The sequence below is a fragment of the Arthrobacter sp. alpha11c genome (assembly GCF_054149985.1).
The window spans coordinates 744,656-801,307 of record NZ_CP196747.1 but is presented as its reverse complement, the minus strand read 5'-3'; the positions used below and the strand labels follow the sequence as shown (position 1 = coordinate 801,307).

General features: G+C 61.8%; 51 protein-coding genes and 6 pseudogenes (2 of these 57 only partly in view). 33 read left to right on the top strand and 24 right to left on the bottom strand.

Annotated features, from left to right (window positions below; translation table 11 throughout):
• The 12 genes and pseudogenes from ACTAQJ_RS03730 to ACTAQJ_RS03675 form a co-directional block, all read left to right on the top strand.
• Nucleotides 1-35: the end of an HAD hydrolase-like protein gene (locus tag ACTAQJ_RS03730; RefSeq protein ID WP_498700787.1), read on the top strand. It extends 682 nt beyond the left edge of the window; the window shows 35 of its 717 coding nt (coding positions 683-717); its start codon lies beyond the left edge, outside the window; its stop codon occupies nt 33-35.
• The gene (locus ACTAQJ_RS03725) at nt 22-690 is read left to right on the top strand and encodes a lysophospholipid acyltransferase family protein (RefSeq protein ID WP_431115199.1); all 669 of its coding nucleotides are present in this window, start codon (nt 22-24) and stop codon (nt 688-690) included. The genes ACTAQJ_RS03730 and ACTAQJ_RS03725 overlap by 14 nt, the downstream gene beginning before the upstream one ends.
• Nucleotides 691-733: 43 nt before the next feature.
• A complete protein-coding gene (gene uvrC / locus ACTAQJ_RS03720; RefSeq protein WP_498700783.1) occupies nt 734-2,755 on the top strand; it encodes an excinuclease ABC subunit UvrC in 2,022 nt (673 codons plus the stop codon).
• 87 nt (nt 2,756-2,842) lie between these two features.
• Entirely contained in the window at nt 2,843-3,766 is a 924-nt protein-coding gene (rapZ, locus tag ACTAQJ_RS03715; protein WP_498700781.1) for an RNase adapter RapZ, read from the top strand.
• Nucleotides 3,766-4,782 (top strand): gluconeogenesis factor YvcK family protein, encoded by a 1,017-nt coding sequence (locus ACTAQJ_RS03710; protein ID WP_498700778.1) that lies wholly within the window; start codon nt 3,766-3,768, stop codon nt 4,780-4,782. The genes rapZ and ACTAQJ_RS03710 overlap by 1 nt, the downstream gene beginning before the upstream one ends.
• 13 nt (nt 4,783-4,795) lie before the next feature.
• Nucleotides 4,796-5,776 carry a DNA-binding protein WhiA gene (whiA, locus tag ACTAQJ_RS03705; RefSeq protein WP_018777554.1) on the top strand — a complete coding sequence of 327 codons (981 nt, stop codon included), beginning with the start codon at nt 4,796-4,798 and terminating at the stop codon, nt 5,774-5,776.
• Between the two features lie 175 nt (nt 5,777-5,951).
• Nucleotides 5,952-6,575 carry a superoxide dismutase gene (locus ACTAQJ_RS03700; protein ID WP_498700776.1) on the top strand — a complete coding sequence of 208 codons (624 nt, stop codon included), beginning with the start codon at nt 5,952-5,954 and terminating at the stop codon, nt 6,573-6,575.
• Nucleotides 6,576-6,845: 270 nt separating this feature from the next.
• A pseudogene (gene gap, locus ACTAQJ_RS03695) lies at nt 6,846-7,857 on the top strand (type I glyceraldehyde-3-phosphate dehydrogenase).
• A gap of 9 nt (nt 7,858-7,866) precedes the next feature.
• The gene (locus tag ACTAQJ_RS03690; protein WP_498700774.1) at nt 7,867-9,093 is read left to right on the top strand and encodes a phosphoglycerate kinase; all 1,227 of its coding nucleotides are present in this window, start codon (nt 7,867-7,869) and stop codon (nt 9,091-9,093) included.
• A 74-nt stretch (nt 9,094-9,167) separates the two neighbouring features.
• The gene (gene tpiA, locus ACTAQJ_RS03685) at nt 9,168-9,983 is read left to right on the top strand and encodes a triose-phosphate isomerase (RefSeq protein ID WP_431115206.1); all 816 of its coding nucleotides are present in this window, start codon (nt 9,168-9,170) and stop codon (nt 9,981-9,983) included.
• Between the two features lie 36 nt (nt 9,984-10,019).
• The gene (secG, locus tag ACTAQJ_RS03680) at nt 10,020-10,277 is read left to right on the top strand and encodes a preprotein translocase subunit SecG (protein WP_216925786.1); all 258 of its coding nucleotides are present in this window, start codon (nt 10,020-10,022) and stop codon (nt 10,275-10,277) included.
• A 250-nt stretch (nt 10,278-10,527) separates the two neighbouring features.
• Nucleotides 10,528-10,839 carry an RNA polymerase-binding protein RbpA gene (locus ACTAQJ_RS03675; protein WP_498700770.1) on the top strand — a complete coding sequence of 104 codons (312 nt, stop codon included), beginning with the start codon at nt 10,528-10,530 and terminating at the stop codon, nt 10,837-10,839.
• Here ACTAQJ_RS03675 and pgl read toward each other — a convergent pair.
• The 6 genes from pgl to tkt are packed head-to-tail and all read right to left on the bottom strand — an operon-like array spanning nt 10,792 to nt 19,015.
• Nucleotides 10,792-11,610, bottom strand: coding sequence for a 6-phosphogluconolactonase (gene pgl, locus ACTAQJ_RS03670; RefSeq protein WP_498700767.1), 819 nt, complete (start codon nt 11,608-11,610; stop codon nt 10,792-10,794). The two genes, ACTAQJ_RS03675 and pgl, sit on opposite strands and share 48 nt — an antisense overlap.
• Nucleotides 11,600-12,541, bottom strand: a complete 942-nt coding sequence (locus tag ACTAQJ_RS03665) for a glucose-6-phosphate dehydrogenase assembly protein OpcA (RefSeq protein WP_477515612.1) — start codon at nt 12,539-12,541, stop codon at nt 11,600-11,602. Before ACTAQJ_RS03665 ends, pgl begins: the two co-directional genes overlap by 11 nt.
• On the bottom strand, nt 12,538-14,094 hold the full coding sequence (gene zwf, locus ACTAQJ_RS03660) for a glucose-6-phosphate dehydrogenase (RefSeq protein WP_431115210.1): 1,557 nt from the start codon (nt 14,092-14,094) through the stop codon (nt 12,538-12,540). The genes ACTAQJ_RS03665 and zwf overlap by 4 nt, the downstream gene beginning before the upstream one ends.
• A gap of 15 nt (nt 14,095-14,109) precedes the next feature.
• The gene (locus tag ACTAQJ_RS03655; protein ID WP_498700766.1) at nt 14,110-15,741 is read right to left on the bottom strand and encodes a phosphoglucose isomerase-related protein; all 1,632 of its coding nucleotides are present in this window, start codon (nt 15,739-15,741) and stop codon (nt 14,110-14,112) included.
• A gap of 6 nt (nt 15,742-15,747) precedes the next feature.
• Nucleotides 15,748-16,866, bottom strand: a complete 1,119-nt coding sequence (gene tal / locus ACTAQJ_RS03650; RefSeq protein WP_477515614.1) for a transaldolase — start codon at nt 16,864-16,866, stop codon at nt 15,748-15,750.
• A gap of 22 nt (nt 16,867-16,888) precedes the next feature.
• Nucleotides 16,889-19,015 (bottom strand): transketolase, encoded by a 2,127-nt coding sequence (gene tkt, locus ACTAQJ_RS03645; protein WP_498700765.1) that lies wholly within the window; start codon nt 19,013-19,015, stop codon nt 16,889-16,891.
• Between the two features lie 431 nt (nt 19,016-19,446).
• Here tkt and ACTAQJ_RS03640 point away from each other — a divergent pair, with 431 nt between their 5' ends.
• Nucleotides 19,447-20,409, top strand: a complete 963-nt coding sequence (locus ACTAQJ_RS03640) for a heme o synthase (protein WP_216925779.1) — start codon at nt 19,447-19,449, stop codon at nt 20,407-20,409.
• A gap of 398 nt (nt 20,410-20,807) precedes the next feature.
• On the opposite strand, the gene ACTAQJ_RS03635 is transcribed toward ACTAQJ_RS03640, so the two are convergent.
• The 3 genes and pseudogenes from ACTAQJ_RS03635 to ACTAQJ_RS03625 all read right to left on the bottom strand — a co-directional run bounded on the left by ACTAQJ_RS03635 (nt 20,808) and on the right by ACTAQJ_RS03625 (nt 23,510).
• The gene (locus ACTAQJ_RS03635; protein WP_498700763.1) at nt 20,808-21,752 is read right to left on the bottom strand and encodes a COX15/CtaA family protein; all 945 of its coding nucleotides are present in this window, start codon (nt 21,750-21,752) and stop codon (nt 20,808-20,810) included.
• Between the two features lie 30 nt (nt 21,753-21,782).
• Nucleotides 21,783-22,547, bottom strand: a complete 765-nt coding sequence (locus tag ACTAQJ_RS03630; RefSeq protein WP_498700762.1) for an ABC transporter permease — start codon at nt 22,545-22,547, stop codon at nt 21,783-21,785.
• Nucleotides 22,544-23,510, bottom strand: a pseudogene (locus ACTAQJ_RS03625) (ABC transporter ATP-binding protein). The gene ACTAQJ_RS03630 and the pseudogene ACTAQJ_RS03625 overlap by 4 nt, the downstream one beginning before the upstream one ends.
• A 109-nt stretch (nt 23,511-23,619) precedes the next feature.
• On the opposite strand from ACTAQJ_RS03625, the gene ACTAQJ_RS03620 reads away from it, so the two are divergent.
• From ACTAQJ_RS03620 to ACTAQJ_RS03595, 6 genes are read left to right on the top strand one after another with little or no spacing between them, the layout of a single operon-like run.
• The gene (locus tag ACTAQJ_RS03620; RefSeq protein WP_498700759.1) at nt 23,620-24,441 is read left to right on the top strand and encodes a helix-turn-helix transcriptional regulator; all 822 of its coding nucleotides are present in this window, start codon (nt 23,620-23,622) and stop codon (nt 24,439-24,441) included.
• Nucleotides 24,441-25,904, top strand: a complete 1,464-nt coding sequence (sufB, locus tag ACTAQJ_RS03615) for a Fe-S cluster assembly protein SufB (RefSeq protein WP_431115218.1) — start codon at nt 24,441-24,443, stop codon at nt 25,902-25,904. Before ACTAQJ_RS03620 ends, sufB begins: the two co-directional genes overlap by 1 nt.
• Nucleotides 25,905-25,906: 2 nt before the next feature.
• Entirely contained in the window at nt 25,907-27,220 is a 1,314-nt protein-coding gene (gene sufD, locus ACTAQJ_RS03610) for a Fe-S cluster assembly protein SufD (protein ID WP_477515619.1), read from the top strand.
• A 19-nt stretch (nt 27,221-27,239) separates the two neighbouring features.
• Nucleotides 27,240-27,596, top strand: coding sequence for a non-heme iron oxygenase ferredoxin subunit (locus ACTAQJ_RS03605; protein WP_431115220.1), 357 nt, complete (start codon nt 27,240-27,242; stop codon nt 27,594-27,596).
• 44 nt (nt 27,597-27,640) lie between these two features.
• Nucleotides 27,641-28,426 (top strand): Fe-S cluster assembly ATPase SufC, encoded by a 786-nt coding sequence (gene sufC / locus ACTAQJ_RS03600; protein ID WP_224090246.1) that lies wholly within the window; start codon nt 27,641-27,643, stop codon nt 28,424-28,426.
• 13 nt (nt 28,427-28,439) lie between these two features.
• Complete coding sequence (locus tag ACTAQJ_RS03595) at nt 28,440-28,772, top strand: metal-sulfur cluster assembly factor (protein WP_018777579.1); 333 nt, start codon at nt 28,440-28,442, stop codon at nt 28,770-28,772.
• A gap of 107 nt (nt 28,773-28,879) precedes the next feature.
• Here ACTAQJ_RS03595 and ypfJ read toward each other — a convergent pair whose 3' ends face one another.
• Nucleotides 28,880-29,779 (bottom strand): KPN_02809 family neutral zinc metallopeptidase, encoded by a 900-nt coding sequence (gene ypfJ, locus ACTAQJ_RS03590; protein WP_498700752.1) that lies wholly within the window; start codon nt 29,777-29,779, stop codon nt 28,880-28,882.
• 61 nt (nt 29,780-29,840) lie between these two features.
• Between ypfJ and ACTAQJ_RS03585 the strand changes: the two genes are divergently transcribed.
• Both ACTAQJ_RS03585 and ACTAQJ_RS03580 read left to right on the top strand, forming a co-directional pair.
• Complete coding sequence (locus ACTAQJ_RS03585; RefSeq protein ID WP_498700750.1) at nt 29,841-31,232, top strand: class I adenylate-forming enzyme family protein; 1,392 nt, start codon at nt 29,841-29,843, stop codon at nt 31,230-31,232.
• On the top strand, nt 31,204-32,451 hold the full coding sequence (locus ACTAQJ_RS03580; RefSeq protein ID WP_431115223.1) for a thiolase family protein: 1,248 nt from the start codon (nt 31,204-31,206) through the stop codon (nt 32,449-32,451). Before ACTAQJ_RS03585 ends, ACTAQJ_RS03580 begins: the two co-directional genes overlap by 29 nt.
• A 48-nt stretch (nt 32,452-32,499) precedes the next feature.
• Here the strand turns inward: ACTAQJ_RS03580 and ACTAQJ_RS03575 are convergent, their stop codons facing one another.
• From ACTAQJ_RS03575 to ACTAQJ_RS03565, 3 genes are read right to left on the bottom strand one after another with little or no spacing between them, the layout of a single operon-like run.
• Nucleotides 32,500-33,129: an energy-coupling factor transporter transmembrane component T family protein gene (locus ACTAQJ_RS03575; RefSeq protein ID WP_498700748.1), complete on the bottom strand. Its 630-nt coding sequence runs from the start codon at nt 33,127-33,129 to the stop codon at nt 32,500-32,502.
• Nucleotides 33,126-33,896, bottom strand: coding sequence for an energy-coupling factor ABC transporter ATP-binding protein (locus tag ACTAQJ_RS03570; protein ID WP_498700746.1), 771 nt, complete (start codon nt 33,894-33,896; stop codon nt 33,126-33,128). Before ACTAQJ_RS03570 ends, ACTAQJ_RS03575 begins: the two co-directional genes overlap by 4 nt.
• Before the next feature lie 33 nt (nt 33,897-33,929).
• Nucleotides 33,930-34,544 (bottom strand): biotin transporter BioY, encoded by a 615-nt coding sequence (locus tag ACTAQJ_RS03565; RefSeq protein ID WP_498700744.1) that lies wholly within the window; start codon nt 34,542-34,544, stop codon nt 33,930-33,932.
• A gap of 278 nt (nt 34,545-34,822) precedes the next feature.
• Here ACTAQJ_RS03565 and ACTAQJ_RS03560 point away from each other — a divergent pair.
• Nucleotides 34,823-36,422: pseudogene (locus tag ACTAQJ_RS03560) on the top strand (ABC-F family ATP-binding cassette domain-containing protein).
• A gap of 145 nt (nt 36,423-36,567) precedes the next feature.
• On the opposite strand, the gene ACTAQJ_RS03555 reads toward ACTAQJ_RS03560, so the two are convergent.
• Genes ACTAQJ_RS03555 through ACTAQJ_RS03540 form a run of 4 tightly spaced genes read right to left on the bottom strand, consistent with a single transcriptional unit; the run spans nt 36,568 to nt 38,685 of the window.
• Nucleotides 36,568-37,053 (bottom strand): YbaK/EbsC family protein, encoded by a 486-nt coding sequence (locus ACTAQJ_RS03555; protein WP_498700743.1) that lies wholly within the window; start codon nt 37,051-37,053, stop codon nt 36,568-36,570.
• On the bottom strand, nt 37,037-37,909 hold the full coding sequence (locus tag ACTAQJ_RS03550; protein ID WP_498700741.1) for an SURF1 family cytochrome oxidase biogenesis protein: 873 nt from the start codon (nt 37,907-37,909) through the stop codon (nt 37,037-37,039). Before ACTAQJ_RS03550 ends, ACTAQJ_RS03555 begins: the two co-directional genes overlap by 17 nt.
• Entirely contained in the window at nt 37,910-38,185 is a 276-nt protein-coding gene (locus tag ACTAQJ_RS03545; RefSeq protein WP_498700738.1) for a hypothetical protein, read from the bottom strand. It lies immediately after the preceding gene.
• Entirely contained in the window at nt 38,182-38,685 is a 504-nt protein-coding gene (locus ACTAQJ_RS03540; RefSeq protein ID WP_498700736.1) for a DUF3099 domain-containing protein, read from the bottom strand. Before ACTAQJ_RS03540 ends, ACTAQJ_RS03545 begins: the two co-directional genes overlap by 4 nt.
• Before the next feature lie 153 nt (nt 38,686-38,838).
• Between ACTAQJ_RS03540 and ACTAQJ_RS03535 the strand changes: the two are divergent.
• The 3 genes and pseudogenes from ACTAQJ_RS03535 to ACTAQJ_RS03525 all read left to right on the top strand — a co-directional run bounded on the left by ACTAQJ_RS03535 (nt 38,839) and on the right by ACTAQJ_RS03525 (nt 42,232).
• Nucleotides 38,839-39,565 (top strand): annotated as a pseudogene (locus ACTAQJ_RS03535) (beta-ketoacyl-ACP reductase).
• 125 nt (nt 39,566-39,690) lie between these two features.
• On the top strand, nt 39,691-40,443 hold the full coding sequence (locus ACTAQJ_RS03530) for an SDR family oxidoreductase (protein WP_498700734.1): 753 nt from the start codon (nt 39,691-39,693) through the stop codon (nt 40,441-40,443).
• A 286-nt stretch (nt 40,444-40,729) separates the two neighbouring features.
• On the top strand, nt 40,730-42,232 hold the full coding sequence (locus tag ACTAQJ_RS03525; protein ID WP_431115232.1) for a sugar ABC transporter ATP-binding protein: 1,503 nt from the start codon (nt 40,730-40,732) through the stop codon (nt 42,230-42,232).
• An 81-nt stretch (nt 42,233-42,313) separates the two neighbouring features.
• Here ACTAQJ_RS03525 and ACTAQJ_RS03520 read toward each other — a convergent pair whose 3' ends face one another.
• Both ACTAQJ_RS03520 and ACTAQJ_RS03515 read right to left on the bottom strand, forming a co-directional pair.
• Nucleotides 42,314-42,682 (bottom strand): hypothetical protein, encoded by a 369-nt coding sequence (locus ACTAQJ_RS03520; RefSeq protein WP_431115233.1) that lies wholly within the window; start codon nt 42,680-42,682, stop codon nt 42,314-42,316.
• Between the two features lie 311 nt (nt 42,683-42,993).
• Complete coding sequence (locus tag ACTAQJ_RS03515) at nt 42,994-43,461, bottom strand: hypothetical protein (RefSeq protein ID WP_498700730.1); 468 nt, start codon at nt 43,459-43,461, stop codon at nt 42,994-42,996.
• A 192-nt stretch (nt 43,462-43,653) separates the two neighbouring features.
• Between ACTAQJ_RS03515 and ACTAQJ_RS03510 the strand changes: the two genes are divergently transcribed.
• Nucleotides 43,654-45,198, top strand: coding sequence for a SpaH/EbpB family LPXTG-anchored major pilin (locus tag ACTAQJ_RS03510; RefSeq protein WP_498700728.1), 1,545 nt, complete (start codon nt 43,654-43,656; stop codon nt 45,196-45,198).
• A 13-nt stretch (nt 45,199-45,211) separates the two neighbouring features.
• Here the strand turns inward: ACTAQJ_RS03510 and serB are convergent, their stop codons facing one another.
• Nucleotides 45,212-46,105 (bottom strand): phosphoserine phosphatase SerB, encoded by an 894-nt coding sequence (gene serB, locus ACTAQJ_RS03505; protein ID WP_498700726.1) that lies wholly within the window; start codon nt 46,103-46,105, stop codon nt 45,212-45,214.
• A 111-nt stretch (nt 46,106-46,216) separates the two neighbouring features.
• On the opposite strand from serB, the gene ACTAQJ_RS03500 reads away from it, so the two are divergent.
• The 3 genes from ACTAQJ_RS03500 to ACTAQJ_RS03490 are packed head-to-tail and all read left to right on the top strand — an operon-like array spanning nt 46,217 to nt 48,713.
• Nucleotides 46,217-47,002, top strand: a complete 786-nt coding sequence (locus tag ACTAQJ_RS03500) for an ABC transporter ATP-binding protein (protein ID WP_431115237.1) — start codon at nt 46,217-46,219, stop codon at nt 47,000-47,002.
• 18 nt (nt 47,003-47,020) lie between these two features.
• Complete coding sequence (locus ACTAQJ_RS03495) at nt 47,021-47,806, top strand: sulfite exporter TauE/SafE family protein (protein WP_498700723.1); 786 nt, start codon at nt 47,021-47,023, stop codon at nt 47,804-47,806.
• A 7-nt stretch (nt 47,807-47,813) separates the two neighbouring features.
• Nucleotides 47,814-48,713 carry a TrmH family RNA methyltransferase gene (locus tag ACTAQJ_RS03490; RefSeq protein ID WP_431115239.1) on the top strand — a complete coding sequence of 300 codons (900 nt, stop codon included), beginning with the start codon at nt 47,814-47,816 and terminating at the stop codon, nt 48,711-48,713.
• A gap of 183 nt (nt 48,714-48,896) precedes the next feature.
• On the opposite strand, the gene ACTAQJ_RS03485 is transcribed toward ACTAQJ_RS03490, so the two are convergent.
• Both ACTAQJ_RS03485 and ACTAQJ_RS03480 read right to left on the bottom strand, forming a co-directional pair.
• A complete protein-coding gene (locus ACTAQJ_RS03485) occupies nt 48,897-49,730 on the bottom strand; it encodes a hypothetical protein (protein ID WP_498700721.1) in 834 nt (277 codons plus the stop codon).
• Nucleotides 49,727-50,227, bottom strand: coding sequence for a hypothetical protein (locus ACTAQJ_RS03480; protein ID WP_498702146.1), 501 nt, complete (start codon nt 50,225-50,227; stop codon nt 49,727-49,729). The genes ACTAQJ_RS03485 and ACTAQJ_RS03480 overlap by 4 nt, the downstream gene beginning before the upstream one ends.
• A 157-nt stretch (nt 50,228-50,384) precedes the next feature.
• Here ACTAQJ_RS03480 and ACTAQJ_RS03475 point away from each other — a divergent pair.
• From ACTAQJ_RS03475 to lplAB, 3 genes and pseudogenes are all read left to right on the top strand, one after another.
• A pseudogene (locus ACTAQJ_RS03475) lies at nt 50,385-50,495 on the top strand (TrmH family RNA methyltransferase); the annotation flags it as partial.
• A gap of 182 nt (nt 50,496-50,677) precedes the next feature.
• The gene (locus ACTAQJ_RS03470; protein ID WP_216925747.1) at nt 50,678-50,935 is read left to right on the top strand and encodes a type B 50S ribosomal protein L31; all 258 of its coding nucleotides are present in this window, start codon (nt 50,678-50,680) and stop codon (nt 50,933-50,935) included.
• A 112-nt stretch (nt 50,936-51,047) separates the two neighbouring features.
• Nucleotides 51,048-52,134 (top strand): annotated as a pseudogene (gene lplAB, locus ACTAQJ_RS03465) (lipoate-protein ligase LplAB).
• 25 nt (nt 52,135-52,159) lie between these two features.
• Here lplAB and pepN read toward each other — a convergent pair.
• Both pepN and ACTAQJ_RS03455 read right to left on the bottom strand, forming a co-directional pair.
• Nucleotides 52,160-54,763 (bottom strand): aminopeptidase N, encoded by a 2,604-nt coding sequence (gene pepN, locus ACTAQJ_RS03460; protein ID WP_498700719.1) that lies wholly within the window; start codon nt 54,761-54,763, stop codon nt 52,160-52,162.
• A 4-nt stretch (nt 54,764-54,767) separates the two neighbouring features.
• On the bottom strand, nt 54,768-55,832 hold the full coding sequence (locus ACTAQJ_RS03455; RefSeq protein WP_498700716.1) for a YeiH family protein: 1,065 nt from the start codon (nt 55,830-55,832) through the stop codon (nt 54,768-54,770).
• Between the two features lie 111 nt (nt 55,833-55,943).
• Here ACTAQJ_RS03455 and ACTAQJ_RS03450 point away from each other — a divergent pair, with 111 nt between their 5' ends.
• A protein-coding gene (locus ACTAQJ_RS03450; RefSeq protein WP_498700712.1) for a circularly permuted type 2 ATP-grasp protein crosses the window boundary here: on the top strand, nt 55,944-56,652 show its start. It continues 848 nt past the right edge of the window; only the first 709 of its 1,557 coding nucleotides appear in the window; the start codon lies at nt 55,944-55,946; its stop codon lies off the right edge, out of view.

Here is a 56,652-nt window from a genome sequence, read left to right as displayed (position 1 = left end):
CCCTGAGCGAGGTACAAAACGATGGCAGTCTTTGATGCGATCCGCTGGACTACACGTGGACTGATCTCCAGCACGTGCCGGCCCACGGTCATTGGACTGGAGAACGTACCCAAGGACGGCCCGTTCATCGTGGCGCCGAACCATCTCTCGTTCCTGGACAGCGTGATTGTCCAGGCGCTCATGCCTCGTCCAGTGGCGTTCTTCGCCAAGGCGGAGTATTTCACCACCAAAGGCGTTAAGGGCGCTGTGATGAAGTCCTTCTTCGAAGCCGTCGGTTCCATCCCGGTGGAACGTGGTGAACAGGCAGCTAGCGTGCAGGCGCTGAAGACGCTGCTGGACATCCTGGAGTCCGGGAAGGGCATTGGAATCTACCCGGAAGGCACCCGGTCCCGCGACGGCATCCTGTATCGCGGCCGGACCGGCGTCGGTTGGTTGGCACTCACCACGGGCGCACCCGTAATTCCCGTGGGGCTGATAGGCACGGAGAAACTGCAGCCAGCGGACAAGAACGCGGTCCGTCCCCAGCACTTCACCATGAAGGTTGGCGAGCCGCTCTACTTCGACAAGACGGGCCCGGACCATTCCCTTCCTGCACGCCGCCAGGTGACGGACAAGATCATGGATGCCATCGCTGCCCTCAGTGGTCAGGAACGGTCCACAAGCTACAACCAAAGCAAGTCGGTGGACTGAGCGGTTGGCGCTGGCTGTCGGTCCAGTTCACTAGACTGGAATCGTGGCAAATCCAGCAAGTTACCGGCCCCAAACGGGTGAAATTCCCACCACCCCGGGCGTCTACCGTTTCCGCGACCCCCACGGCCGGGTCATCTACGTGGGCAAGGCCAAGAACCTCCGTTCCAGGCTGAATTCCTACTTTGCGAACCCGTCGGGGCTCCTACCCAAGACGCATGCGATGGTCCATGCCGCGAGCAGCGTGGAGTGGACCGTTGTGGGCAGCGAGTTGGAGTCGCTACAGCTGGAGTACACCTGGATCAAGGAATTCAAGCCGCGTTTCAACGTGGTCTTCCGGGACGACAAGACTTATCCCTACCTGGCCGTCACCATGGGGGAGAAGTACCCCAGGGTGCAGGTCATGCGTGGCGAGCGTAAAAAGGGCACCAGGTATTTTGGCCCCTACACGGCGGGCGCCATCCGGGAAACCATGGACACCCTGCTTCGCGTGTTCCCGGTCCGCAGCTGCAGCGCAGGCGTCCTCAAGCGGGCACAAGCCAGTGGACGCCCCTGCCTCCTGGGCTACATCGACAAATGCGCAGCACCCTGTGTCGGCCGCGTGACGCCGGAGGAGCACCGCCAACTTGCGGAGGACTTCTGCGCCTTCATGGGCGGGGAAGCCAAGCGCTTCATCAACCGGCTTGAAAAGGATATGGCGGCCGCCGTCGCGGAACTCGCCTATGAGCGCGCCGCACGGCTCAGGGACGACATCATCGCCCTGCGCAAGGTCTTCGAACGCAACGCCGTCGTCCTCGCGGAGGATACGGACGCCGACGTCTTCGCACTGCATGAAGATGAGCTCGAGGCCTCAGTGCAGGTGTTCCACGTCCGCGGCGGCCGGGTCCGTGGACAGCGTGGTTGGGTGGTGGAGAAAGTTGAAGACGCCACGACGCCGGAACTCATCGAGCACCTGCTGCAGCAGGTCTACGGGGAAGACAGCGAGGTCCAGGGCCGCATTCCCCGGGAAGTACTGGTTCCTGAGAATCCGAGCAACCATGCCGAGCTGAGTGAATGGCTGGGCGGGCTCCGCGGGGCAAAGGTGGATATCCGCGTGCCCCAGCGGGGTGACAAGGCAGCGCTCATGTCAACGGTGCGGGAGAATGCCGAGCAGGCGCTGAAGCTGCACAAGACCCACCGCGCCGGGGATATCACCGTCCGCTCGCTGGCCCTTCAGGAGCTTCAGGAGGCCCTTGAGCTTCCGGTTCCGCTGCTTCGGATCGAGTGTTTCGATATCTCGCACGTCCAAGGAACCAACGTGGTGGCGTCCATGGTGGTGGTAGAAGACGGCTTGCCCAAGAAGTCCGATTACCGCAAGTTCTCCATCACGGGAGCAGCAGCAGCCGATGATACTGCCGCCATGCACGATGTCTTGACGCGCCGCTTCCGCCACTACCTCACGGACAAGGCCGCCCAGGTGCCCGTCTCCGGCGAAATCATCAACCCAAGCCGTGCGGGCACCGCCGCCGCTGCCAATGGAACTGAAGCGCCGCCGTCGGACCCCACCATGCCGGCCCCCAAAGCCAAGTTCGCGTACCCGCCCAACCTGGTGGTGGTGGACGGCGGGCAGCCGCAGGTCAATGCGGCAGCGCGTGCTTTGGCTGAGTTGGGCATCGACGACGTCTACGTGGTTGGCCTGGCGAAGCGCCTTGAAGAGGTCTGGCTTCCCAACAGCGACTTCCCGGTGATCCTTCCCCGGACTTCGCAGGGCTTGTACCTGCTCCAGCGGATCCGCGATGAAGCGCACCGCTTCGCCATCACCTTCCATCGGCAAAAGCGCGGCAAGGCCATGACGGTCTCTGCCCTGGACGGGGTTCCGGGCCTGGGGGAGGCCAAACGCAAGGCCTTGGTGGCACATTTCGGCTCCCTCAAGAAGATCAGGGCTGCCAGTGTGGAAGAACTCACCTCCGCCAAGGGCATCGGTCCCGCGCTGGCAGCTGCCGTCGTGCAGCATCTGGGTTCCAGCGAAGACGCAGGAGAAGCCGCTCCTGCGGTGAACATGACAACCGGCGAAATCCTCGAATCTTAGCTAGGGTAAGAACTTGACCGGTGGCCGCAACTGCGATGCCACCGGTCAGGCTGTAACAACCACTTGTCAAGGAAACGGGGACCACTGATGGATGAGGCAACGGCAGGAGCCGGCGCGGAGCAGGACGGACTAACGCCCGTCAAGCCGGCGGAGGCGGAACTGCTGGTGGTCACCGGCATGTCGGGGGCGGGCCGCAGTACCGCTTCGGATGCCCTGGAGGACCACGGTTGGTACGTTGTAGACAACCTTCCTCCCCAGATGCTTGGCACCTTGGCGGAAATCGTCTCGCACGCGCCGAAATCCATCCCCAAGCTGGCCGTAGTGGTGGATGTCCGAAGCAAGGATCTCTTTACTGACATCCAGACTGCCCTGGGCGCCTTGAGCGCCACCGGCATCACGTTCCGGGTACTGTTCCTCGATGCCAGCGATGAAGTCCTGGTCCGCCGGTTCGAACAAGGCCGGCGTCCGCATCCACTGCAGGGCGGTGGACGGATCCTTGACGGAATCGGCGTAGAGCGTGAGGTCCTGCGCGAACTGCGGGAGCATGCCGACGTCGTCTTGGACACCAGTGAGTTCAACGTGCACGGCCTTGCAACAGCCATCACTGAGTTGTTCAGCGATACCGGACCTGTGACGCTCCGGCTGAATGTCATGAGTTTTGGATTCAAGTACGGCCTGCCCGTAGACGCCAACTTCGTGGCCGACGCCCGTTTCATTCCCAACCCGCACTGGGTGCCGCAACTTCGTCCCCACACAGGATTGGATGAGGACGTCAGCGACTACGTGCTCTCCGCTGATGGGGTCCAGGAGTTTGTCGACCGTTACGTCAAAGCCCTGGAACCGGTCCTGGACGGCTACCGCCAGGAGAACAAGCATTACGCCACCCTGGCGGTGGGATGCACCGGTGGCAAGCACCGTTCTGTGGCAGTCGCCGTCGAGCTCTCCAAACGCCTCGCGCAATATCCGCGCGTTACGGTGACAACCACCCACCGCGACCTGGGGCGTGAGTAATGGGAGTCCTCACGGGTCCATTGCCCCTCATCCCGCCGAAGGGCGTTCCGGGCAGCCAGCAAAATAAAAGTCCGTCCGTTGTTGCCCTCGGCGGCGGACACGGACTGGCGGCTTCGCTCTCCGCACTTCGCCTGTTGACGTCAGAACTGACGGCGATCGTCACGGTAGCTGACGACGGCGGCTCCTCCGGGCGTCTACGCGACGAGTACGGCGTCCTCCCGCCCGGCGACCTGCGGATGGCGCTCAGTGCACTTTGCGACGATACCGACTGGGGGCGGACATGGCGGGACGTCATGCAGCACCGCTTCACTGCAGGAACCGCCAAGGGCGGTTCCCTGGACCACCACGCGATGGGCAACCTGCTCATCGTCACCCTCTGGGAGCTGCTGGGGGATACCGTCGCCGGCCTCAAATGGGCCGGGGCGTTGCTGGGCGCGCGGGGCCAGGTGCTGCCGATGTCCAGTGTGCCTTTGACCATTGAGGGCCAGGCCAGGGTGGAACTGCCCGGCGGGGGACATGAACTGCAAACCGTCAGCGGCCAGGCGAAATGCGCGGTTGCGGGAAAACTGGAGGAAGTGCGGCTGCTGCCCGAGGATGCCCGAGCCTGCACTGAGGCACTCACCGCGATCGAACTCGCAGATTGGGTCATCCTCGGCCCAGGGTCCTGGTACACATCGGTATTGCCCCATTTGTTGCTCCCGGAGCTTCGGCAGGCCCTGGGCGATACCGCAGCCAAGCGGTGCCTCACCATGAACCTTGACGTCGAAACCAAGGAAACGTCCGGCATGACGGCGGCCGACCACCTGGATGTCCTGCGACGCTACGCGCCGGAGTTCAGCGTCGACGTCGTACTCGCCGATCCCTCCGCGATCCAGGACCTGAACGCCTTTGAGAAAGCCGCGGGGATGATCGGTGCGGAAGTGGTGTTGGGTAGAGTAGGGGCTTCGAGGCGCCGCCCCGTCCATGATCCACTGCTCTTGGCAGCGGCGTACCACGATATTTTCGGGAACAGTTAGGAATACACACGCGATGGCACTTACCGCGTCGGTCAAGGACGAACTGTCCCGGCTGGACATCAAGAAATCTTCAGTCCGTAAAGCTGAGGTTTCGGCGATGCTCCGCTTTGCAGGGGGCTTGCATATTATTTCGGGACGAATCGTTATCGAGGCTGAGGTGGACCTGGCCTCCACTGCCCGGCGTCTGCGCGCCGCGATTGCCGAGGTTTACGGACACCAGAGCGAGATCATCGTGGTCTCAGGTGGAGGCCTGCGCCGGGGCAGCCGCTACGTGGTCCGTGTCGTCCGCGACGGCGAAGCCCTGGCCCGCCAAACAGGACTGCTGGACGGTCGCGGCCGCCCGGTTCGCGGACTGCCTTCCGTAGTCGTCAATGGGTCCGCGGCCGATGCGGAAGCCGTCTGGCGCGGAGCTTTCCTGGCCCATGGATCCCTCACCGAACCAGGACGTTCTTCGTCCCTGGAAGTAACCTGTCCCGGGCCGGAGTCCGCGCTGGCACTGGTGGGTGCCGCCCGCCGGCTGGGCATACAGGCGAAGGCCCGCGAAGTGCGAGGCGTCGACCGCGTGGTTATCCGCGACGGTGACACGATCGCCGCCCTCCTCACCCGGATGGGCGCACATGACGCCTTGATGGTCTGGGAGGAGCGGCGCATGCGCAAGGAAGTCCGGGCCACCGCCAACAGGCTGGCCAACTTTGATGACGCCAATCTGCGCCGCTCGGCGCAGGCTGCCGTTGCGGCTGGCGCCAGGGTGGACCGGGCGCTTGAAATCCTGGGCGACGATGTTCCGGATCACCTGAAGTACGCAGGGGAACTCCGGGTCGCCCACAAGCAGGCAAGCCTGGACGAACTGGGCCGCCTTGCCGATCCCCCCATGACCAAGGACGCCATTGCCGGCCGGATCCGTCGTTTGCTCGCGATGGCCGACAAACGCGCCTTGGATCTCGGAATTCCGGGTACGGAAGCAAATGTGACTCCGGAAATGATGGACGAGTAGTTTCCGCCCATAGAATCGAGAACGTGTGGAGGAAATACTGCGAGGTCGCGGCGGGTTGTTCCCGTTGGTGGCAGGAGCAGCCTTCTTCCCCAAGGATTTCCGGCTGGCCTGCCGGCCGGATGAACACAACGAGAGTTACCAAACCGGACTTCGGTCCATTACATTGGAGGATTTCGTGACAGAGTACGTTCTGCCCGAGCTCGGCTACGACTACGCAGCTCTTGAGCCGCACATTTCGGCGAAGATCATGGAGCTGCATCACAGCAAGCACCACGCTGCCTACGTTGCAGGCGCCAACAACGCCCTCAAGCAGCTCGCTGAAGCCCGCGAATCGGGTGACTTCGCCAACATCAACCGCCTCTCCAAGGACCTCGCGTTCCACACCGGCGGACACATCAACCACTCCGTGTTCTGGAACAACATCTCCCCGGACGGCGGCGACAAGCCTGAGGGCGAACTCGCAGCCGCCATCGAGGACGCTTTCGGTTCGTTTGACGCTTTCCGTGCCCAGTTCACCGCTGCGGCACTGGGTCTGCAGGGTTCCGGTTGGGCCTTCCTGGCCTACGAGCCCATCGGTGGCAACCTGGTCATCGAGCAGCTTTACGATCAGCAGGGCAACGTCGCCGTTGGCACCACCCCGCTGCTCATGCTGGACATGTGGGAGCACGCGTTCTACCTGGACTACGTCAACGTCAAGGCAGACTACGTCGAGGCATTCTGGAACATCGCCAACTGGGCAGATGTCGCCAAGCGCTTCGAAGCAGCCCGCACCAACGCTACGGGCCTCATCGTTCTGTAGCTGGTGAGCCCCGGTTCACGTTGATGTAACAAAAGTCACATTAACAGTGAAATGGGACCAAATACTGGAAAGCCTGCCCCCGCAGTTGCGGGGGCAGGCTTAGTTAAACGTAAGATGGGTCACGGAAGGCGGTTAGCCTTCAGCAACGTGGCTGGTCGCCCTCCGATCTGATAATCACCTCTGCCCAATGACGTGCGGGGTCTGTTAGTTGGAAACATAAATCCGACTCACTAGGCGTGCTTGCAAGAGCACCAAGGAGATTGACACACAGTGACCACCCGTATTGGTATCAACGGCTTCGGCCGCATCGGCCGTAACTACTTCCGCGCAGCACTGGCCCAGGGCGCAGACCTTGAGATCGTCGCAGTCAACGACCTCACCAGCCCCGAGACCCTCGCCCACCTCCTGAAGTACGACTCCGTCGGCGGCCGTCTGACCCAGTCCGTGGAAGTCAAAGAGGGCAACCTGATTGTTAATGGACAGTCCATCACTGTCCTTGCTGAACGCGATCCCGCAAACCTTCCCTGGGGCGAGCTCGGCGTGGACATCGTCATCGAATCCACCGGGTTCTTCACCAAGGCTGCAGCTGCGCAGAAGCACATCGACGCCGGCGCCAAGAAGGTCCTCATCTCGGCACCTGCCAGCGACGAAGACATCACCATCGTCATGGGCGTGAACCACGAGCTCTACGATCCCGCGGCCCACCACATCATTTCCAACGCATCCTGCACCACCAACTGCCTTGGCCCGCTCGCCAAGGTAGTCAACGACGCCTTCGGCATCGAGCGTGGCCTGATGACCACGGTTCACGCCTACACGGCTGACCAGAACCTACAGGACGGCCCCCACGGCGACCTCCGCCGCGCCCGCGCTGCTGCCATCAACATGGTTCCCACCTCCACTGGTGCCGCCAAGGCCATCGGCCTGGTCCTGCCGGAGCTCAAGGGCAAGCTCGATGGCTACGCCATCCGCGTTCCCGTCCCCACCGGTTCCGCCACGGACCTTACGGTCACTGTTTCCCGCGAAGTTACGGTCCAGGAAGTCAACGCCGCAGTCAAGGCTGCCGCGGAGTCCCGATCAGTTCGCCGGCATCCTGAGCTACACGGATGCTCCCATCGTGTCCTCGGATATTGTTGGCGACCCCGCTTCCTCGATCTTCGACTCCGGCCTGACCAAGGTCATCGGCAACCAGGTCAAGGTTGTTTCCTGGTATGACAACGAGTGGGGCTACTCCAACCGCCTCGTCGACCTCACGGAGCTCGTCGCATCCAAGCTGGGCTAGGGTAGACACATGACATCTCACACCCTCAACGAACTCATCGCTGAAGGTGTCCGCGGGCGGTACATTCTGGTCAGAAGTGACCTTAATGTGCCGCTCGACGGCTCTACAGTGACCGACGACGGCCGCATCAAGGCCTCCCTCCCGGTCCTTAAGAAGCTCTCGGACGCCGGTGCCCGTGTGCTCGTAACCGCCCACCTCGGCCGCCCCAAGGGCGCCCCTGAGGAAAAGTACTCTTTGAAGCCCGCAGCGACCCGCCTTGCGGAACTTGCGGACTTCAACGTCCAATTGGCTGCTGATACCGTTGGCGACTCCGCCAAGGAGCTGGCAGCTGCATTGCAGGATGGCGAAGTACTCATCTTGGAAAACGTGCGTTTCGACGCCCGCGAGACCAGCAAGAACGACGCCGAGCGTGGCGCATTCGCTGACGAGCTGGTTGCCCTCACGGGTGACAACGGCGCGTTCGTGGACGATGCCTTCGGCGCGGTCCACCGCAAGCACGCCAGTGTCTACGACGTCGCAACGCGGCTGCCGTCTTACCTCGGCGACCTCGTCCACACCGAGGTGGAAGTTCTCCGGAAGCTCACCGCAGACACCCAGCGGCCTTACGTCGTTGTCCTGGGCGGTTCCAAAGTCTCGGACAAGCTGGCAGTCATCGACAACCTTCTTGGCAAGGCAGATACCATCCTGGTTGGTGGCGGCATGCTGTTCACCTTCCTCGCCGCCGAAGGCCACAAGGTAGCTGGCAGCCTCTTGGAAGAAGACCAGATTCCTGTCGTACAGGACTACCTCAAGCGTGCGGCTGACGCCGGTACGTCGTTCGTGATTCCTACGGACGTCGTGGTTGCAAGCCGTTTCGCGGCGGACGCCGAGCACGAAGTTGTCCGCGCGGATGCCATCGAGGAAAGCTCCTTTGGTGCCTCCGGCATTGGACTGGACATTGGGCCCGAATCAGCGTCTGCTTTTGCGGCGCAGATCGAAGGAGCCAAGACCGTCTTCTGGAACGGCCCCATGGGCGTCTTCGAATTCGAGGCATTCTCCAGCGGCACGCGGTCCATCGCGCAGGCCCTGACTGACACTGTGGCCTTCACAGTAGTTGGTGGCGGCGACTCAGCCGCAGCAGTAAGGACCCTCGGCTTCGAGGATTCCCAGTTTGGCCACATCTCCACCGGCGGTGGGGCCAGCCTGGAATATCTTGAAGGCAAGGAACTTCCGGGCCTCAGCGTCCTGGACCGCTAAACAGCAATCCGGCCGGCAGGACGCCCACGCGTCCTGCCGGCTGTTCCATTTATCAACGCATTCTTGGAGTTCATGTGACTACCTCTGCCAACGGCAACTTTGTCCGAAAGCCCTTCATCGCAGGCAACTGGAAGATGAACATGGACCATGTCCAGGGCATCACCTTGCTACAGAAGCTCGCCTGGACCCTCTCGGACGCCAAGCATGATTACAACCGTGTAGAGGTTGCTGTATTCCCTCCGTTCACTGATCTCCGCGGCGTTCAGACGCTCGTACAGGGCGATGAACTTGACGTTGTTTACGGCGGCCAGGACCTGTCCCAGTTCGATTCCGGAGCCTACACCGGTGACATCTCCGGCCAGTTCCTCAGCAAGCTGGGCTGCGCATACGTTTTGGTAGGGCACAGTGAACGCCGGACCATCCACAACGAGTCCGACGACGTCCTGAACGCCAAAGTCAAAGCGGCGTTCCGCCACGGTGTCACACCGGTCCTTTGTGTCGGTGAAGGCCTCGAAATCCGCCAGGCAGGAACACACGTGGAGCACACGCTAACCCAGCTGCGCGCCGGTGTCGAAGGCCTCACGCCGGAACAGGCTGCTGAGCTTGTGGTCGCCTATGAGCCCGTGTGGGCTATCGGAACCGGTGAAGTTGCAGGTCCGGACGATGCACAGGAAATGTGTGCTGCCATCCGCGCCGAACTTGCCAAGCTCTTCGACGAGGGCGTAGCTGAAAAGACGCGCCTTCTCTACGGAGGCTCCGTCAAGGCAAACAACGCTGCCGCCATCATGGCAGAAAACGATGTTGACGGCCTGCTTGTGGGTGGCGCCAGTCTGGACCCAGCTGAGTTTGCTAACATTGTCAGGTTCGAGAGCCACCTCGTCACGGACTAGTCCGGCTCCCGTTTTCCGCTTCTTCGAAAGGCCGTCGTGGACGTTCTTCATGTCATTCTGCAGATCCTGCTGGGCGTAACCAGCCTTCTGCTGACGCTGCTCATTCTTCTCCACAAAGGACGTGGAGGCGGTTTGTCCGACATGTTCGGTGGAGGCATGAGCTCCGGATTGAGCTCTTCCGGCGTCGCTGAGCGGAACCTGAACCGCTTCACCATCATTCTTGGTGTCACGTGGGGAGTCGTCATCATCGGCCTGGGCCTGATCATGCGCTTCACCTCGGGTGGCGATTCCTAATAGTTCGCGCGGGAAGGCTCCTCCAAGGGAGCCTTCCCAGCACTTCTGAATCAATCGGCACCAAACACCAGTGCCGCCGTCGTACCCCTCGCATTAGACTGGGCCTGTTGGCTGTAAGGCCTACGGGCCGTGACGGCCAACCACCGAGTCGCTAGGGGTTCGAAAATGGTTCATGGCACGCCTGGTTACCGGGGCACCCGCGTTGGTGTAGCACTCGGATCTGCTCCTCGGCATCAAAGCGACCACGGCGATGGAGAACAACTGCCGCGTATTCGTGTCCCGTATTGGTGCGCCAAGGGACACGAGACGCGGCTTGTTTTCCTTGAAACTTCCGGACGAACAAATACCCAAGAACTGGGACTGTCCCAAGTGCGGCCTCCTTGCATCCAGAGACCCAGGCCAGGTTGCGGAAACCCGGCCGGAAGACGACCTCTTCAAGTCCCACTTGGATTACGTTAAAGAAAGACGCTCCAGCCAGGACGCCGAAATCGTCCTGGCTGGAGCGTTGGAGCGGTTACGCGCCCGCGGGGTCCTTCCGGACCAACTGCTGGGGGACACGTGACGCTGCGTTCTCGTCGATGAGCCAAAGGGTCCTCGAGCGCCCAACGGGGCCCGCTGCGGGGACCTGAACAGGGTTGGCGCCTGCCAGGGCAAGGCCTACTGCACCGGCCTTGTCCTCGCCCGCTACCACCATCCAGATTTCCTGAGCCGTGTTGATGGCCGGCAAAGTCAAGGAAATGCGCGACGGCGGCGGCTTGGGTGAGTTTTCGACGCCCACCACCGTACGGTTCTTCTCCCTGATGGCTGCCTGCTCCGGGAAGAGTGATGCCACGTGGGCGTCTGGACCTACACCGAGCAGCAGTACGTCAAAGCGCGGCAAGATACCGGGCTCCTCCGGACGGGTATCGGACATGTCAGCTGCATGCTCTGCCTCTGCTGCTGCCTTCAGCCTGTCGGCATAGTCAGCCGCAGCGTCGTCAGCCGATGCGAACTCGTCCGAAGAACCGGGCTCGTGGACCCGGGCAGGGTCAACCGGCAGGTGAGCCAGCAGAGCCTGGTGTGCCTGGCGGGTGTTGCGGTCATCGCTGTCTGCTGCAACAAAGCGCTCATCACCCCACCAGAAGTTCACCTTTGACCAGTCGACAGCTGGTGCCGCAGCGGAGTCCGCCACCGCTTTCAGGGTGCCGATCCCGACAGTTCCTCCTGTCAGGACCACCGTGGCCTCACCGTGCTTGTCCTGGACATCCACAAGCTTGGTGATAAGGCGGGCCGCAATGGCCGCCATGAGCACCTTGGAATCGGGGTGGATGCTTACTCTGGGCTCAGCGTGCACTGGTCTGGACTCTCCTCTGACTGGTTAATGGCAGTCCCATCGTAATCACTTCTCCGAAGACTTCGTCGGGGTCCAGCCGGCGGAGTTCTTCGGCGAGGCAATCCTTCAGGCTGCGCCGGGGGAGGGTGATGCGCTGGGCAGGCTGGCCGGGCTGTGTCAGCTCGGCCACGGACAATCCGGGGCGGAAAAGCTGGACGTCACCGCTGGCACGTGTCATGCGGACGCGGCGGATGCCGGTGCCAGCCGGATCGGCAACGATCGTGACCGGTGCCTGCAGGGCAAGGCCCAACCAGGCTGCGAGGAGCAGGGTGCTGGGGGAGTCCGAAGCACCTTCAACGGCTACGGCGGAGACCGGGTCATTGTCCACTTGGTCGAACACGGCAGCGAGTTGCATGCGCCAGTTGGTCAAGCGGGTCCAGGCGAGGTCTGTGTCGCCTGCCTTGTATGTCCGGCGAATGTTCTCCAGCGCCTGGGTGGGGTCGGGCTCGTTCGCGGAGTCCGTGATGCGACGGTGTGCAATACGACCAATGGACGTCTCGCAGGCACTTTCCGGTGCGCCGTGAGGCCACCAGGCCACAATCGGTGCATCCGGAAGCAGGAGGCCTGCCACCAGGGATTCACTTTCATGGGCCATGTGGCCGAACCCTCGGAGGACGATGACTTCGGAAGCACCGGCGTCGCCGCCGACGCGGATCTGCGCGTCAAGCCGGTCCGGTGCCTCAACCCCGGCATCGGCCAGCACGATGATGCGGCAGGGGTGTTCGCGGCTGGCCTCGTTGGCCGCCTCGATAGCGTCTTCTTCCTGCCCGGACTTCGTGACAACCACCAGGGTCAGCACCCGGCCCAGAGCGATCACGCCGCCCTGTTCCCGCAGCGACATGATCTTCTTGGAGATCTTGGAGGTGGTTGTGTCGGGAAGATCTACGATCATGGCCTTCTCCAGGTTCGTCCATCGCGGGCAAGGAGTTCATCGGCTGAAGCCGGTCCCCAGCTACCGGGTGCGTACGGTTGCGGTTGTTCTTCCAGAGCCGCCCAGTAGTCTTCGAACGGGTCCAGGATCTTCCAGGACAGCTCGACTTCCTGGTGGCGCGGGAAGAGCGGGGGCTCGCCCAGGAGTACATCCAGGATGAGTCGTTCGTAGGCTTCGGGGCTGGACTCGGTAAACGAGTGGCCGTAGCCGAAGTCCATCGTGACGTCGCGGACTTCCATTTGCGTGCCCGGGACTTTGGAACCGAACCGGATCGTGGCACCTTCGTCGGGCTGGACACGGATCACCACGGCGTTCTGGCCGAAGTCGTCATCGTTGTGGTCCCGGAACAGCAGGTTGGGTGCACGCTTGAACACAACCGCGATTTCAGTCACGCGGCGGCCCAGGCGCTTACCGGCACGCAGATAGAACGGCACACCGTTCCAGCGGCGGGTGTTGATGTCCACGCGGATCGCAGCATAGGTTTCGGTCTTGGAATCAGCCGGAATACCGTCCTCATCCAGATAACCCAGTACCTCTTCGCCGCCCTGCCAGCCACCGGTGAACTGTCCCCGGGCCGAATGGGTGGACAGGTCATCGGGCAGCTTAACGGCCGCGAGGACCTTTTCCTTCTCGGCACGCAGGTCATCGGCGTTGAAAGAAATAGGTTCTTCCATTGCCGTCAAGGCCAGGAGCTGCAGCAGGTGGTTCTGGATCACGTCTCGCGCCGCGCCTACGCCATCGTAATAACCTGCACGGCCGCCAGTGCCGATGTCCTCGGCCATGGTGATCTGGACATGGTCAACGTAGTTGGCATTCCAGAGAGGTTCGAACAACTGGTTTGCAAAGCGCAGGGCCAGGATGTTCTGCACCGTTTCCTTGCCCAGGTAATGGTCAATCCGGAAGACTGCATCCGGCGGGAACACTGACTCGACGATGTCGTTGAGCTGACGGGCGGACTCGAGGTCGTGACCGAACGGCTTTTCGATGACCACGCGGCGCCATTGCCCGGGCTTCGCCTGCGCCAGGCCATGCTTGGACAACTGGCGGCAGACCTGCTCGAATGCCTTGGGCGGGATGGAGAGGTAGAAACCGTGGTTGCCGCGCGTGCCGCGGGTCTCGTCCAGCTCCTCCAGCACGTCTCCGAGTCGCTCAAAGGCGTCGTCGTCGTCGAATTCGCCCTGAACAAAGCGGATGCCCGAAGCCAACTGTTCCCAGACGGCTTCATCAAACTTGGTCCGTGCGTGGGCCTTGACGTTCTCTTTCACCTCTGCCGCGAAGTCGGCGTTGTCCCACTCGCGGCGTCCGAATCCCACCAAGGCAAAGCTCGGCGGAAGCAGGCCGCGGTTGGCGAGGTCATAGACCGCAGGCATGAGTTTCTTACGGGCGAGGTCGCCGGTGACTCCGAAGAACACCAACGACGACGGCCCGGCGATGCGGTTCAGGCGCCGGTCCCGCGGATCCCGCAAGGGGTTCCGCAGGCCGGCGTTCTTCCTGCCGTTTTCAGTTTCTGGCATGTTTGGTTTTGTGCCTTAGCTTTCGAGTGCGCTGGCCTGGCCGGCCAGTGCAGCGACGACTTCCTGGAGCTGGGCTACGCCTGCAGCACGCTCGGTGAGGTGCAGGCGCAACACGGGACGGCCATGGCCTTCCAGGACCTGGGCATCGCCCGAGGCCTGTGCAGCAATGAGCTCCCCGAACGTGAAGGGGCGGTCAGGAATTTCCAGATCCAAAGACGATGCTGCGGTGATCTGAAGGAACACACCAATAGCCGGACCGCCCTTATGGAACTGGCCTGTGGAATGCAGGAACCGCGGGCCCCAGCCGAACGTCACCGGACGGCCGGAGACAGCGGCGAGTTCGTCACGGATGCCTTCAAGGGGCGCATGGGAGATGCGGTCCAGGTAAGCCTGGACGCTCAGGTAACCGTCCGAGCCGAGCTGGGCCAGAAGTGCCTGCACGGCTTCGGCTGCGGTGGAAGCACTACCGAGCCAATCGCCGCCGCGAACTTCCACGACACCGTCGGTGAACGCGGCCGGAGTGGGCTCAGGGCGGGCATCCAGCAGGCCGCGCGCGGCCACCTTGGCGGCCTCGACGTCGGGCTGGTCAAACGGGTTGATGCCCAGCAGACGTCCTGCAACTGCGGTCGCGAATTCCCAAAGGAACATCTGGGAAGCCAGGCCGCCTGCGATCGCAACTTCGTTTTCCCGAAGTTCGACGTCGGCGTCCGCACTAACCAGTCGGACCACCAGAACGTCCTCGGCGCCGCCAAGGGCCTCAGGGGAATCCGGGCCCGCGACAACAGGCAGCACACCCGTGCCGAGCTTGCCCGTGGACTCCGCGATGAGCTGCTCGGCCCAATCAGCGAAGCCCACAATGCCGGAACCGTCCTCGGCAATGACGATCTTGTTGCGCAGAGGATTGGTGCCGCCCAGGGCAATGCCCAAAGCAAGACCAATGTTGTCCTCTGAGTCCTCGTTGAGGATCTCGGCAGCCTCCTCAGCTTCGTCCAGGAAAGCCTGGATGTCCACGCCAGCCAGCCCGCAAGGGACAAGCCCGAACGCCGTAAGGGCAGAGAAACGGCCGCCGACGTTGGGATCGGCATTGAAGACGGCACGGTAACCGGCTTCGCGGGATGCCTTGTCCAGCGGAGAACCCGGATCCGTGACGATGATGATTCGACTCTTGGCATCAATACCGGCGTCGTTGAACGCTTTCCCGAACACCCTGCGCTGGGAGTCAGTCTCAACAGTTGAACCCGACTTGGAGGACACCACAATCGCAGTCTCCGCCAACCGGTCCGTCAAAGCAGCGCTGACCTGCTCAGGATCTGTGCTGTCCAGCACAGTCAGCTTGACGCCGGCGGTGCCGGCAATGACCTCGGGAGCCAAGGAGGAGCCACCCATGCCACAGAGGACAATACGGGAGACACCCTCGGCGCGGAGAGCATCGCGAAGCTCGAGAATGCCCTCCACCAAAGGTTGCGATACGGCGGCAGCCTCAACCCAGCCCAGACGGATGGCCGACTCGGACTCCGCTTCAGGACCCCACAGCGTGTGGTCTTTGGCGAAAATCCTCGTGGCGACCTTGTCGTCTACCAGGCTGGTGATGTTCTGGGCGATGGCCTGCTGCGCGGCACCGCTGGCGTCGTAGCTGATTGTGCTCATGGTTGGTTAGGAAGCCTTCCGTGCGGTGGCGAGGGCGCCTTCAACGTCGGCCAGGAGTTCCTTCCAGCTGGCCACGAACTTCTCGAGGCCTTCGGACTCAAGCACGGCTACGACGTCGTTGTAGGAAACGCCAACGGCTTCGAGTGCGTCGAGGGTCTGGTTCGCTTCTGTGTAGGTGCCCGTGATGGTGTCTCCGGTGACTACGCCGTGATCGAACGTTGCGTCGAGGGTCTTTTCCGGCATGGTGTTGACCACGCCGGGGGCCACGAGTTCGGTGACGTACAGGGTGTCGGGGTAGGCCGGGTCCTTGACGCCGGTGGAGGCCCAGAGCGGACGCTGGGGGAGGGCGCCGGCCTCAGCGAGCAAGGCCCAGCGTTCGGTGGAGAACTGCTCTTCGTACACCTGGTAGGCGAGGCGTGCGTTGGCGACGCCTGCCTTGCCCTTGAGGGCCTTGGCTTCGTCGGTGCCGATGGCGTCCAGGCGCTTGTCGATCTCGGTGTCCACGCGGGAAACGAAGAAGGATGCCACGGAGTGGATTTTGGAGAGGTCGTGGCCGTTGTCCTTGGCCTGCTCCAGGCCGGACTGGAAGGCGTTGATGACGGCGCGGTAGCGCTCCAGGGAGAAGATCAGGGTCACGTTGACGCTGATGCCCTCGGCCAGGGTTGCCGTGATGGCTTCCAGGCCTTCCAGGGTTGCCGGGATCTTGATGTGGACGTTGTCCTTGTTGACCTTGCCATACAGGTGCTTGGCCTCGGCGATCGTGGCCTGGGTGTCCCACGCCAGGCGGGGATCCACCTCGATGGACACTCGGCCATCCACGCCGTTGGTGGCGGCAGCGATCGGTGCGAACAGATCGCAGGCGTCGGCGACGTCCGTGGTGGTGATCTCGAAGATGGTCTCTTCGACGCTGGCACCGGCCGCGGCCTGCGCGGCGATCGTGGCGTCATAGTCCGTGCCGGTGGTGATGGCAGCGTGGAAGATGGACGGGTTGGTGGTGACACCGACTACGTTCTTTTCGTCGATGAGCTTCTGCAACGTGCCCGTTTCGAGGCGGTTGCGTGAAAGGTCGTCGAGCCAGATGGAAACGCCGGCGTCGGAGAGTTGCTGCGTGGGGGTGCTGGTCATTGTTTTCTCCTTGATAGAGGTATCAGGCGCTCAGGCCTGCGAGGGAGTCTTTTGCAGCGGCGGCAACGGCTTCGGCAGTGATGCCGAATTCCTGGAACAACCGCTTGTAGTCTGCCGAGGCACCGAAGTGCTCAAGGGAGACCGAACGTCCGGCATCACCGACGAATTCGCGCCATCCAAGTGCAAGGCCGGCTTCGACGGAAACGCGTGCCTTCACATCGGCAGGGAGCACGGACTCACGGTAGGCCTCGTCCTGCTTGTTGAACCATTCCACGCACGGCATGGAAACAACGCGGGTGGCGATGCCTTCGGCCTGGAGTGCTTCGCGCGCCGCCACGGCGAGCTGGACCTCGGAGCCCGTGCCGATCAGGATGACCTGCGCGTCAACGGTTTCGCCGTCCTTGGAAGCCTCAGCCAGGACGTAACCACCCTTGGCCACACCAGCGGTGGAGCCGAAGGTGTCACCTTCTGCGGTGCCTTCGCCGCGGGCGTAGGTGGGGATGTTCTGGCGGGTCAGCACGATGCCGGCCGGGTTCTCGTGGTTCTCCAGCATCGCCTTCCATGCTGCCGAGACCTCGTTCGCGTCACCGGGGCGGACGACGTCCAGGCCCGGGATGGCACGCAGCGAAGCGAGCTGCTCCACGGGCTGGTGGGTGGGACCGTCTTCGCCCAGGCCGATGGAGTCGTGCGTCCATACGTACAAGGACGGCACACCCATCAACGCGCCGAGGCGGATGGCCGGGCGCTGGTAATCCGAGAAGATCAGGAACGTGCCCGAGAACGCACGCGTGCGTCCATGCAGGGAAATGCCGTTCACGATCGACGCAGCTGCGTGCTCACGTATACCGAAGTGCAGGACCCGTCCGTACGGGTTGCCCTTCCAAGCGTCCGTGGAGCGCGAGGTGGGAATGAACGACGGCGAACCCTCGATCGTGGTGTTGTTGGACTCGGCGAGATCGGCGGAACCGCCCCACAGCTCGGGAAGGACCGGGCCGATGGAGTTCAGGACCTTGCCCGATGCTGCTCGGGTGGAGACGTCCTTGCCGGCTTCGAACACGGGCAGCGCGGCGTCGATGCCCACGGGAAGCTTCTTGGCCTCAACGCGCTCCAGCAGGGCAGCAGCGTCCGGGTTGGCGGACTGCCAGGCCTCGAACGAGGACTGCCACGCAGCGCGGGATTCGGCGCCACGGTCCAGGACCTTGCGGGCGTGTGCCAGGACCTCTTCGTCAACATCGAAGGACTTGGCGGGATCGAAACCGAGCACGGTCTTCAGTGCTGCGACTTCCTCGGCCCCCAGGGCCGAGCCGTGGATCTTGCCCGTGTTCTGCTTCTTCGGGGCCGGGTAGCCAATGATGGTCCGCAGCGAAATGATGGACGGCTTGTTCGTCTCAGCCTTCGCAGCCAGCAGTGCGGAGTAGAGTTCCTGGACGTCCTCGACGTAATCCCCGGTCTTGGTCCAGTCCACGCCCTGGGTGTGCCAGCCGTAGGCTTCGTAGCGCTTCAGGACATCTTCGGTGAAAGCAACGTCGGTATCGTCTTCAATGGAAATGTGGTTCTCGTCGTAGATCACCACGAGGTTGCCCAGTTCCTGGTGGCCAGCCAGCGAGGACGCCTCGGACGTCACACCTTCCTGGAGGTCGCCGTCGGATGCGATAACCCAGATCGTGTGGTCAAACGGCGACTCACCGGCGGGAGCATCGGCGTCGAACAGGCCGCGCTGGCGGCGCTGGGAGTAAGCGAAACCAACAGCCGAAGCCAGGCCCTGGCCCAACGGGCCGGTAGTGATCTCCACGCCCGCAGTGTGCTTGTACTCGGGGTGGCCCGGGGTCAGCGAACCCCAGGTACGCAGTGCTTCAAGGTCCTTCAATTCCAGGCCGTATCCGGAGAGGAACAGCTGGATGTAAAGGGTCAGTGATGTGTGGCCGGGGGACAGGACGAACCGGTCACGCCCGATCCAGTCAGGGTTCTTCGGGTCATGGCGCATCAGCTTCTGGAACAGCAGGTACGCTGCCGGAGCCAAGCTCATTGCCGTGCCGGGGTGGCCATTTCCAACCTTCTCCACGGCGTCAGCGGCCAACACGCGAACGGTGTCAACTGCCTTCTGATCCAGATCGGTCCATGACAGTTCTTGCTCTTCCAAATGTGGCACGAAAACCGAGCCCCTCTCTGTGCTGACGGCAGGCGGAAGGACACGGCACGCAGGAAGCACAGGATGGCGCCCGCTGCAATGTGTCTACCAGCCGTTCACCATTGAAACGTTGATCCTTCATCCAGACGCACGGATTTTCCGAGAATACGGTTTCCCGGAGTGTCAACGTGTGCTGATCTGCTCAACAGCTTAGCCCCAAACGTGTCCTGAGACTCAGGGAATCCCACTAACTGGACAGAATTTCCCTTATATGAATCACGATGGCGCCGCTGGGAAGTGAACTTTCCGAAACATTGGCGTATTTTGCGGACACGGACGCACTTCCAGCCACGGTATGATATCTGGAGGCCACCAGCGGTTCATGCGCCTGCGGTTCCATCTCGGAAACCCCGGACTGCAGCCGCTGCGAGAACCCCAGAGCATAGAACAGAGTGACTGCCGCCGTGAGCACAACTGATACGCCCCTCAACGCGTCCCCGGCCCGGGGAAGCATCGGAATCTCCCGTAAGTTAAAGGCGTATCTGGCTCTCACCAAGCCCCGTGTCATCGAGCTGCTCCTGGTCAGCACGCTCCCCACCATGATCTTTGCCCAGCGCGGCTTCCCGTCCATCGGACTGATTCTGGCGACTCTCGTTGGCGGCGCTTTCGCGGCGGGCAGCGCCGGCGTGTTCAACTGCTACATCGACCGCGACATCGACAAATTGATGCACCGCACCGAGAAGCGTCCGTTGGTCACCGGTGAAGTTTCGCCCAGGGAGGCTTTGGTCTTCGCCTGGATTCTTGGTGCCGCTTCAATCGCCATCCTGTGGTTCGGTGCGAATCCGCTGTCCGCATGGCTTGGACTGGGTGCCATCGTTTTCTACGTGGTCATCTACACCATGATCCTGAAGCGCCGCACCGCACAAAACATCGTTTGGGGCGGGGCCGCCGGCTGCTTCCCGGTACTGATCGCCTGGGCTGCGGTCACCAACACGGTTGAGTGGCCTGCCATTGTGCTGTTCATGGTCATTTTCCTGTGGACGCCCCCGCACTACTGGCCTCTGTCCATGCGCTACGGCGAGGACTACCGCAACGCCAAGGTGCCCATGCTCGGAGCAATTGCCGGGGCCAAAGTTGTGTCCGTTCAGGTGGTTCTCTATGCCTGGGCCATGGTGGCCTGCTCGCTGCTGATGATTCCCGTTGGCGGCGCCGGCTGGGTCTATACAATTGCCGCCGTCGCTGCCGGCGCCTGGTTCCTGTACGAGAGCCACGCCCTCTACAAGCGGGCACAAGGCGGCGACGTCTCCAACAAGGGTGCCATGAAGGTCTTCCACGGTTCCATCAGTTACCTGACGCTGCTTTTCATCGCGCTGGCAGTAGACCCGTTCATCGGATCACCGATCATCGGCGGCTAACCTCCGCGACGGCTTCCACAAAGAAGCAAGACAAAGAAGGCACGACGACAAAGAAGGCACGACGCCGGCACTCACCCGAGTTCCGGCGTCGCGCCTTTTCGTTTCCCCCCGGATGTTCTCTCACATCCGAGCGTATTTTTGCCGATCTTCTCTCACATCCGAGCCCATTCCTACCGATCTTCTCTCACCCGCCGACTGAACAAACGTCTCAGGGGGAACGTCTAAGGGGAGTGTGGGAATCCTAAGGGGAGTGTCGAAATAATGGTGGATCCCGAAAACCTGAGGTGGATGTGCGAGAAGATCCCGCCCAGCGCCGCCGGACGTGAGAGAACATCCCGCCCCAGCGCCGCCGGACGTGAGAGAAGATCCCGCCCAGCGCCGCCGGATGTGAGAGAGGGCTACTTGGCGGGGCTGGACTTTGCGATGTCGGCCGCGTTGGTCGATGCGCTCATTAGCAGGGCTGCCCCCAGCATGTGTGCGCCCACGAGAAGCGCAGGAATTCCGTTGTAGTACTGGGTGAACCCGATGACGGCCTGGAGCAACGTCACGGCGAGCAGCAGGAACGAAGCGGTTCGGAACGGGCCGCCTATCTTATGCCGGACCACAAGGTATACAGCCAACAGCGTCCCTGCTGTGATCAGGTAGGCGGGCACAGCGTGAATGTGTGAGAAAAGGTCCCAGTCCAGATCATTGCGGGGCGCATCGGCATCGCCCGCGTGCGGACCGGCGCCTGTGACTACTACGCCGAGCATGACAGCTATGGCCGAGAAGACGGCGACAGCCAGCATAACGGGGCGGGCAACCGAAGGCAGTGTGGGCAGTACCTGGTTCATGAATCGGCCGGTGCGGCCGAAGGCGCGGTTCACGAGCAGCGTCGCGAAGATAACCAAGGCCATGGATACCAGGAAGTGCAGGCCCACAACCCAGGGGTTGAGGTTGGACAGGACCGTGATTCCGCCGATGATGGCCTGGGCCGGGATGCTCGCCAGGAGGCCGAGAGCGAGCATGAAGAGATCGCGACGTTCCTTGCGGAGATTCCACAAGTAGACCAGCATGAGTGCGGCAACCGCCGCCAACGCGAACGTGAGCATACGGTTCCCGAACTCGATAAAACCGTGAATGCCCATTTCAGGCGTGTTGACGAGGGATTCGTCCGTGCACCGCGGCCACGTGGGGCAACCGAGGCCCGAAGCCGTAAGGCGAACTGCACCACCGGTCACCACGAGTACTGTCTGTCCGATCAGCGAAAGGACAGATAGCCGGCGGATAGTGCGGTTTACTTCCGTTGGCAGCTTGGTGGTGAATCGCTGGACGGATTTGGGGAGGCGCGATGCCGTGCTCACAGTTTGCTCAACTCTCAGTTCTGCTTGTTGTCAGTTCCACTTGAACCACCGAATAGCTGCCGCGCCGGCCAGCAGGGTCCACGTCAGGAGGACCAGGACGGCCGGGAAGGGCACAATGCCCAGCAGGAACGCATCCCGCAATGCCTGGCCCAGTGCACCGGAGGGCAGGAAGTGAACGATGCCCTGGGCCAAAGCTGGAAGCCTCTCCGCCGGGACAACGATCCCGCCCAACGCTCCGAGGAGGATCCACAGAAGATTGGTGATGGCCAGGGTAGCTTCAGGCCGCACTGTTCCGGCGACCAGGAGCCCCAGCGCCGTGAACGCAGCCGCACCAAGGATGAGGATCCCAAGGCCTGGAAGCCATGCCTCCGGCCGCGGCTGCCAGCCCAGGAATCCGGCGACAACCCCCACTACCAGTACTTGAAGGAAGAGAACGACGAGCACAGCGAGTATCTTGCCCGCGATCAGGCCACCACGCCCCAGTGGGGTGGTGGAGAGGAAGCGAAGAACGCCGTAACGCCGGTCAAATCCCGTAGCGATGCCTTGGCCAGTGAAAGCGGTGGACATGGCACAGAGAGCGAGGATTCCAGGCGTGGCTACGTCAACGCGAGAGCCTCCGAGCCCATCCAACAGCGGAGTAACAGTCAGGCCGGCCAAAGCAAGCAGCGGCAGGACGACGGCAAGAATCAGTTGCTCGCCGTTCCGCAGCATCGTGATGGTCTCATAACGGCCCTGCTGCAGAATGCGGCGAGGCAGGGAAGCGGGTCCGGCGTTGGGGGAGAGGAGCTTGCTCATCGGAGGTCCCTTCCGGAAATGTCCAGGAAAACGTCCTCGAGGCTCCGCGCCTCGAGTCTTAGTGACGCTGGCATGATGTTCCGTGCGGCCCACCAGGCGGTCAGCGCGGCAAGGTCCGCGGGCGCCAGGGCACCGGTGATCGAGTAGCTGCCGGCACGGGTTTCAAGGACTTGCAGACCTGTGCCAAGGACGTCTTTGAACTCGAGTCCCGGCGGCGCGTCGAAGAAGAGGGTCCGGTCAGTGATCGCGGTGTCGGTGGAATGATCGTGCCGCAGGAGGTCGGCGACCGTTCCCTCGGCGACGTTGTGTCCGCCGTCGATGATGTAGACGTAGTCAGCCAGGCGCTCGGCGTCATCCATGAGGTGCGTCGTGAGGATGATGCCCATGCCGGCGTCGCGCAGTTCCGCAATAAGGTCGAAAACCACTTGGCGCGAATGCGGATCCAATCCAGCGCTGGGTTCATCCAGGAAGAGGACCTCGGGATTCCCGATCAACGCCGCAGCCAGAGCCACCCGTTGCTTTTGGCCACCTGAAAGGCGCCGCACACTGGTGCGGCTGAATTGGGCAATGCCAAGTCGGTCCACGAGGGCGTCGACGTCCATGGGGTTGCGGTACATGCCGGCAACATGTCGCAACAGGGGGATTGGACGGGCCGACGGCGGGAGGCCGCCATCCTGAAGCATGACACCTACCCGGGACCTCAAGTCAGCGCCGGCAGTATCCGGGTCTGCGCCCAGAAGCGAAATGGTTCCCCCTGTCCGTTTCTGCAAACCCTGCGCACATTCAAGGGTGGTGGTCTTGCCGGCGCCGTTGGCTCCAAGGAGAGCCGTAATCCGGCCCCGCTCAGCCACCATGGACAGCCCACTAACAACCCGGAGCATTTTGCCGTCAAGGGAGGCCAGGGGCCCTACATCTGTTAATGAGTCCGTCTATAGTGAGGACAGGGGAATCAGTGGATCGCACCAGAGTATTCTACGTGAAGTAGTACGGTCACACTTGGTGGGTGACTAAGGTCAGTCTTGCCTTACTGGATGCATGAAACAAATTACGACATGATTGTGTTGTGTATTCCATGAGCAGTCCAATTTCCATGCCCTCAAGGCGGCATGCTGCAGCGGCGGAGGCCTATGCGCCTTCTTCTGCGCTGCCGGACGCGGAAGACCGTACAAGGGACCGCGTCCTTGGTGCAGTGTTGGAGAACGGCCCCGTCAGTGCTGCTGAGTTGGGTGACCTTCTTGGCTTCACGCCGGCAGCGGTCCGCCGCCACCTGGATCACTTGGAGCGGAATGGCGTTATCGAAGTCAAGCGCGTTGCCAAGGCAGGAGCCGGGGCGGGACGCCCTGCGCGCCGCTATGTCCTGAGTTCACAAGGGCAATCCAAGCTTGGCGATGACTATTTGAACATCGCCAGCTCCGCGCTCCGGCGACTCCAGGAAATCGCCGGCGAGGATGCAGTCCGCGAATATGCTGAAGAGCGCTTCTCTGAAATGGAGCGCCGCTATGCGCCCGAAGTTGCGGCCGCCGGGCAGGACATCCCCGCCCGCGCCTTGGCCTTGTCCAAGGCCCTCAGCCGGGACGGCTACGTAGCCTCTGCCCATTCCATTGAGGCAAAAGCCCCACTGCCTGCAGAATTTTCCAGTGTGCAGCTGTGTCAGGGACATTGCCCCATCCAACAGCTCGCCGCGGAATTCCCTGTTTTTTGTGACAGCGAGACCAAAGTCTTTTCCCGCTTGGTGGGCGTCGATGTCCGGCGTCTTTCAACCCTGGCGCAAGGCGGGCACGTCTGCACCACCCACATACCTACCGGGCGACCAGCTGCCACGGTGCCTCACAGCACCGCAGAGCAGTCCGGGAACCCGTACCAGGAATCAAACAACCAGCAAGAAAGGCCGTGATGACGGACCAACTAGCAGAGAAAGCGGTAGCTGACGGCACTGTGATCTCGGAGATTCTGGAGAAGAATCCCGAACTGCACGGTATCGGAAACTACGAGTACGGCTGGGCCGATAAGAACGACGTAGGCGCGAATGCCCGTCGTGGCCTCAACGAGGACGTTGTCCGCGACATCTCCTCGAAGAAGAACGAGCCCGAATGGATGCTCGATCTGCGCCTCAAGGGCCTGAAGTACTTCGACCGCAAGCCCATGCCAACTTGGGGTGCAGACCTCTCCGGCATCGACTTCGACAACATCAAGTACTTTGTGCGTTCCACCGAGAAGCAGGCGGCAACGTGGGAAGACCTGCCCGAAGACATCCGGAACACCTACGAAAAGCTCGGCATCCCGGAAGCTGAGCGCAGCCGGCTCGTTTCCGGCGTCGCGGCCCAGTACGAATCCGAAGTTGTCTACCACCAGATCCGCGAGGACCTCGAAGCCCAGGGCGTTATCTTCCTGGACACGGACACCGCTCTGCGCGAACACCCGGAGATCTTCCAGGAGTACTTCGGCACCATCATCCCCGTGGGCGACAACAAGTTCGCTTCGCTGAACACGGCAGTATGGTCCGGTGGATCGTTCGTGTACGTGCCCAAGGGCGTGCACGTGGACATCCCGCTGCAGGCTTACTTCCGTATCAACACGGAGAACATGGGCCAGTTCGAGCGCACCCTGATCATCGCCGATGAGGACTCCTACGTCCACTACATCGAAGGTTGCACGGCTCCGATCTACACTTCGGATTCCCTGCACTCCGCCGTTGTGGAGATCATCGTGAAGAAGGGCGCCCGCGTCCGCTACACGACCATCCAGAACTGGTCCAACAACGTGTACAACCTCGTCACCAAGCGTGCCATCTGCGAAGAGGGCGCCACCATGGAATGGATCGATGGCAACATCGGCTCCAAGGTGACCATGAAGTACCCGGCCGTTTACCTGGTAGGCGAGCATGCCAAGGGTGAAACCCTGTCCATCGCATTTGCCGGCGAGGGCCAGCACCAGGACACCGGCTCCAAGATGGTGCACATCGCACCGAACACCAAGAGCTCCATCATTTCCAAGTCCGTGGCCCGCGGCGGTGGCCGTGCGGCTTACCGCGGCTTGGTCCAGGTCCGCGAAGGTGCAAAGCACTCGGCCAACACGGTCCGTTGTGATGCCCTCCTGGTGGACACCATTTCCCGCTCGGACACGTACCCGTACATCGACATCCGCGAGGACGACGTCGTCATGGGTCACGAGGCCACCGTTTCCCGCGTCAGCGAAGAGCAGCTCTTCTATCTGATGTCCCGCGGCATGCCTGAGGACGAGGCCATGGCCATGATCGTGCGCGGCTTCATTGAGCCGATCGCCCGTGAACTGCCCATGGAATATGCCCTTGAGCTGAACCGCTTGATTGAACTGCAGATGGAAGGGTCCGTCGGTTAACAATGACTGATATCACTACTGAAAAGGCACGCATCGGCGCGCCCTCGGCCCAGCCGTTTATCAACGGCTTCACCGAGGAAGGCGAAAACCTTTCGCCCGTAAACACCGGAACAAACACCAGCACGACGTCGGAGCAGCCTACTGCTGGTCCGCTCGGTGGCGCATCGGTAAAGAGCCACTCGCATGGTGGCGGCGTCGGCATCCCGGACAGCTCCCGCGCCGGCCGCCTCACGTCCTACAAGCTGGAGGACTTCAAGCCCCTGACCGGCCTTGAAGAAGACTGGCGTTTCACGCCCCTGAAGCGCCTGCGCGGTCTCCACACCGAGGTCCTTAACGGTGCAGCTCCGGCTGTCAGCGTGACCGCACCGTCCGGCGTCGTCGTCGAAACGGTTGGCCGCGAGGATCAGCGGATCGGCCAGGCAGCCATCCCCGAGGACCGCGTGTCCGCTAACGGTTGGGAGAACTTCGCCGAGGCTACCGTTGTCACGGTTCCGGCCGAGCTCCAGGCCGAGAGCGAAGTTTCCGTCCTGATCACCGGATCGGGCGAGGCTCCGGCTGCCCAGCACATCGTGATTGTGGCAGAGCGTTTCTCCAAGGCGGTAGTGGTCCTGGATCACCAGGGCACCGCTGTTGTCTCCGAGAACGTTGAAATTATCGTCGAAGATGGCGCTGAGCTGACCGTCGTGTCCTTGCAGGAATGGGCCGACGACGCTGTTCACGCATCTGCCCAGCAGGCCAAGATCGGCCGCGACGCGAAGTTCAAGCACATTGTGGTCAGCCTCGGCGGCGACGTCGTGCGCGTTACGCCGTCCACACGTTTCACCGCACCTGGTGCCGACGTCGAAATGTTCGGCCTGTACTTCGCCGACGCCGGTCAGCACCTTGAGCAGCGCCTGTTTGTTGACCACGCAGTGGCCAACTGCAAGTCGCGCGTGCTGTACAAGGGCGCGCTGCAGGGCCGCAATGCCCACACTGTGTGGGTGGGCGACGTCCTGATCCGTAAGGAAGCAGAAGGCACGGACACCTATGAGGCCAACCGCAACCTGGTCCTGACGGACGGTGCGCGTGCGGACTCTGTGCCGAACCTGGAAATCGAGACGGGACTCATCGAGGGTGCCGGCCACGCCAGCGCCACCGGCCGTTTCGACGACGAGCACCTCTTCTACCTCATGGCACGCGGCATTCCCGAAAAGGTTGCCCGCCGCTTGGTGGTTCGAGGCTTCCTCAACGAGATCATCCAGCAGATCAACGTCCCGGCAATCGAAGAACGCCTGACCGCAGCTGTTGAGCGCGAACTCGCCGCGACCGACAACTAGCAGACCAGGCAGGACAACCATGAGTGAAGAAACCAAGGGCGAACTGGTATGCAACGCCAATGACATCCAGGTCAAGCAGGCGCTGCGTGTCCTGATCGATGACTATCCCGTAGCCATCGTGAGGGACTCGATGGGTGAGATCCATGCCATCGGCGATACCTGCTCGCACGCGGACATCTCGTTGTCCGAAGGCGAGATTGAAGGCTGCGCGATTGAGTGCTGGGGCCACGGTTCCCAGTTCGACCTCCGCAGCGGACAGCCTCTCCAGCTGCCTGCCTACGACCCCGTCCCGGTTTTCGCGGTCACCATCGATGGTGACGACGTCTACGTGGACGTGACCAACGTTGTGAACGGTGCTTCGGTAGATAACTACTGAGCGCCCGGTATCACCAGACTTACGAACGGAAAAGAAAGAAGAGCATGTCTACTCTTGAGATCAAGGACCTGCACGTCAGCATCGAGACGGAGCAGGGCACCAAGGAGATCCTGAAGGGCGTCAGCCTCACCATCAAGACCGGTGAAACGCACGCCATCATGGGCCCCAACGGCTCGGGCAAGTCCACCCTCGCATCCACCATTGCCGGCCACCCGCGCTACACGGTGACCAGCGGTACGATCACGCTCGATGGCGAAAACGTCCTCGAAATGAGCGTTGACGAGCGCGCCCGTGCAGGCGTCTTCCTCGCCATGCAGTACCCGGTAGAGGTTCCCGGCGTCACCATGACGAACTTCCTGCGTACCGCCAAGACGGCGATCGACGGCGAAGCACCCGCCCTTCGCACGTGGACCAAGGACGTCAAGGCTGCCATGCAGCAGCTGCGCATCGACGCCGACTTCGCACAGCGCAACGTCAATGAAGGCTTCTCCGGTGGCGAGAAGAAGCGCGTCGAGATCCTTCAGCTCGAGCTCTTCAAGCCCAAGTTCGCCGTCCTGGATGAGACCGACTCAGGCCTGGACGTCGACGCCCTCAAGGTAGTTTCCGAAGGCGTCAACCGCGCACATGCAGAGGGAAACATGGGCACGCTGCTCATCACCCACTACACCCGCATCCTGCGCTACATCAAGCCGGACTTCGTCCACGTCTTCGTCGACGGCAAGGTCGTTGAAGAGGGCGGCCCCGAGCTCGCGGACCGTCTTGAAGAAGAGGGCTACGACCGCTACGCCGCAGGCGCAGGCGTTGCCGTTGCTCCTGCCGTACAGGCCTAGTTAGGATCGTTCCATGACCGAAATCAACGCGGCGCGCACCAGCCTCGAGGACGTCGAGGAAGCGCTCAAGGACGTCATTGACCCGGAGCTCGGTGTCAACGTCGTGGACTTGGGCCTCCTCTATGGCCTGAAGTACTCGGATGAGGACGGCGCACTCCTGATCGACATGACACTGACGACGGCGGCTTGCCCGCTCACTGACGTGCTGGAAGAGCAGGTAGGCAAGTCCCTCGACGGCGTAGTGGATGACTGGCGCCTGAACTGGGTATGGATGCCGCCATGGGGTCCCGAGCGGATCACCGACGACGGCAAGGACCAGATGCGGGCCCTGGGCTTCAACATCTGATCAGCAGTTTTCGCCCTCCAAGGGCAAAGAAATGGTTCCGGACCTGTGGTCCGGAACCATTTCTGCGTTTAACCGATGACTCAGGAATTAAACCGTTCCCGCAGCAGCTACGGCGCCGCCACACCAAAGGTGTCACATTTGTTGATGTCGCCGGTGGCGTATCCCTGGTAGAACCATTTCTGCCGCTGTTCACTTGAGCCATGGGTCCAGGACTCCGGCGAGACCCGTCCGGTTGCGGCTTCCTGGATACGGTCATCGCCGACGGCGGACGCGGCGGACAGCGCGTCCTGCAGGTCCTGCTCGGTGAGGGGGTCGAGGAACGGCTTGCCCGTTGCCGGGTCTTTCTGGGTGGTCGCATGGCGAACCCAGAGTCCCGCGTAACAGTCCGCCTGCAATTCGACACGGACTCCACCGGACTGCGGCCCCTGGGGATCCTGTTGTGCCCGGTCCAGGTTGCCCAGGATGTTTTGGATGTGGTGGCCGAATTCGTGGGCCACCACGTACTCCTGCGCCAGTGGTCCCCCTGATGAACCAAAACGGGTCACGAGCTCATCGAAGAACCCGGGGTCGAAGTATGCCTTGGTGTCCACCGGGCAATAGAAAGGTCCTACAGCCGTGGTGGCAGGGCCACATCCCGTATTGGTTCCCTGCTCGAAGATGACCGTTCCGGGCCGGGAGTACTGCACGTTGTACTGGGCGAGGTATTCCGGCCAGAAGGCATTAAGGCTGTTGACAGTGCCTGTGATCCGGCAGTCGAGTCGTTTGTCCGCGTCAGCGCCTGTCTGGCACTCCTGCACACCGCCGCTCCCGCCTTCGACGGCGGGCGGCTGGGTTCCGCCGCCTGTGAGGTCGCCAAGGATGTTGGGGTTGATTCCGAAGAGGGCCAGAAGCAGCACAACGATGCCACCACCAATCCCGCCACCTACTTTCGTCCCGCGGCCCATGCCTCCGCCGCGTCGGTCTTCTACCTGGGATGGGTCAAGCTGCGCACCGTCATTGAAACTCATACAGTCAGAATAGACGTCACCGTTGGTGCCGGAGGGCGGACACTGCCGTAAAATTGCGGGGATGCCTTTCCTGGATAAAATTCAGCTCTGGGCCGATGAGCGTCCGCACGACACCGCCGTCGTTGTGGGCCGCAGCCGGCTCAACTGGGCCGAGCTCCGCGACGCCGCGGCAAGCCTGCTTGGCCACGCGACGGCCACTACTGTGCTTGCCGAACCCAACTCCACTGACTTCGTCGCGAAGTTTACGGCGGCGGTGGCGGGGGAGCGCCGCTGTGCTGTGCTGGACCCACAGTGGCCTGCAGCAATGGTGGAGGAAGTGACGTCGCGGATCGTCGACCGCGCCATCGCCACCGGCGTGGAACTTGTAGACGGGGATCCGTCCACTACCTTCCTGATTGGGCTTACGTCCGGCACCACTTCGGTGCCGAAGGCGTTCACACGGTCCCGCCGGTCGTGGCAGGTCTCGTTCGACGCTTCGATCGAGTTCTTTGGTCTCTCGCAGGACGATCGGACCCTGGCGGCAGGTCCCCTCTCCTCCAGCTTGAACCTCTACGCCCTGTCCGAATGCCTGTACGCGGGCTCCGCGTTTCACTCGCTGGAATCCTTCGACGTCGGTGACGCGCATGCAGCGATAAGCCACGACAACATCACAAGACTCGTGCTCACCCCGACCATGCTGCGTTTGCTCAGCGAACGTGGCTTGGCTGGAGACGTGGATGCTTCCGGCATCCGCAGCATCATCTGCGCGGGTTCCAAGCTGGATGGCCGTACTTTGGAAGCGGCGCGGCGCTGGGCCCCACATGCTGCCATCTTTGAGTACTACGGAGCCTCCGAATTGAGCTTCGTCTCCGGCACGCGGCTGGCTGCCGGGGAACCGCTCGACGTCGGGGGTACTGGGATTGGCCGGCCTTTTCCTGGCGTGGAATTGCGAATCCTGGACGACGCCGGCCAGATTCTGCCGGATGGGGAGCACGGCAACATCAGCGTCCGCAGTGGGATGGTGAGCAACGGCTACCTGTGGGGCGACGACGGCCACGCCCTCCGCTGCTTGGACGGCTGGTACACAGTGGGGGACCAGGGCTATCTCGCCGACGGGATCCTGCACATTCTGGGACGTCGTTCGGACATGATCATCACGGCGGGGAAGAACGTGTACCCACACGAGGTGGAACTCGCCCTCGCTTCCGTTCCAGGCATCGAAGTTGCGGTAGCAGCCGGCGCTCCGGATGACATCCGCGGCCAAAAGGTGATCGCCGGCGTCGTTCCCGCTTATGGTGCCGTCACGGCGACGCAGCTCCGCACTGGCCTTGATGGCCTGCTCGCGCGGGACAAGTGGCCGCTGCAGTACTACGTCCTGTCCGAGTTACCGATTACGGATCGCGGTAAGGTCAGCCGGATGGTACTCCTTGACTGGATCAAAAACCATGATGCCCGGGCGCGTCCTCTTGGGTAGCGGCCTCCCCTTGGGTAGCGGCCCTTCGACGCAGGAGTTGGACGAGTCCCGCCAGCCGGTCATCATCGCGGCGCTGCGCACTCCGATCTGCCGTGCAAACGGGCAGCTGAGGCATCTCCGGGCGCCGGATCTCCTGGCGCCGGTCATCCGTTCCCTCATCGAGTCGGCAGGCATTGACCCGGCCGGGGTGAACGACGTCATCATGGGCAATGCAGTTGGTGGTGGTGGAAATGTAGCGCGCTTCGCCGCGCTGCAGGCCGGTTTGCCGGTCACAGTCCCGGGGCTCACAGTTGACCGGCAGTGTGGTTCCGGATTGGATGCTATTGCGCTTGCTGCGCGTCTGGTTGGCGCCGGTGGAGATCCGCTGTATGTTGCCGGCGGGGTGGAAAGCATCAGTACCGCTCCTGCCCGCGCCAACAGGACCGACGACGGCGGCCTGGACTTTTACTCGCGGGCCACCTTTGTGCCGACCGTGTTTGGTGACCCTGACATGGGTGTGGCCGCGGAAAATGTCGCCCGCGCGTTTGGTATCAGTCGTGAGCGACAAGATGAGTACGCACTCCGCAGCCATCGGCGGGCTCTTGAGGCTGCGGCAGCGGGCAAGCTCGCACGCGAAATCGTGCCGCTTGAAAATGCCGGAACTATTGTCGACGCCGACGACGGTCCCAAGCCGTCGTTGCGCGCCTCACTGATGTCGCGGTTCCCGGCAGTTTTCGTCCCCGACGGAACTGTCACGGCAGCCAACTCGTGCTTCGACGCCGACGCCGCGGCCGCGGTCGTCATAACGTCGCTCAAGCGCGCCCGGGAGATGGGCGCGGCTGACGGCTTGTTGGTTTTGGGTTGTGAGACCACAGGTGTGCATCCGGAGTTGCTCGGCATCGGGGCTGCACACGCCGCGGAGCAGCTGTTGGCTCAGCAGGGCTTGGCTGCCACGGACGTGGACCTGATCGAATTCAATGAAGCTTTTGCCTCCCAGACCATCGCTTGCCTTGATCATTTGGCCATCGATCCGGGGAAAGCCAATGCAGAGGGCGGAGCGCTGGCTTTTGGGCACGGTTACGGCGCTTCGGGGGCTGTTTTGGTGACGCGCCTCCTTACCCAGGCTCGCGGCGTATCCGAAAATTCCGGGGTAGCGCCGCTCGGCTTGGCAATGATCAGCATCGCGGGCGGCATGGGCACGGCGGCCCTGCTGCGCTATTCCCGGTTCCAGCCCAACTGACCAGCATTAGTGGTTGTTATGACGCCTGAAAACAACCACAAATGCGACTTACTTGGGCTCGTCCGGTTCCCCGAGTCCCCGGGCGGCCAAGGCATCGCCGGTTTGGCGCGCATAAGCGACCGTCGTGATAAAGACCGGCAGTATCAGTGCCCTTGGATTGCGTTCAAGTCCGCGGGCGCGGGCCGCATCCCTGACGTCCGAAAAGGCTCCTGCAATGAAGGGGATGCTCCTGAGCATCACGGCGATGGTGAGCGCGAAACGCTCGGGATCGGCGCCAAAGCGCTGGAATGGTTTGGCGAGGGAGACAACGCCGTCCAAGAGGTCCTGGACGGGTGTGGTGGCAGTCAGAACCGAGGCTGCGACGACGCACACCAGGACGTTCAGGACGATGCGTGCAGCCGTGGGGGCACCCAATTGCCACCATTGAAACAATCCGATCACCACGAGGATGGGCGTCACAGTCCATATGGCACGCATCAGGCGGCGCAAACCGGCCCCGCTGAACAGGAAGAGCCCGCACATCATGGCGAAGACCAACAGCGAGACTGCCCAGTCGACGATCAGGAAGGATGCGGTCCCGCACCCTGCAACCACCAGGAACTTCAGCCACAACGGGATTCGGTGGATGGGCGAGTTGCCCGGCACATAGTTGGCGATCAGGAAGCCGTGGCCCCTCATAACTGGCCTCGCCCTGGACGTTCCCCAAGGCCCGGAACCCCGTCTACGCCCGGAACCTCGTCCAGCGCAGTTGCGCACAGCTCCCGGTACCGGGCGACACCTTCGGCGGCATCGCCGTCGAATACTACTCGCCCCGACTCCACCACCAGGACGCGGTCCATCTCCAGTGCGAGGTCGAGGTCGTGGGTGGACATGACAACTTGCTGCTCCAGGCCCGCCAAGGTGCGCCGCAGTAGCTCGCGATTACGCAGGTCAAGGAGGGTGGATGGCTCGTCGAGGACCAGCACCTTGGGATTGACGGCGAGGACTGCGGCCAAGGCGAGCAGCTGGCGCTCCCCGCCGGAGAGCTCATAGATGCTCTGGTCTGCCAGTGGCAGCAGGCCAAACCTGTCAAGAACTGCTTCGGCGTGTGCGGCTCGTTCGCGGGTGTTCTTAATGGAGCGCCGCAGGGAGAGTTCAACGTCTTCACGGCCGGTAGGCATCACCAGTTGCGACAAGGGATCAGTGAAGACGAATCCGACGTTCGCACGCACCCGGCGCACGGCTTTAACTGTGTCATCGCCGTGGACTTCAACGGTTCCGTCGCTGGGCTCCACCAGGCCGTTCAACAGCCGTAACAACGTGGACTTACCGGAACCGTTGGCTCCGATGACGCCGATACGCCGCTCCGTAAGGCTCAAGGAAACATCCTCCAGCAGGGTCTTGGACGTGCTGCTGCCGTCAATGGCTACACGAACCGAGACCCTGCTGAAGCTGATGGAGTTCATAGAGATATTGTTTCTGATTTTGCGTGACGCAGGCTATTTGACCCTGCGGACCAGGACATCCGGGAAGGCCTTGTGAATAGCCACCGCAATGATCACGGCGAGGACATTCTTGAGGATGTCCCCAGGGTAGAAGGCGAGATCGGCAATGAAGGCTTTGGTGAAGTCCAGTTTGCCGTTGATCATCATGCCCAGGACGCCCAGGCCGTGGATGAGGACGATGCTGCTGACCATGGCGGCAGCAAACAGCAGCAGGGAACGGTTGCGTACCGTCTTGCGGATAATCAGGGCCGCCAGATAGCCGGTGGCAGCAGCTGCAAGGGGGAAGGCAATGATGTAGCCCGCCGAAGCAGTAGCGAGGATGCCCAGTCCGCTGCGGCCCCCGCTGAAGATCGGCAGCCCGGCCAGGCCAAGGAGGACATAAAGCCCGACGGCGGCGAATCCCCTCCCGGGGCCAAGCACCAGGCCGCTCAGCATCACAGTGAGGGTCACCAAGGTGATCGGCACGCCCAAGGCGCCAACCGGAATGCCGGGAACGATCGCGGACGCGGCCACAAGGGCTGCGAAGACGGCAATGAGGCCGAGGTCTGTGGCGGTCCATCGCTTGCGCGAAGAGTTGCGCTCCACAGAGGCGGAGGTGGTTTGGCTCATGACGGGTCCTATCGGGAAATGCTGTGGGTGCGAGATTGAAGTTTGTTTCCCCCAACAGTGAGGATACGGAGCTCGGGAAAGGGCTTTTTTGGAGCCTCTCCACAACCGTGAGTGAAAATTCTGTGAGAGATGGCACAATGTGCCGCTCGGGCGATGTTATGTCAGGGGGAGGGCGGGGTGCCGGTAGACTTGAACAGGCTGTTCTCACAGCCGTCCCCGCCGCAACTACCGGGCCAACCGGTCACGCAGGCGTTCCCCATTGAAAGGCATCACCCGAATTGATTACCGTCCAGGAACTCGAACTCCGCGCCGGCGCACGCCTGCTCATGGACAAGGTCAACTTCAGGGTGGACAAGGGGGACAAGATCGGACTCGTTGGCCGCAACGGGGCGGGCAAGACCACTTTTAACCCGCGTCCTCGCGGGTGAAGGCCTTCCGGCAGGCGGCAAAGTGACCCGCAGCGGCGAGATCGGCTATCTGCCCCAGGATCCCCGCACCCCGGACATGGAACAGCTCGCGCGTGATCGCATCCTTTCTGCTCGTGGCTTGGACGTGGTGGTGGGGAAGCTGAAGAAGGCCCAGGCCGAGATGGCAAGCGAGGACGAAGCCGTACAGCGCAAGGCCATGAACCGCTACGATCGCTTGGAAGCTGAGTTCCTGGCTGGCGGCGGATACGCCGCTGAAGCAGAGGCAGCCGCGATCTCCTCCAACCTTGCGCTCCCGGAACGCATCCTTAACCAGCCGCTGAAGACCCTCTCCGGTGGCCAGCGCCGTCGCGTGGAGCTCGCACGCATTCTTTATTCCTCGGCAGAAACCCTGCTCCTGGACGAACCCACCAACCACCTCGACGCCGACTCCATCACCTGGCTGCGCGACTTCCTCAAGGACCACCAGGGTGGGTTGATCGTGATCAGCCACGATGTCGAATTGTTGGAGGCCACGGTCAACAAGGTCTACCACCTTGATGCCAACAGGGCCCAGATCGACTACTACAACATGGGTTGGAAGCGCTATCTCCAGCAGCGCGAAACCGATGAAAGGGCCCGCAAGCGCGAACGGGCCAATGCGGAAAAGAAGGCCCAGGTCCTCATCGACCAGGCCAACAAGATGCGCGCCAAGGCAACGAAAGCCGTCGCAGCGCAGAACATGGCAAAGCGTGCAGAGCGCCTCCTTGGCGGCTTGGAAGCCGTTCGTGAAAACGATCGCGTCGCCGCCCTGCGCTTCCCGGATCCGTCACCCTGTGGCAAGACCCCGCTGACAGCCGAAGGGCTCAGCAAGTCCTACGGCTCCCTGGAGATTTTCACTGACGTGGACCTGGCGATCGATCGCGGTTCCAAAGTGGTCATTCTTGGCCTCAACGGTGCGGGCAAGACCACCCTCCTGCGAATGCTTGCAGGCGTGGACAAACCAGACACCGGCGACATCATCCCGGGACACGGATTGAAGGTGGGCTACTACGCCCAGGAACACGAAACCCTGGACCACGATCGCACGGTCCTTGAAAACATGCGTTCCTCTGCACCTGACATGAAGGACGCCGAAGTCCGCGGCATTCTGGGGTCATTCCTGTTCTCAGGTGACGACGTCGAAAAGCCTGCCGGAGTTCTGTCCGGTGGCGAGAAGACCCGGCTCGCCCTCGCAACCATCGTTGCTTCGAGCGCCAACGTGTTGCTCCTCGACGAGCCCACCAACAACCTGGACCCAGCCAGCCGCGCGGAAATCCTTGGTGCACTGAAGAACTACAGTGGGGCCGTCGTCATGGTCAGCCACGATGAAGGCGCCGTCTCGGCCCTGAATCCGGAGCGCGTGGTGCTGCTGCCGGACGGTGTTGAAGATCACTGGAACGAGGACTACCTGGACCTCATCACCTTGGCCTAGGCCGCCTCGCCGTCCGCTGCGGACCGTGCTTCGTTCCGCTGCGCGACGCGCTCGATGTGCCGCGTGCTCGCTCGTTCCTCGCTTGGACGCACGCTACGCACATCAACCGCGTCGCTACGCTCGCCGTTGTGTCACCTTTGCGGCCCTAGCGAACCTGGAGTTCTTCGGCGTTTGTGATGGCTTTTAGTTCTTCGTAGGTGATGGAGAACATTGAGTTGTGGTCTCCGGCTCCTGCCCATAACAAGGGGTGCGCTTTGAGAGAGGTGTCCAGGATCGTCTTTATATGTTCGGGGTGACCGAGCGGGGCGACGCCTCCCACTTCCTGGCCGGTGTGTTTGAGCACGAAATCGGGCTTCGCGCGGCGGATCTTTCCGGTGCCCAGTAGTTTGGCTACCAGTGTTGTGTCTACTCTTGCGGCTCCGCTGGCGAGGATGAGCAAGGGTTTCCCGTCGAGTTCGAAAATCAGGCTGTTGGTGATGGCTGCAACCTGGCATCCAAGGACAGAAGCGGCCGCTGCAGCCGTGGGCACCTTGTCCCCGAAGATGCGGACGGTGTCCTCAGCGCCTGCGGCCGTGAGGGCCGACTTCACGTTGAGCACAGGGTCCGGAACCGCTTCAGTAACCTTGTGCATCCAGGATTGCGTCTTCCTCTTCTTCTGACGTGGGGCGCTTGTTCTTTCGGCTTGTGGACACACGACGCTTGGGCGGCCCACTAACTGCAATAATTTCGTCCTCGCCGTCTTCGTCCTCTTCCGCGTCGATGGCAGCGTTACGCGCCTGCTGCCGGGCCGCGTAACCGAAGCCAATAAACATCAGGACGCCGAAGGCAAACCACTGCAGGGAGTAGGAGAGGTGTGTGCCCTCTTCCGTGGCTGGTTTGGGGAAGGGCGTGGGCATGGGTTGGACCGAGGGATCCTCGCTGGCCAGCTGCCCATAGGCGCCCGTCGCGATGGGGTACGGGAGTTCGCTTGCGAAGCTGGCCAGGTCAATGGATGGCAGTTGTCCATCCACCGCACCGCGGTCCAGCTTCGGTTCCGTTGGCTTGAGGCGGGCCACCACGGTCACCTCACCCACGGGAGGTGCCGGAACGATGTCGGGACGGCCCGGTGTGTTGTTGCCAATTGGCAACCAGCCGCGGTCGATAACCACCGCTTCGCCGGTGGTAAGACGGAAAGGAACCACGACGTCGTAACCTGGCTGCCCGTTCAACGGACGGTTTCGTACAACGCGCTGGCCGTTCAGGTCGTAATTACCCCGCAGCTCTACCTGGGTCCATTCCCGCTCGGGGTCCAAGGTGCGGAACTGGTCCTTGATGTCAGCGAAGGGGACAGGCGTCGCGGAGTAGTTGGTCACTACGCGGTTGATCTCAGCCAGCGTCTCTGCCCGCCGATCCATTTGCCAACGGCCTAGGAACACGCAGGCTGTGGCGAAGATAACGGCCAGAACGAAATAGCCCAGCCACTTGCTGGAGAAAAGGAAACGATACATTCAGCGGGCCTCGCCAACGGCAGCGTCATCTGCCTCGAAAGGGACGGTCTCTTTCCAGAGGCCCCGGGTTTGGAGGTAGTCCTCAAGCCAATCGCGGTGCTCGTTGCACGAAAGCCAAACCTTGCGCCGCTCAGGAGTATGGATGCGCGGGTTGTTCCACAGGAGTTGCCAGGCTGCGCCCTCCCGGCATCCCTTACGGGAGCAGAGGGCAGGGCCGGTGGCGCGATCGGACTCCTGGCTGCCCAAACCGACGCCGCCAAGGTTAAAGATGTTCATGAAGCCGCCCGTTCATCGCCGGAGTCCCCGGCCTTCGGTATATGAGTCGCGTCAGGTTCTGCGTCCTGAGCTGGTGGCTCGTCATCGTCCACCACTTCGCCTTTTAGCACTGTGACGTTGTCCGTCGCTTCGCCTTCGGTGCTCTGCGGCGAGCCCTCGATTTCAGCTGTTTCAACGTAGTCCAGCAGGGAATCGCTGTGGTCCTCGGCTTTATCGCTGCCGTTCGCAATGACCACGGCTATCCAGGGCAGGAACACCGCGCCGGCCACGGCGATTATTTTCAACCAGCCGTCCACCACGAAAATCAGGATGATGCAGACCATGCGAATACCCATCGCCACTGCGTACTTGATCATGCGCTCCCGCATGTCTTCCGAGTGGGCAGCCGCGGCATCGGTGATGCTGTGGACTTCGGGGTCGCCGGAAACAGCGTCCGGATCCCCGGGCACCTGCTGCAGGGGACTGTTTTCTCGTGTCACAGCTGAATCATCACGCTCCAAAGGCTTCTCTCAATTCTCTCACCAAGGCGGTAGCCGCCCAAACCGCGGGACAGGCCGGTTACCCGCGGGTTGGAGCAGGCGCCCGATAAGATCGAGGCAGGAAATCCCCTCTTCACCGCAGCACACCCATGCCGCAGAACCTGGAGCGAAAGTATGTCTGAAGCAGTATCCACCGGCCGTAGCGTCCTCATTACCGGCGGCAACAGGGGCATCGGCCTGGCCATTGCCGAGTCCTTCCTCGCAAACGGTGACAAGGTGGCAGTGACCTATCGAAGCGAAACAGAACTGCCTGAAGGCATCCTGGGAGTTAAAGCCGACGTCACTGACGAAGCCTCGATTGATGCCGCCTTCAAGACAGTAGAGGAAGCCCACGGCCCGGTGGAGGTTTTGGTTGCCAATGCTGGCATTACTAAAGACACGCTGCTCCTGCGCATGAGCGAGGACGACTTCACCTCTGTGCTGGACACGAACCTCACCGGTGCGTTCCGGGTCATTAAAGCGTGCTTCCAAGGGCATGATCCGGCTCCGTAAGGGCCGCGTGGTCCTCATCTCCTCGGTGTCCGGCCTGTACGGAGCTCCGGGCCAGATCAACTACTCCGCATCGAAGGCGGGCATGGTGGGGATCGCACGCTCGCTGACCCGTGAACTGGGCAGCCGGGGGATCACGGCCAACGTGGTGGCTCCCGGCTTCATCAACACGGACATGACGGCAGAACTGCCGGAGGAAACTCAGAAGTCGTACCTGGCCAACGTGCCGGCAGGCCGTTTCGCCGAGGCTTCCGAGGTAGCAAATGTTGTGCGCTGGGTGGCCAGCGACGAGGCCGCCTACATTTCAGGCGCTGTGATTCCCGTTGACGGCGGTCTCGGGATGGGCCACTAAAGCGCCACGCTCTGAGGCAATCAGCCAGTTTTTGTCGCCAGCCGACAAAGGGGTTCGAGCCCGCCACTGGCATGATGGAACCCGGGACCGCACGTTTTTAGATGAAGTGAACAAAAGGAGCACGAATGGGAATGCTGGATAACAAGACCGCGATCGTCACGGGATCTTCCCGTGGCATCGGTGCTGAAGTCGCCAAGATCCTCGCGGGTGAGGGCGCCGCTGTCGTCGTCAACTACCGTCAGAAGGCACCGCGTGCCAACAAGGTAGTAGCTGAAATCCAGGCAGCGGGCGGCCGCGCCGCGGCCGTCGGTGCGGACCTCACCACCGACGAAGGCGTACACACTCTTGCCAGCACTGCCATGGAAGAGTTCGGTTCGCTGGATGTCTTGGTACTGAGCGCATCCGGTGGCATGGAGTCCGGCATGGAGGAGGGTTACGCCCTCAAGCTCAACCGCGATGCGCAGATCAACATGCTCAATGCGGCTGTTCCCCTCATGCGCGAAGGCTCGCGTGTCGTCTTCGTGACCAGCCATCAGGCGCATTTCGTGGAAACCGTTCCCACCATGCCTGAATACGAGCCGGTGGCAAAGAGCAAGCGGGCCGGCGAGGATGCACTGCGCGCACTCCTGCCCAACCTTGCTGACAAAGGCATCTCGCTGGTGGTTGTCTCCGGTGACATGATCGAGGGCACTGTCACAGCCACCCTGCTTGACCGCTCCAACCCGGGCGCCATAGAGGCCCGCCGCGCAGAAGCCGGCAAGTTGTATTCGGTTGAAGAATTTGCGGCAGAGGTCGCCAAGATGGTGACGGCCGACGTCGAAACCGGCCACACCGAATACGTGGGTGGAGCAGACTACTTCGGCAAATCCGCCGAGTAGGTACCCTGGCAGAATTAGTTGTGGCCCGGACACGTGTCCGGGCCACAACTGTTTAACCGTTCACATGCCAGCCAATGGGCGATGACAATTTGATAAATTGTTTGGCTTTCTGCAACACGAAATGCGATTAGTTGTTTCACGTTTCTCCTTTTGCATTAATGCGCCCCATCTGATTGAATCTCCAAGGCGTCGTCGTCCCTAAATGTAAGCAAACTGTGTTAAGCCAAGGTAGGAACTTTATGGCAGTGTCCAGGGTCGAACCCACTACTGTGAACTAGGAGCATCTTTGGACCTGTTACTGCATGCTGATGATATTCACGCGTCCTACGATCAAAGGCGCATCCTCAAAGGTGTTGAACTTTCCCTCCACCGCGGCGAGATCCTGGGATTAATCGGGACCAATGGCGCCGGCAAAACGACGCTCATGGGCGTATTGGCCGGATCCCATAAGCATGATGGCGGGCAAATCAGGCTGGCTGGCGAGAAATATGGACCGGATTCGATAGAGGAAGCCCAGGCTTGCGGCGTAGGCCTCATCCCGCAGAACTTCCGTATCAACTCTGACCTGACGGTGGCTGAGGCAATTTTTCGGGGAACTTTTCAAGCCGATAAATCCCATGATGAACTCCGGGTTCAAGCAATCAAACTCATTCAGGACGTCGGCATCACCTTGGATCCCGACGTGAAAGTGGGCACTCTGATTCGTGCCGAGCAGACCCTCGTTGAAGTTCTGAGAATGGTTGCCGAAGAAGCCCAACTCGTGATCATGGACGAGGTTGCTGCATCGCTACCGGATCATGACGTCGCCGTCCTGCATCAAGTTTTGCGGATGCTGGTCGGGCAGGGGCGCGCGATCATCTACATCACCCACCGTCTTGATGAAGTCCGGTCCATAGCGCACCGCATCGCCGTCATGCGGGACGGCAGGGTCCACAAGATCCTCGAAGCCAGCCGGACCGACGTCGACGAGCTCGCCTTCCTCTTGCTGCAGGAGAAGCTGTCCAACAACGCCAGGCCCACGGATCCGGCAGTCGGAGATGAGGCTATGCGGGTGGTGGAGCTCACTGTGGAAGACAGTATCCGCGACATTTCCTTCAGCGTATCCAAGGGTGAGATTTTCGGTTTGGTCGGAACACATCGATCAGGCATCTATCAATTGCTTGAAGCGCTGGTAGGCATACAACCAAGTACGTCGGGCCAGATTTTCATGCATGGAAAACCTGTACAGATCCGGGGGCTGCAGGATGCACTGCGTTTAAAGATCGGTTACTTGTCAGACACAGCCGACACGCTGGAATCTGCAGGTGGAATCGTTGAAGGCCTTCAGCGCAGTGATGACGCGACCGGGGCTAATTTACAGGATGAAATCACTCAGCTTCGGGGCGTGATCGAACTGGTCCGCCGAATGCGCATCAACACGACAAACATTCATGGCGCCATCACTACTCTTTCAGGGGGCGATCGCCAGAAAGTGCAGCTTGCCAAATGGATGACCAGCGACTGTGACGTGCTGATCCTTAGTCACCCCAGCCGCGGTATAGACGTCGGGGCCAAGGAGACGGTGTACAGGATGCTCAATGAGCTCACCCGGACCGGGGTTGCGATCATCCTCTTGTCGTCGGATTTGTCGGAACTGGTCAGCTGGTGCCATCGGATTGGTGTGATGCGCAACGGCGAAATGGTGGCCATCGAGGCAAACGCCAATACCAATGAAGACGCCCTGGTGCACCACATGCTGGGGGAGAAGTTCACTTCCGGCAGTGGGGAAGCCCGCCGCGTGAAGAGTTGACGGCACTGTGCCTTTCCTGACGTGAAACCAAAAGGGGCGACCGCGAATGCGCGGCCGCCCCTTTTGGTCTTCCAGGGAAGATCAGATGGTAATTCCTTTGGCGAGATTGTTGAGCTTGTGGCGCGCCAATGCGAGGTTTGCGTACGTTCGGTCCAGCACCAGGTAGACAAACAGGCCCTTGGAACCGCCTGAGTTCAGAACGTTAATCAGGTGGTACTGCGAACCGAGCGTGATGAGGATATCTTCGATATCGCTGTCCACGTGGAGGTCTGCCATGGTGCGGAGCTTTGCACTGACAACATTTGAGTTGCCGGCAGCTGCCACACCCAGGTCAAAGCCAGGGTTTCCACCCTGGGCCAAAGCCATTCCGCTGGAGTAGTCCACGACGGCCGCGCCTGTTGCGCCCTCTATGGACAGCAACTGCTTTATGGATTCGTCAAGCGTGCTCATATTTTGTTCTTCCTTTTCGTTTTTATCATCGCCGAAATGTGTGAAGTAGACCGCCCGGGTTTCCTGGTGCACGGACGCATTGAGAAGTGATTCATCCTCGTTGGCATTCACTCCAGAAGGCACAGACTTTTCCTGACGTTTCCACCATCTCCGTGCGTGCCGCGAACGATTCACTTTCTGCCCCTGCTGGTCTTGATCCCGGGCTGCCTAATGCATCACCGCTCCGTCTTGGAGTTTCCAACTTTACACATTGAGAAGCCACTGGAATGCACTGTCTCAAGAAGCGAGCAAGTTAGTGACAATCGCATAAATTATTCGAGATTTGGCGTCACGAAATGCGACCCGCGAGATTCCGGAGTGTTTCTGTGCACCGCCTTTCGATTGATGAAGGCGACGTTAATAATGTGGTCGCCGCCAGCCTCCGTCGTATTTTGGAAAATCACTTGATAGGGCGTACGCCCAATCAACAGGGCTATCCCGTCAGGTGCCCGGTCAGGCGTTCGCGACGCATTTGCGAGCATGTCCCGAAAGCCCGGGTGGTTCTCCACGTGCCCACGGATCCCGGATTGATCAAAGGACGCCAACGTTGACAACCACACAGTTCCATCTGCCTCGACAACTCCATGAGCCGGGTACACGACGTGGCCGGTTTCGGTGGCGAAGCCGGACTCCGTTGGAAAGATCTTGAACCGCGCACACCACATAATGAAGTGCTTCCTCAGCACACCGTCAGGGTCAGCTGAAACAACAGACCTGCGGAGGGTTTCATGCTCCAGCAACGCATCTCCTTCGGATGGGCAAGGCGACGTGCAACAACCGGCAGGCGTCACATCTGATGAGTGTCCTGAAAGTGCCAATCGTTTCGCTGAAAACGTTGTGGAATCCACAACATGAACACTGTGGTGGCACTACTCCAATGGTGGAGGCCCTCGGCCAAGTGTCCGGGGCACCATCAATCGAAGGGGAAAAGTGTGATAAATCAACGCGCATCACGGCACTGGCGAGCGGCCACTGCCACCTTGGTCGGGGCGGTGCTGGCTGTGTCACTCTCCGTCGCGCCCGCCTCGGCAGCCCCAGTGATCAATAGTGATCAACCCGGTTCCATCACCGTTCACAAATTCGAGAAGCCGCTCCCTGAAGGCGGTGGCAACAACGGTGGTGGCGGCCATGGCGGCGGGCACGGTGGCGGCGGCAACAATGGTGGCAGTAACCTTTCCCGCGCCATTCCTGATACCAGCAGCCTGACGCCCTTGCCTGGTATTGAGTTCACGATCCAGCAGGTCAATACCATTGATCTGTCCACCAATGCGGGCTGGGACGCGGCACACAACCTTAGCTATGTCTTTTCGTCGTCTGACCCGTCTGGTTCCATCACTGCCGCTGGATACACCTTGGGTGCCGGCCAGGCCCAGGTCACTGCCGCCGACGGCACTGCCTTCTTCGCCAACCTGCCCATAGGCCTGTATCTAGTGACCGAGACGAACTATCCTGCCGGGGTCACCCCATCGGCTCCGTTCCTCATCTCGGTGCCCATGACCGATCCGGACAACCAGGACAACTGGATCTACGACGTCGACGTGTACCCGAAAAACTCTGTTTCCGGTGCGGAGAAGATCGTCACTGATGCTCCCGACGTCAAGCTCGGCGACCAGGTCGATTGGACGATCACAGCTGATATCCCGAACGAGGCCGTGATTGACGGTTACAAGGTGGTGGATCAGCTCGACACCAAACTGACCTACGTCGGTGCCACCGCCATGCTGGAGGATGGCACGTCACTTAGTGAAGGTACCGATTACGTCCTGAGCTTCGATGCCACAACCAACACGGTCTCGGTGGTGTTCACCGATGACGGACGTGCCTTGCTGGCAGCCCGCACCCAAACCCGCGTGCAGATCGTTGTGAGCACCAAGGTCAACACCATAGGTGAGATTGAAAACGTCGCACTTGCCTACCCGAACGCTGCGAGCTTCAACATCACCCCCGGCCAGCCCGGCGGGCCAATACTGACACCGCCTGTCGTTACCAAATGGGGCGGGATGACGTTGCAAAAAGTGGACGAGAACGCAGCTGCCCTGGCCGGCGCGTCATTCGCGGTCTACACCAATGAAGCTGATGCCACTGCAGGCACCAACCCCGTGGATATCGACGGCCAGAGTGTCTTCACTGTTGCCGGCGATGGAACGCTGACCATTTCAGGCCTGCGCTACTCGGATTGGGCCAACGGCGCAGCAGTGGCACCTGGGGACGCGGACTACCGCACCTACTACCTGGTGGAGACCACGGCGCCGGCAGGGTACGAACTGCTGGCCGAGCCGGTCTCCTTCCTGATCAACGGCACCACCACCCCGGTTGGTATTGATCTGCAGGTGAAGAACATGCCATCCAACAGCGGCTTTGAACTGCCGCTGACCGGTGGCGTGGGAACCGGCATTCTTTACGCAGCCGGAGCCCTCCTGGTCATTGGTGCCGGCCTGCTGTTCATCCGCATCCGCAGGGCAGACAACAACGCGTAGAGGCACTTGGGGTTCAGACGTTGGCGATGTGCCGCACGGCATCAAGGTAGGGCATGTTGATGACGGCGTCTGCAACTGCACGGACGGCCGGTTTGGCGTTGAAGGCAACGCCAATTCCGGCCGCTCCCAGCATGTCGAGGTCGTTGGCGCCGTCGCCCACTGCGATGGTGTGCTGGAGGTCGATCCCCTCGGCAGCTGCCCACTTACGCAGGTACTTCTCCTTCGCTGCGCGGTCAATGACGTCGCCCAGCACCCTGCCGGTCAAAGCGCCATCGACGATTTCCAGCTCGTTGGCAATCCAGTAATCCAGGCCGAGTTCTTCAGCTATGGGCCCAAGGATCTGGTTAAAGCCACCGGAAACCACAGCCACCACGTGGCCCGCTTCCTTGAATGCGGCTACCAATTCTGCTGCGCCAAGGCTGAGGCGCACTTCCGCACGTACAGAATCGACGACGGCGGCCGGCAGCCCTGCGAGGACCTCAACGCGGGCGTAAAGGCTCTGTGCGAAATCCAGCTCCCCACGCATGGCTGCTTCGGTAACAGCTGCAACTTCGTCGCGCTTGCCTGCATAAGCGGCAAGCAACTCAATGACTTCCTGTTGGATCAGCGTGGAATCCACATCCATGATGAGCAGTTTCCTCGGAGCCTGGCGAAGGGCCTCCGGAACGATCGCAGTATCTACTCCGGCATCCGCGGCCTCAGCCACCCGCCGTCGAATGGCTGTCAGGTCTTCGGGCGTGATGGCATCAACGGCGAGACCGGCCGTGTGAACACCAAAGCGGTCGTCTCCGGACTGTGATTCCGATGACACTGCCGCGCCGGCATCAGCCAGCACTTTGCGCACGTTATCAAGCGATTCAGGGGACAAATTCACGCCATAGCTGACCGCAGCCAAGTTCGAAGTCATGGCCCCAATCCTACTGAGCGCGCTACGTTCACCCGAATTCGTTTCTCCGCAGCAACGAGGACATATGCCCGGTTATCAGTCATCTGTATTTTTGTCCTAGTGTCTACTGCTATGAGTGATGTTCTGGAATTGGCTTCCGTCAGCGTTGTCCGAGGCAAGAAGACCCTGCTGGACAAGGTTGACTGGCAGGTCAACGAAGGCGAACGCTGGGTCATTCTTGGCCCCAACGGCGCAGGCAAAACCACACTTCTCCAGATTGCTGCAGCACGCATGCACCCGTCCAGCGGAAGGGCAGGGATCCTTGACGAAACCCTGGGCCGGGTGGACGTCTTTGAACTGCGCCCCCGCATTGGCCTTTCCTCGGCAGCACTCGCTACCCAGATCCCGGAAGACGAGAACGTCCTCAACGTCGTAGTGACCGCTGCCTACGGCGTCACAGGCCGCTGGCGCGAAGGATACGAGCGCGATGATGAGCGTCGCGCCTTCGGTCTCCTGAACGACTGGGGGATGGGCCCGCTGCTCAACCGTACGTTTGCCACTCTGTCTGAAGGTGAGCGGAAACGGGTGCAGATCGCGCGAGCACTCATGACCGATCCCGAACTCCTGCTGCTGGATGAGCCGGCCGCCGGACTGGACCTCGGGGGGCGCGAAGAGCTCGTGCACAAACTCGGTGAACTGGCCAAGGACGAAGCAGCTCCGGCGATGGTCCTGGTAACCCACCACCTTGAAGAAGTTCCCCCCGGATTCACCCACGCCATGCTGCTGCGCGAAGGTGGAGTAGTGGCAGCCGGTGCCATCAAGGACGTCCTCACGGACGAGCACCTGAGCAACACCTTCGGCCTGGCCCTGGACGTCACGGAAAACGCGGGCCGTTACACGGCAACTGCCCGCCGCTAGGCGGTCCCTCGGTCAACTGTGGAGATTCTTAGCAGCGTCCTGGTCTTTTTCGCGGGCTTGTGGGCCGGCACCATCAATGCGGTGGTCGGCTCCGGAACACTCGTGACCTTTCCTGTACTCATCGCACTGGGAGTGACTCCAGTGGTTGCCTCCATGAGCAACGCCATGGGCCTGGTGGCCGGCACTGCGGCCGGAGCATGGGGATATCGCCGGGAACTTGCGGGGCGCGGCAGGCAATTGCTGAAGCTGCTGCCAGCTTCCCTCCTGGGCGGTATCACCGGCGCATGGTTGCTGCTGCACCTGCCGGACAAGGTGTTCCACTACGTCGCCCCCGTCCTGCTGGTACTGGCCCTGCTGATGGTGGTGTTCCAGCCCCGACTCCAGGCCTCAGTGCGAAACCGTGAACAGAACCCGGAGCATGCCCTGAGGGACCGGAGCCACGGCATCCTCCTCGTGGTCCTGGTTTACCTCGCGGGCGTTTACGGCGGCTACTTCGTAGCGGCACAAGGGATTCTGCTTGTGGGAATACTTGGCGTGTTCCTCACCGGGACCATGCAGAACGCCAACGCCATGAAGAACATCCTGGTGCTCGGCGTCAACATGGTGGCCGCTGTGTCCTACCTGATCTTTGCCTTCGATCGCCTCAACTGGCTCGTGGTCCTGCTTATTGGCGTGAGTTCAACCATTGGCGGCCTGGTTGGATCCAAGGTTGGCCGTAAGCTTTCGCCGCGCGTCCTGCGAGCAATCATCTTCACTCTTGGCATCGTGGCCCTCGTCGTCATGTTCGCCAATCTGCTGAAATAATCGGCCGGTGACGTTCCACTATCTCGAGTCCGCCGATGATCCCCGCGTGACCGACTACACCACGCTGACCGATGTGCACCTTCGCAAGCTCCGCGAGCCGGAGGAAGGCATGTACATTGCCGAATCCTCCAGGGTCCTTCGCCGCGCATTGGCAGCAGGTCATCAGCCACGCTCGTTCTTCCTGGCGGAGAAGTGGCTGGAAGACCTCGAGGACGTTTTCCAGGCCTATCCTGACGTTCCGGTGTTGATTGGCAAAGCCAAGCTGCTGGAAGAAATCACGGGATTCCACCTGCACCGTGGAGCAATGGCAGCGATGCATCGTCCGGCACCCGTGCCGCTCACGCAGCTGCTGGCCGGCGCCCGGCGGGTTCCCGTGCTGGAAGACATCGCGGACCACACGAAGGTGAGTGGTCACAAAATGCGCGGAGAGTCTTCGCTGACGGAGACTGCTCCGCATCGGTCTAGGATCGCGGTCTTGGAAAACTTGACCGATCATACAAACGTAGGGGCGATTTTCCGCAGCGCCGCAGCAATTGGTGTCGACGCCGTATTGGTCTCGCCCCAGTGTGCCGACCCGCTGTATCGACGCTCGATCCGCGTGTCGATGGGCACGGTGTTCCAGGTGCCGTGGACCCGGATCGAATCGTGGCCTGACGACCTCGAGGTACTCAAGGAAGCGGGCTACTTTGTGGCCGGCATGTCGCTCGGGGAAGGGGCCATCACGCTCGACGAGCTGGTCGCCCAGGACCATCAAAACCTGGCGCTGGTCTTCGGCACCGAGGGTGAGGGATTGATGCCTGAGACCGATCGAGTGCTCGACGCGCGCGTGACGATTCCGATGATGAACGGCGTGGATTCGCTGAATGTTGCTGCCTCATCGGCTGTGGCGTTCTACGCAACGAGGTAGTTGGTGCCGAAGGATACGTTCAGGGCGAAACCGCAGGTCAGAGCACCATTTGCTACCCAGCGGAAGCTGCGGGAGGGGCCGTGACTTAGCCCATCACGCACCAAGCCACAGCCGCCGGTCTCGCCTCAAGCCTGCAGCACGAGTCTCACCGCCCTCAGCGATCCCCGGCCGACGATGGACGGGTCACGCCGAGGCGATGAGGCGGGGGAGGTTGGAGAGCGCTCCGGCGGCATGGGCTCGGCTGCGCTCGTGAGCCTCGGGGATGCGTGGGTCGTCGGCGTATCGCTCCAGTTCGGCGAAAGGATACAGCCGGCTCGTGCGCGACCATGCAGACACGGCCGGATGCTGGCCGCGTGCTCGGGCATTCGCCATCAGCGCGGCGTAGGCGATGAGGAAGTCGACATTCCGATCCCAGAGGTGCAGCGGGCGGCACAGCTTGTTCTTCTGGTCGTCGTCGTGGAGTTCGGCTTCGACGACGCCAAGCATCGCGTACTGGAACGAGACGGTGCCCCAGAACATCGGCTGAAGCGTGATGCGGCCAGGTTCGAAGATCGGACGAAGTGGAGGCCGGACGAGCCCCGACGCCGCGCAGTGGACATGCACCGTTTCGCGTGTCGTGGGGATGACACCGTCGTCGAGGATGATGCGGTCGCGCTCGACACTACGCACGTGGCCGAGGCGGACGACATCCTCGATTTGCCGGAGGAGGGCGATCTCGGCTTCTCCGACGATCGCGCCGTGGAACATCGTGGGTGGCACCGAGGGATCAACCCGTAGCAGGATTCCCTGGTCGTCGAGCCGTGCGAAGAGATCGTCAACCGTCCTTGCTTGGGCCATGGCCGCGATCTGTGCGGCGTTCGCGACGTACTGGTCAACGACTAGGTCGTGCGGCTGCAGGTAGCGTCTATTCGGCCACCAGCCCTCGCGCGGTTTGATCCACGTGAGGTCGGCGGGATCCACACCCCGCTCGAGAAGCCACACGCATGTGTCGAGGGCGGTCTTTCCCGCGCCGATCACGGTGAAGCGTCCGCCGGGTGGGCGAGTCGGGCGAGCCCACCGGTTGGGATGCAGCGGACTCCATCGGCCACGGCGAACGGCGGGGCGGAGGTGGCGGGGATGCGCCCCTCGAGATACCTGGCATCTACCACGCGGCGGCGCACGGTGACGGGCACGGTGCGGCCGTCCAGGCGGGAGAGGATCCGACCCTCGTCAACGAACTCGCACTCGGGCAGGTACACTACACGACCGGTCGGCAGGAAGACCCGCGTCATCGCCTCTTCGAAATGCGCACAGATCTCGCTCGGCCCAGCCAGCTCGTACATGCCAGCGTTCGTGCCGCTGACGTCGCGCCTGTTGGCTCCGAATGGCACGGATTCGACCCCATAGAGGTTCGCGGGCTGGTGCAGCCGAACGAACGGATATGCGTCCTGCCAATGTCCCCCGGGCGCGTGCCGACGATCGACGATCGCGACCGTGGCATCCGAATGCGCGAGGATCCGGTCTGTGAAGACCATCCCCGCTGTCCCAGCGCCGACCACCAGATAGTCGGCTTCGATGCGCCCGCGCACCCACTTACAGTAAACCCGACCGTCTGCGCAGGGGAATCCTCCGGTGTGCAGGAACGGTCGGGCCGCGCGGCTGACGGAGTCGCTCACTCCGGCAGGAGAACTGGTCTTCCAGGTTCCCTGGGCCCGCCTGGAAAGCTGGCCTGGTGACCTCGAAAGGCTCAAGGAACAGGGCTTCACAGTTGCCGCCATGGAATTGACCGAAGACGCTGTTGACCGCTTCGGCGGCGGCGTTCTGGGAGATTCACCCGCAGGACTGAGCCTGGTTCGTGCGCCCGGCTGGTTTCGGCTATGATTGATTGTTGGCCCGGCCGCTGAAATTTCATGGCAGCAGGCGGACCACCTCCATTCATACCTGGCAGCTGGCAAAATCCAGTTGCGTGAACAAAAGGTCCCATTATGAAGTCTGATATCCACCCGAAGTACGAAGCTGTTGTTTTCAACGACCTGGCTTCCGGCACGAAGTTCCTGACCAAGTCGACTGTGTCTTCCTCGAAGACCATCGAATGGGAAGACGGAAACACCTACCCGGTTATCGACGTCGAAATCTCTTCGGAGTCCCACCCGTTCTACACGGGCAAGCAGCGCATCATGGACTCCGCTGGCCGCGTCGAGCGCTTCAACGCTCGCTTCAAGGGCTTCGGCGGCACGAAGTAACCCACTTCACCCCAAGGCTTTTCGAAAGCCCGCATCGCTGGAATCTCCAGCAATGCGGGCTTTTTTGTTTTCCGGCAAGATGGAACGCATGACGTCCCAGCCCGCACCCGAAATGCCCACTAACTACATTGACGACGGCGGCACGCGCCTTCACGGGGAGTATAAAGTTCCCGGCGGCAAACTGGTGGTGGTGGACTTGGACGTCGAGCACGGTCTCTTGGCCAACGTTTCACTGAGCGGTGACTTCTTCCTGGAGCCTGACGAAGCCCTGCAGGACATCAATGCCGCTCTGACGGGCCTGCCCGCGACGACCCCGGCTGCAGACATCACTGCAGCTGTCTCGTCCGGGTTGCCCCCTGGGGCCGTGCTGTTTGGATTCTCTGCAGAGGCCGTGGCAGTGACCGTCCGCCGTGCCCTGTCCAAAGCCACAGGCTGGTCCGACCACCAATGGGAAGTCATCCCGCCGACGGTACTGCCCACAGAAGTCAACGTTGCACTCGACGAGGTCCTCACCGAAGAAGTCGGCGCGGGAGTCCGAAATCCCACCCTTCGCTTCTGGGACTGGGAAGAACCTTCAGTGGTCATCGGAAGTTTCCAGTCTGTTCGCAACGAAGTCGATCCTGAAGGCGTGTCCAGGCACGGCATCACGGTAGTTCGCCGTATCAGTGGTGGCGGTGCAATGTTCATGGAAGCCGGCAACTGCATTACCTACTCCCTTTACGTACCGCAGACGTTGGTAGATGGCATCAGTTTCGCTGATTCCTACGCCTTCCTTGATGCATGGGTCATGGCGGCGCTGGAGAAGCTTGGCATCACGGCTTTCTACGTTCCCCTCAATGACATCGCCACTGAGCAAGGCAAGATCGGGGGCGCGGCCCAGAAACGGCTCGCCAACGGAGGGATGCTCCACCACGTGACCATGAGCTATGACATCGACGCCGACAAGATGGTGGAGGTCCTGCGCATCGGCAAGGAAAAGCGCTCAGACAAAGGCACGCGAAGCGCAAAGAAGCGAGTGGACCCTTTGCGCCGTCAGACCGGTTTGGCCCGCGCCGCCATCGATTGAGGCCATGCAGGAAGCTTTTACGGAACGCTACGGCGCAGTTGAGTCCCGCCTGTCGGAGGATGAACTTTCGGAAGCCAGGAAGCGGGTAGAAACCAAGTTCGGCACAGAGGAGTGGTTGAACAGGGTTCCATAAAGCAGGGTTCCATAAAGCAGGTTCCCTAACCGGCCGCCTGTGCCGTCAGCGCACGCAGCAGGTGGCTGCGCTGTTCGATGATGATGCGGCGCAAAGCACGAGGTGCGTCGGTATGCTCATGCAGCCACTGGTCAGTCTTCACCAGCACTGGATGCGTGATCGGCTCCATGCCGGCTGCCAGATCCTGCCCGCCGGGATAGAGGCCCCTGACGATCCTGCCTGCGATTTCGATACTGCGCTCAGCCCAGACACGTTCCAGGCATTCAAAGTAGGGCTCGATGTATGGCTCCAGGAGGTCTCTGGGCGCAATGGTGAAACCCGTGATTGTTGCACTGAGGATCTCGTTGGACAGCCCGGTAGTGTTGACGGCTGCGTCCCAGGCTGCCGCCTTTACGGAGGCGTCAGGGCGTGCTGAGGAGGCTACTGCATGGCCTTCGCGGCCGGAGGCCGTCTTGTCCGCCTCAAGTTCAGCATCCAGCTCGCGCTGCACGGCTTGTCCGTGGGCGGCGAGGGCCTGCCAGAAACTCCAGCGCAGTTCGGCATCCACGGCCAGGCCGTCAATGATCGTGCCGCCTTCCAGGATGCCCCGCAGCAGGGGGAGCTCGCTGTCGCCGTGCCTGGAAACATCGGCCAGGGTTCTGGCCCAGGCAAGCTGCTGGTCTGATCCAGGGGCTGCGGATTGCAATTGGGCGGCGGCGACTGCCAGGAAGTCCTTTCGCACGCCTTCCCGCATGACAGCGGGGACATAACGTTCAATAGCGGTGGCTGCGTTGCCCAGCACGTTCAGGAGGACGCCGATGCCGGTTTCGGCGGGTGCGAAATGTTCGACGGCGGCAACATAACGTACCGCTGGCGTAGCGCCATCCCGAGCCGAATCCCACAGGGCGGTCCAGCACAGCGCACGTGCCATGGGGTCTTCGATGGTGCCCAGGGAACTGCGGACTGTGTGCTCCGAAAGGGCGTCCAGCCGCACCTTCGCGTAGCTGAGGTCCTCATCGTTGACCAGCAGCAGTGCGGGCCGGGGCTTCCCCGCCAGTTCGGCCACCAGCGTGCTCGGGCCGGAGACGTCCAGCTCGATGCTCTCTCGCCGGACGAGGTGACCGGACGAATCGGGGTCATACAGGCCCAACCGGAGTCGGTGCGGCCGCAACTCCTGCTTGCCCGTCAGGGGGTCGGTGGCATCCTGTTGGAGCGTCACGGCGCCCATGATCCCGTTGTCATCCACAATGTCTGCGGTGATGGTGGAAATGCCCGATGTCTGCAGCCACTGGCGCGCCCAGCCGGCAAGGTCCCTTCCCGACGCGACGCTGAGCGCCTGCAGAAGGTCCTGTAGCGAGGTGTTGCCGAACTCGTGGTCCCGGAAGTACTGACGGGACCCGGCGATAAAGTCGTCAAAGCCTACGTAAGACACCAGCTGCTTCAGAACAGAGGCCCCTTTGGCATACGTGATTCCATCAAAGTTCTGCTTGGCCGCCTCGAGGTCCGGAATGTCGGCAACGATGGGGTGCGTGGTAGGCAACTGGTCCTGTACGTAGGCCCAGGCTTTGCGTTTGCTGGCGAAGTTCACCCATGCGGTATCCCAGTCAGTGGCCCGGTCCACGCCAAGTGTCCCCATGTAGTCAGCGAAAGATTCCTTCAGCCAGAGGTCGTCCCACCAGGTCATGGTGACGAGGTCGCCGAACCACATGTGGGCCATCTCGTGCATCAGGGTGTTGGCGCGCGCCTGGTACTGGGCGTCTGTTGCCCGGGAAGCGTAGACATACTTCTCAGTGAAGGTGACCAGCCCGGGGTTTTCCATGGCCCCGAGGTTGTACTCGGGCACGAACGCCTGATCGTATTTGCCCCAAGGATAGGGGTACTCGAAAAGCTCGTTGAAGAACGTCAGCCCGCTCCTGGTCAACCGGAAGAGTTCATCGGCATCGAACGAGTCCGCCAAAGACGCGCGGCAGTAAAGGGCCAGTGGCACGTCAAGGCGGGTGCCGTCGTCGAGCGTTGCTCCCCAATGATCAGTGGCCTTGAAGTAGGGCCCGGCAAGGATGGTGGTGATGTAGGTGGACATCCGCTGGGTGGTAGCAAAATCCCAGCGCTGGGCCGACGCATCATCCGCTAAAGGCGTTCTGGTGGTCTCCACGCCATTGGAGGCGACTTCCCAGCCTGCCGGAGCGATCACGTGGAAAGTGAATTCGGCTTTGAGGTCGGGCTGTTCAAAGTTGGCGAAGACGCGGCGGCTGTCGGCCGGTTCGTATTGGGTGTAGAGGTAGCACTGGCCATCGGCGGGGTCGACGAAACGGTGCATGCCCTCTCCGGATCGGCTGTAGAGCGCTGTTCCCGTCACAGTGACGGTGTTTTCGGCGGCGAGGCCTTTCAGGATGATCCTGTCCCCGTCCACCACACGGTCAACGTCAAGCGCCTTGCCGTTCAGCACCACGGACTGCACTCCGCCGCTGATGAAATCCAGGAAGGTAGCTGAACCGGGTATGGCTGAAAACCTGATGGTGCTGGTGCTCGGGTAGCCTGCGGTTGCGGGATCTGCCGCGTCGCGGACGTCCAGGGTGACGTCGTAGCTATGGGTGGTGATCAGGGCTGAACGTGTTGCGGCTTCATCGCGCGAGAGATTGTGATTCGACACACAGCTATCTAATCATGATCCAAACGGCCCCCAGGCCCAGCATTGCGATCAGCAGCCACGATCCCAATGCCACAGCAACGGCACGGCCCCCGGTATGAACGAGGGTGCGCACCCGCACCGCGGAACCGAGCCCAAAGAGGGCGATCGCGAGCAGGATGTCCTGTACTCCAGCGGCGGCTTCCAGAGCTGCCGGTGGCGCCCACCCCAAAGTGCGAACGCCCACCATCGCGATGAAGCCGAGGACAAACAGAGGGACAATCGGCGGAAACCGGCCATCGTCGTCGTGCTTTCCTGATTGCCCTGATACTCCGTTGGCTCTCCGCCGTACATGCATCAACCGCTGGTGCAGCCCTGCCGCCGCCGCGATGGGCGCCAAGAGCACCACTCGGGTCAATTTGACGACGACGGCGACTGCCAGCGCCGCTGTCCCCGCAGTTTGGGCGGTGGCAACCACTTGGCCGACGTCATGCACGGACGCACCGGTCCACGCTCCGAATTGTTCCGGGTTCAAGCCCAGGGGGTGCATGAGGAGGGGGAGCACTCCAATGGCCAGAGTGCCACACAAAGTCACCAACGCCACGGGAAGTACAGTGTCCTGGTGCCTGACCCGCCTTACCGCTGCCATGGCACCGATGGCCGACGCACCGCAAATGGAAAACCCTGTGGCGATCAGGAGGGCCGCCTCATCCGGAAGGCGCAGGATCTTTGCGAGTCCGTAGGTCCCGGCGAAACTCAGTAACACCACGGCTGCAATCAGAAGCAGTGACAACCACCCCAATCCGAGGACGTCGCCCATGCTCACCTTGAGTCCAAGCAGTACGATTCCGGCGCGCATGAGGTGCTTCCCGGCGAAGTCCAAGCCTGGCCGGGCGCGCCCCGCCGCCCAGACAGCAGTGCCCGGTATATTTGCAGAGAGCAGGCCCAGTGCAACAGCAAGCGTCATGACGGGAATGACCCCCAATGCCGGAAACACCGCGTGGACGGTGAAGGCGACCCCCGTGGCGGCAATACTCAGGACCAGCCCCGGCCCCAGCCGGGACAGGTGGGGCGCAAGTCTGTTCAAGGGCATGCCTCAACCCTGCCGGATGGGGGCACCGAAAGGCGAACCGGGAGTCTCCGGAAACCGCGACACAATCAGTGCGAAATGCGCTTGACTCAAAAAGGTGATTGTCTAATTCCCATGTCTGACCTATTTCAGGATTATTCCGAGGCCGCTGCGCGCAGCGGCGCCTACGACGAGATGTTCGCCCCAGGCCACTTCGCCAGAAAATCCTACGGTCAGGTTGCCGGTGCACTGCGCGAGCTTTCGCTGGCTGACGTCACCGCACGCGCCGATTCCATGGCACGCACGTTCCTGGACCGCGGCGTGACGTTCGACTATGCGGGGGAGGAGCGGCCGTTCCCGCTGGATATCGTCCCGCGCGTTATCCCCGCCGACGAGTGGGATGTCCTCGAGCGCGGCGTGGCACAGCGGGTCAAGGCCCTTGAAGCGTTCCTCAACGATGTGTATGGCCGGATGGCTGTAGTGGCTGACGGCGTCATTCCACGGCAACTCGTCACCACAAGCGCCCATTTCCACCGCGCCGTTCACGGCTTCGAACCCTCCGGCGGCGTCCGCGTGCACGTCTCCGGCATCGACGTCGTCCGTGATGCCGAAGGCACCTTCCGTGTCCTTGAGGACAATGTTCGCGTCCCCTCCGGAGTGAGCTACGTTCTGGAGAACCGCCGCGCCATGGCCAAGGGCCTGCCCGAGGCATTCGGCCAGCAGCACATCCGGCCCGTGGAGGAGTACCCCCGCAGGCTCCTCTCAGCGCTGCGCAAGACCGCCCCGGCCGGCGTCGACGATCCCACGGTTGTGGTCCTCACGCCAGGTGTCTTCAACAGTGCAT

What these genes read in the sequence shown, in the direction of transcription:
- ACTAQJ_RS03725 (WP_431115199.1), top strand. Translation starts at nt 22, where the DNA reads ATGGCAGTCTTTGATGCGATCCGCTGGACTACACGTGGACTGATCTCC.
- rapZ (WP_498700781.1), top strand. Translation starts at nt 2,843, where the DNA reads ATGGATGAGGCAACGGCAGGAGCCGGCGCGGAGCAGGACGGACTAACG.
- ACTAQJ_RS03710 (WP_498700778.1), top strand. Translation starts at nt 3,766, where the DNA reads ATGGGAGTCCTCACGGGTCCATTGCCCCTCATCCCGCCGAAGGGCGTT.
- whiA (WP_018777554.1), top strand. Translation starts at nt 4,796, where the DNA reads ATGGCACTTACCGCGTCGGTCAAGGACGAACTGTCCCGGCTGGACATC.
- ACTAQJ_RS03690 (WP_498700774.1), top strand. Translation starts at nt 7,867, where the DNA reads ATGACATCTCACACCCTCAACGAACTCATCGCTGAAGGTGTCCGCGGG.
- ACTAQJ_RS03675 (WP_498700770.1), top strand. Translation starts at nt 10,528, where the DNA reads ATGGAGAACAACTGCCGCGTATTCGTGTCCCGTATTGGTGCGCCAAGG.
- ACTAQJ_RS03665 (WP_477515612.1), bottom strand. Translation starts at nt 12,541, where the DNA reads ATGATCGTAGATCTTCCCGACACAACCACCTCCAAGATCTCCAAGAAG.
- zwf (WP_431115210.1), bottom strand. Translation starts at nt 14,094, where the DNA reads ATGCCAGAAACTGAAAACGGCAGGAAGAACGCCGGCCTGCGGAACCCC.
- ACTAQJ_RS03655 (WP_498700766.1), bottom strand. Translation starts at nt 15,741, where the DNA reads ATGAGCACAATCAGCTACGACGCCAGCGGTGCCGCGCAGCAGGCCATC.
- tal (WP_477515614.1), bottom strand. Translation starts at nt 16,866, where the DNA reads ATGACCAGCACCCCCACGCAGCAACTCTCCGACGCCGGCGTTTCCATC.
- ACTAQJ_RS03630 (WP_498700762.1), bottom strand. Translation starts at nt 22,547, where the DNA reads ATGAGCAAGCTCCTCTCCCCCAACGCCGGACCCGCTTCCCTGCCTCGC.
- ACTAQJ_RS03620 (WP_498700759.1), top strand. Translation starts at nt 23,620, where the DNA reads ATGAGCAGTCCAATTTCCATGCCCTCAAGGCGGCATGCTGCAGCGGCG.
- sufB (WP_431115218.1), top strand. Translation starts at nt 24,441, where the DNA reads ATGACGGACCAACTAGCAGAGAAAGCGGTAGCTGACGGCACTGTGATC.
- sufD (WP_477515619.1), top strand. Translation starts at nt 25,907, where the DNA reads ATGACTGATATCACTACTGAAAAGGCACGCATCGGCGCGCCCTCGGCC.
- ACTAQJ_RS03605 (WP_431115220.1), top strand. Translation starts at nt 27,240, where the DNA reads ATGAGTGAAGAAACCAAGGGCGAACTGGTATGCAACGCCAATGACATC.
- sufC (WP_224090246.1), top strand. Translation starts at nt 27,641, where the DNA reads ATGTCTACTCTTGAGATCAAGGACCTGCACGTCAGCATCGAGACGGAG.
- ACTAQJ_RS03595 (WP_018777579.1), top strand. Translation starts at nt 28,440, where the DNA reads ATGACCGAAATCAACGCGGCGCGCACCAGCCTCGAGGACGTCGAGGAA.
- ypfJ (WP_498700752.1), bottom strand. Translation starts at nt 29,779, where the DNA reads ATGAGTTTCAATGACGGTGCGCAGCTTGACCCATCCCAGGTAGAAGAC.
- ACTAQJ_RS03585 (WP_498700750.1), top strand. Translation starts at nt 29,841, where the DNA reads ATGCCTTTCCTGGATAAAATTCAGCTCTGGGCCGATGAGCGTCCGCAC.
- ACTAQJ_RS03580 (WP_431115223.1), top strand. Translation starts at nt 31,204, where the DNA reads ATGATGCCCGGGCGCGTCCTCTTGGGTAGCGGCCTCCCCTTGGGTAGC.
- ACTAQJ_RS03575 (WP_498700748.1), bottom strand. Translation starts at nt 33,129, where the DNA reads ATGAGGGGCCACGGCTTCCTGATCGCCAACTATGTGCCGGGCAACTCG.
- ACTAQJ_RS03570 (WP_498700746.1), bottom strand. Translation starts at nt 33,896, where the DNA reads ATGAACTCCATCAGCTTCAGCAGGGTCTCGGTTCGTGTAGCCATTGAC.
- ACTAQJ_RS03565 (WP_498700744.1), bottom strand. Translation starts at nt 34,544, where the DNA reads ATGAGCCAAACCACCTCCGCCTCTGTGGAGCGCAACTCTTCGCGCAAG.
- ACTAQJ_RS03555 (WP_498700743.1), bottom strand. Translation starts at nt 37,053, where the DNA reads ATGCACAAGGTTACTGAAGCGGTTCCGGACCCTGTGCTCAACGTGAAG.
- ACTAQJ_RS03550 (WP_498700741.1), bottom strand. Translation starts at nt 37,909, where the DNA reads ATGTATCGTTTCCTTTTCTCCAGCAAGTGGCTGGGCTATTTCGTTCTG.
- ACTAQJ_RS03545 (WP_498700738.1), bottom strand. Translation starts at nt 38,185, where the DNA reads ATGAACATCTTTAACCTTGGCGGCGTCGGTTTGGGCAGCCAGGAGTCC.
- ACTAQJ_RS03530 (WP_498700734.1), top strand. Translation starts at nt 39,691, where the DNA reads ATGGGAATGCTGGATAACAAGACCGCGATCGTCACGGGATCTTCCCGT.
- ACTAQJ_RS03520 (WP_431115233.1), bottom strand. Translation starts at nt 42,682, where the DNA reads ATGAGCACGCTTGACGAATCCATAAAGCAGTTGCTGTCCATAGAGGGC.
- serB (WP_498700726.1), bottom strand. Translation starts at nt 46,105, where the DNA reads ATGACTTCGAACTTGGCTGCGGTCAGCTATGGCGTGAATTTGTCCCCT.
- ACTAQJ_RS03500 (WP_431115237.1), top strand. Translation starts at nt 46,217, where the DNA reads ATGAGTGATGTTCTGGAATTGGCTTCCGTCAGCGTTGTCCGAGGCAAG.
- ACTAQJ_RS03480 (WP_498702146.1), bottom strand. Translation starts at nt 50,227, where the DNA reads ATGGTCTTCACAGACCGGATCCTCGCGCATTCGGATGCCACGGTCGCG.
- ACTAQJ_RS03470 (WP_216925747.1), top strand. Translation starts at nt 50,678, where the DNA reads ATGAAGTCTGATATCCACCCGAAGTACGAAGCTGTTGTTTTCAACGAC.
- ACTAQJ_RS03455 (WP_498700716.1), bottom strand. Translation starts at nt 55,832, where the DNA reads ATGCCCTTGAACAGACTTGCGCCCCACCTGTCCCGGCTGGGGCCGGGG.